Source organism: Mycobacterium sp. NTMscope_Eco_3 (genome assembly GCF_976985685.1).
Map to the genome: position 1 here is coordinate 2,750,022 of NZ_CDRJYZ010000001.1, position 56,071 is coordinate 2,806,092.

The window sequence follows — 56,071 nt, forward strand, 5'->3', positions numbered from 1 at the left end:
TTTGCCGGCGTCTTCCAGCCGATCACCGCGTCCCTGAGTGGCCTCACCCAACGCCGTCAGCCATCCGATACTGTCGGCGGACGGCTCACGCCCCACCGCGGTAAGCACCGCCCGGAACTTGTTCAACGTGGTCTGAAAGAGCACGGTCGGCAAACTTTGGTCCTCGTGGATGACCGCGCCGGCCCGCAACGGTGCCGAGCCCTTACCGCTATCCACCAACTGGATCGAAGACACGGCGAAGACATTGGACGGTACCACCCGCGCCGTCACCGTATTGGGGATCCCCGACACGTATTGGGGCTTGAGGTCGATACGGACAATGTTGGATCGTCTCTCCCCGGCGGAAACGACATCGGATACGAATCCGACGAGGACACCTCGGAACTTCACGTCCGACTTGGCCGGCAATCCATCGCCCACATTGACCAGCTCGGCGCTGACCCGCACGATCGGGTCCAGTCTGCCTTGGTATTTGGCAATCATGAGGGCGGTGACGGCGGCCACGATCAGCAGGAAGGAGACACCCGCCGCAAAGAGCCGTCCGTTGGACGGACCGCGGCCTCCGTAGTCGAATGAGTTCGGCATGGCTATCCGCCGAACCTCGCGCCGGCGTCGACGCCCCACAAGGCCATCGTCAGCAGCGCGTTCAAGATGATGACGACGGTGATGCTCGCGCGCAGTGCGTGCCCAGCTGCTACACCAACACCCTCGGGACCGCCGAACGCGAAATACCCGTAGTAGCACTGAATAGCCGACGCGACGAAGACGAAGATGACGGCTTTGATCGTCGCGTACACAACATCCCTGCCACTGCTGAACAACGCGAAATAATGCAGATACGTCCCAGGGGATGTATCAGCGATCACGCCGACCACAATCTGAGCAGACAAGTACGCGATCGCCAGGCAGGCCAGGAATAGCGGAATAGTTGCGGCGACCGATGCCACGACGCGGGTCGTCACCAGATAGGGAATGGGTTTGATGGCCATGGCGTCCAGCGCGTCGATCTCTTCGGCGATACGCATGGCACCTAATTGCGCGGTGAAGCGACAACCCGCCTGCGTGGTAAACGCAAGGGCGATCATGATCGGCACCAGTTCGCGCGTCGATCCCCACGAGGACAACAACCCGGTCGCTGGCCCCAGGCCCAGCAAGCTCAAGGTGGCATAGCCCTCGATGGCCAGCAGCGCACCCGCGGTGACTCCTAAAACCATTGCGACGCCGACGGTTCCGCCACCGACGACAATCGCCCCGTTGCCCCACGAGATGTCCGACAGATTTCGCAGGAATTCGTTACGGTACCGGCGCAGGGTGATTGGGACCGTTGCCAGTACTCCGCCGAAGAAGTACAGCATGTGACCGGCTTTGGCCACCGTGAGTGCGCCCACACCCGCCGCTCGGACGAAGGGCCGGGTGCCCGCGGGCAGATAGTTCGTACTCACCATGGCTACAGGGTCGCCCTCGGGAACACGAGGATATAGAGCTGACTCATCACCACATTGACGATCATCAGTAGCAATATCGACTCAACCACCGCGGCGTTCACCGAGTTCGCCACCCCGGCGGGACCGCCGCGCGTATCCAAGCCCTTGTGGCAGCCGACGATGGCCACGATCGCCCCGAAAACTATTGCTTTGACCAGGGCCAGGACGAGATCGCTAACGGTCGCGAACGAGGAGAATGTTGACACGAACGTGCCGGGAGTCCCCTGCTGCATGTACACGTTAAAGAGGTAACCCACGAAAAAGCCTGCACAGGTGGCCAATCCGGTCAACGCGACCCCCACCACAATGACCGCAGCGAACCGGGGAACCACCAGCCGCCGGATTACCGAAACACCCATCACTTCCATGGCGTCGATTTCTTCGCGCATCGTCCGCGAGCCCAAGTCGGCGCTGACTGCCGAGCCCACAGCCGCCGCGAGCAGGATCGCCGCCACCAGCGGAGCACCCTGGCGGATCACCACCAGCCCATTCGCCGCGCCGGCCAACGACTGGGCACCGACTTGCCCAGCAAGTACCGAGAACTGGATCGACAAAGTGACGCCCACCGGAACTGTCACCAACAACGTTGGGACAGCTACGGTCCCAGCCATAAACGCCGCTTGCCGGACGAACTCCCCCACCACGAATCGACCGGTGAACAGATCGACGCAAAAGTATTGAATGGTGCGGATACCTAGCATTACCTGGCCGCCCACCGTGTGCAGCGACTGCAACGGATGTGACCGTAGGTAGCGTTGGCCCCACTGCCCGATCTCCCGGACAGCCGAGCGCTCGCCGCTGGGCTCGATCGGGTTCCGCATCTCCGCAGTAGCAGTCACCGAAGTGTCCTTAGCGGCCCCATGGACCCATTGGCCAAGTTGCGCAGCAGGGTTGCCGACAATTTACCCATGTAGTCGCTCGTCACTCGGTGGGCGCTGTGCCAGCGAATAACCGGGGCTGCTGATCAGCTTCGACGACGGTGGACGCTCCGATAGTCGCCAACAGCTGCCACGTCATGATGATCAGCCAGGCACCGAAGACACTTGCTACAACCCAGAACGCGAGTATTCCGTTCCACGCGAGAGGGCCGGTTTTGAATAGAACCACCAGTCCCGCAGCGATATACAGGAATGCCGCCCAGAAGTTGAAGTAGGCGAGCCAACGTGGAAACACCGGACGGGGTCGGTGATCACTGAAGATCGCAGAGCCGATCGCGAGGCACTCGATGGTACCGAAGGGCCAGTTCATGACGTAGAGTAGCCAGCCCAAGTCGTTAAGCGCCTGGGTGATCTGCGGATCTCTTTCCGGGCGGAAGGAGGCCGCCGCAAATACGAAAGTCGGGACTATTACCGACATCACCAAGACGGCGGTTGTGATCAACTGGATGTAGGTCAGTGGGCTGAATCGTCCCTCGATCTGCTTGATGCGCACGGCGATCAGCGCGCCCAGCGGTGCCGCCAGTCCGGACGATGCCAGCATGATAGCCAGGCCACACCGTTTGATGCCGGTATTGGTCGACCAGAACTGGGCAACCTGGTCGGCGGACTTGATCGCCGCAAAAGGCGGCAACAAGCCGGTTATGACGAATCCGGCACCCATCATGACCAAGAACGCCACGCCGCTCCACGCCATTGCTCTTTGCAGCCCAATGGTCATCTTGCATCCCCCTGCTTCGATCTGGGACGAACACAGTCGCCGATGGCGCCTGCGACGTGATAGATGTTTGCCGTGCGCCTACCTCGGCGGTCATCGCAAGATCAGCTTTCCCGTGAGCCCACTAGCGGTCAGGCTCATTCTGTCACTTAATCAATGTAGAGACCGGCAGGATGAAGGGCAATACCTCCCGAGGATCGACCGCAAAATACTGCCGGGCCCGGAGCGTTCAGGTACCGCCTACACGCTGAGACCGCTGTTGTGCAGATGCTGCGCTTGCCGCGCTGCCGGCATATTGCCGTCGGCTATCGCCCGTGCAAGCAGGACCTGGCTTTCGTGGACGCGGCGAGTCAATCTGTTTAGCAAGTCCGGCGGTGTCATTGGTCTGACTTGCCGTTGGATATCCATCACTAAGTCGGTGAGTACTGCGGCGAACAACGCCAACGGGGGGCTTCCACACAGCTCGCCCATCCTGCGGCTCAACTCAACCGATACTTCCAGCGCCCTGTCGACGTCAGCGTCATCGTGTCCGGACCAGGCCTGTTCGACGTATGCGACGACAGCTTTGCGGCCGGCCACGTTCGGGCTGATGGCGGCGAGCGCTGCGAGTTCGGGCCCCAAGAGTTGGGCACAAATGAGCAGGTCGGCGAGTTGCGTGCCTTGACGTTGGAGCAGTGCAGAAGCCGAGCGCGAGACAACCTGCACCGATGGCGTGCTCGCGAAGTAACCACCGCTATTGCCGCGCCGCACTGTCGCCAGACCATCGGCCTCGAGCACCCTCAGCGCCTGACGCACAGTCGCACTGCTCACCCCGAAACGCTTGGCCAGCTCTTCTGCCAGGCCGATGCGATCCCCCTCATGAAGGTGATCAATGATTTCCCGCCGCAACGTGGCACTGATCTGTTCGGCCGCGTTGGCCGCTCGAGGTTCTGTCACCGCTTCAGTCTTACAGGTGGAGCCATGTTGTCCTCGTATCTTCCGCTCGAACACGGAGGTGCTGCAGCCCTCGCCGACCACTGAGCGGGCAGCAGGGTGTTGCGTTCCAAGACCGGTTGGGCGAGACTCATTCTCTAGCTGAATGAGCTCGAATGCAAAGAGTCGCGCGACTTTGTGTTCCAGGACATCGAAGGGGTCTGGCAGTTGCTGACAACGGCAGAGCGCGCGTTTGCGCGGCTCGCGCGGGCTGGAATCAGCGGTCACAATGCCGCTTGAACCGGTCCCGACGTACTACACAGCGCCACCTGCGAATCCAAGAGGGGCACGGCACAGCAGGCGCAGAGGCCCGCATCAAATCAGCCACCAAAGGCAACCCGATCAGCCAAGGGAAAAGGAGCATTGACGATGGATCCGTCGATACGTCAGGAGCGGGTCGACACCACCGCGGGAACGGTGGTCGGCTTCACCGGCGACGGGGTGGTGCAATGGCGATCGATCCCGTATGCGCGTCCACCGGTGGGAGCGTTGCGACTGCGCGCGCCCCAGCCGCCGGCTCCGTGGACTGGTGCCCGTTACTGCGACGAGTTCGGGTTCGCCGCCCCACAGCCGCAGCTAAAGCTTCCGCGGCTGCTGCGGCCGGTTTTTGCGGCCATAGGGGTCGACGATTCTCAATCCACGAGTGAGGATTGTCTGACGCTCAATGTGGTTGCACCGGCCGAGGCGACCGACGAGCCGTTGCCGGTGATGTTCTACATCCCCGGCGGCGCTTACGTTCTCGGCAGCTCTGCGCCCTACAACGGTTCGGCACTGGCGCGGCGAGGCTGCGTGTACGTGTCGGTCAACTACCGGGTCGGCGCGCTGGGCTGCATGACCCTGTCGTCACTGTCGACTCCCGACATCACCATCGACAGCAACTTGTTCCTGCGTGACCTGGTGATGGCGCTGCGCTGGGTGCGCGACAACATTGCCGGCTTCGGCGGCGACCCCGACAACGTGACGATCTTCGGCACAAGTGCGGGCGCGCACGCGGTGGCCACGCTGCTGGCCGTGCCTCCCGCCCGGGGACTGTTCGCTCGGGCGATCGCCCAGAGTACGACCAAGGGACTGGTTCGGACCGCCGCCGAGGCCGAGGAATACGCCGCGCAACTGGCGGCGCTGCTGGGCGCAGCCCCGCGGCAGGGCGCGGAAGCATTGATGCAGGCCGATCCCGCGCGCCTCATCGCCGCGGTCGACCAGATGCTCAAGTCCACCAGCCGCGAAACGGGCAAGGCTCCGTTCGGCCCATCCATCGACGGCGATTACCTGCCGCAGGACCCGGTAGATGCAATGGCCTGCGGCGATGCGCACCCCGTACCGCTGATCATCGGCAGTACCGCCTACGAGGGCAGGATCTTCACCGGGATAATGGGCAACGCACCCGTGACCGAACCGCTGATCGAAGAAATGCTGGCCGAAACCACCCCGGCCGTCCGCGAACGCATCGAAGCCGCCTACCCCGGCTATCCGAAAGCCGAGGCGTGTATCCGCCTCGGTGGCGACCGTCTGTTCGGAGCCGCAGCCTGGCAGATCGCCGAGGCGCACAGCGAACACAACTCCACGTACGTCTATCGATACGATTACGCGCCGCGCACACTGCAATGGTCGGGAATCGGCGCCACCCACGGCACCGACCTGCTCGCCCTATTCGACGTGTACCGCAACAAATTTGGCAGACTGCTCACGCTCGCGGGCGACCGGCGTTCAGCGTTGCGCGTCAGCGACGACCTGCAATCCCGATTCTTGGCTTTCGCCCGCACCGGCACACCGGGCGCCGGATGGCCCGGCTACACCGACCCCACCCGAGCGGTCATGATCTTCGACCGGAAATCACGCGTGCAAGCCGACCCCGCAGCAGCCCAGCGACTGGCCTGGCAAGAATTCGACGTCGCCGTATGACACACCCAGACGACGGTGCACCAAGGTCGGCTCTGACCCGATACGTCACCCGCACGGCACGGTCATTGACGCCGACATCAGACACCAACGACAAAGTAGAGGGGCCGCAGTTCATGGACACGTCGATACGTAAGGAACGGGTCGACACCACCGCGGGAACGGTGGTCGGCTTCACCGGCGACGGGGTGGTGCAATGGCGATCGATCCCGTATGCGCGTCCGCCGGTAGGGGCGTTGCGACTGCGCGCACCCCAGCCGCCGGCGCCCTGGACCGGTGCCCGCTACTGCGACGAGTTCGGGTTCGCCGCCCCACAGCGGCGGATCTATATGGTGCTGAGCGGAAAAATCCAATCCACGAGTGAGGATTGTCTGACGCTCAATGTGGTTGCACCGGCCGAGGCGACCGACGAGCCGTTGCCGGTGATGTTCTACATCCCCGGCGGCGCTTACGTTCTCGGCAGCTCTGCGCCCTACAACGGTTCGGCACTGGCGCGGCGAGGCTGCGTGTACGTGTCGGTCAACTACCGGGTCGGCGCGCTGGGCTGCATGACCCTGTCGTCACTGTCGACTCCCGACATCACCATCGACAGCAACTTGTTCCTGCGTGACCTGGTGATGGCGCTGCGCTGGGTGCGCGACAACATTGCCGGCTTCGGCGGCGACCCCGACAACGTGACGATCTTCGGCGAAAGTGCGGGCGCGCACGCGGTGGCCACGCTGCTGGCCGTGCCTCCCGCCCGGGGACTGTTCGCTCGGGCGATCGCCCAGAGTACGACCAAGGGACTGGTTCGGACCGCCGCCGAGGCCGAGGAATACGCCGCGCAACTGGCGGCGCTGCTGGGCGCAGCCCCGCGGCAGGGCGCGGAAGCATTGATGCAGGCCGATCCCGCGCGCCTCATCGCCGCGGTCGACCAGATGCTCAAGTCCACCAGCCGCGAAACGGGCAACGCTCCGTTCGGCCCATCCATCGATGGTGATTACCTGCCGCAGGACCCGGCCGAAGTGCTGGACCGCGGTGACGCACACCCGGTACCGCTGATCATCGGCAGTACCGCCTACGAAGGCAAGGCCTTCACCCTGATGATGACCCATATGCCGCTGACCGAACCGCGGATCGAAGAGATGCTGGCCCACACCTCCCCGGCCGTCCGGGCGCGCATCAACGCCGCCTACCCCGGCTATCCGAAAGCCGACGCGTGTATCCGCCTCGGTGGCGACCGCTACTTCAGCGCCGAAGCCTGGCAGATCGCCGAGGCACATAGCAAACACAACCCGACCTATGTGTACCGCTACGACTACGCGCCGCGCACACTGCAATGGTCGGGAATCGGCGCCACCCACGGCACCGACCTGCTCGCCCTATTCGACGTGTACCGCAACAAATTTGGCAGACTGCTCACGCTCGCGGGCGACCGGCGTTCAGCGTTGCGCGTCAGCGACGACCTACAATCCCGATGGGTAGAATTCGCCCGCACCGGCACACCGGGCGCCGGATGGCCCGGCTACACCGACCCCACCCGAGCGGTCATGATCTTCGACCGGAAATCACGCGTGCAAGCCGACCCCGCAGCAGCCCAGCGACTGGCCTGGCAAGAATTCGACATCGCGATATGACGACTCTCCTTTGTTCAGTGCCCGCGAAAATTCGGGATGCGACGTTCCCGAAAGGCACGCGCGCCTTCGCGGAAGTCAGCGGTGTCGATCAACGCCAGCTGCCCCTCGGCTTCGATCGCTTGTACCGGCTCGAGTTCGCCCAGGGTCGCTGCGGCCAGCGCGCGCTTGGTCCAGCCGAATGACACTGTGGGCCCGCACGCAACCGACTGCAGCACGTCCTCGAGTACCGACTCGTAGTCATCCACGGACGTGACGTGGGCGATCATTCCCCACTCGAATGCCGTTTCCGCGGAAACCCTTTCGGCTGTCATTGCCATCCGCGCGGCACGTGCCCGGCCGACCAGCCCTGGCAGCAGCGCGGACGCACCACCGTCCGGCATCAGCCCGACCCGGGTGAAGGCCAACTGAAAAAACGCCGATGGTGCGGCTACCACCAGGTCGCAGGCCAGCGCCAACGCGCACCCGAAGCCGACCGCGCCACCGTGTACACCGGCGACGACTGGTTTTGGTAGCGAGGTGATCGCCCGGACCACCCGATTGGCGGCATGAGCCGCTCCCTCGGTCTCATCGCCGGTCAGGTCGCCGCCGGAACAGAACGCTCGCCCGGCGCCGCTGAGCAACACCGCACGGACCGCGTCATCTGCCGCAGCGTCGCCCAGCCGGGCCGACAACTCGGCGAGCATGGGGGTGTCGACGGCGTTGAGCTTCTCCGGCCGATCCAGCCGGATCCGTAGCACCGCACCATCGCGCTCGACCGAAACGCCGTTCACCACAACGGGATCATAGGCCGAGGTCGCGTCCGATGATGTCCTTCATGATCTCGGTGGTGCCACCGAAGATCGTCATGATGCGGTTGTCCATATAGTCGCGCGTAACCCGGTATTCCGTCATATAGCCATAGCCACCGTGCAACTGCACGCAGCCATCGATCACCTTCTTGGCCGTCTCGGTGCACCACCACTTGGCCTTCGACGCCTCGACCGCCGTCAGTTCCCCGTCCACTACCGCCTGAAGGCACCTGTCGATGTATTGCTCGCCGATCTCGAGTTCAGTGTCCATCTCGGCCAACAGGAATCGGTTGTGCTGGAAGCTACCGATCGGCTGGCCAAAAGCCTTGCGGTCCTTGGCATATTGCAACGTCTGCCGCCAGGTCTCGCGCGCGCCGGCGATGGCCGAGATGGCAATCGACAACCGTTCCGAAGGCAGGTTTTGCATCAGGTGATAGAAGCCCCGCCCCTCCTTGCCCAGCAGGTTCGCCGACGGGACCCGCACGTTCTCGAAGGCCAACTCGGCCGTGTCCTGGTAGTGCAAGCCCATTTTGGCGAGCTTTCGCCCACGGCTGAAGCCGTCCATGCCCGCCTCGACGACCAACAACGTGAAGCCCTTGTGACCGGCCTCGGGGTCGGTACGGCACACCACCACGACCAGATCGCAGTTGATACCCGACGAGATGAACGTCTTGGTGCCGTTGATGATCCAGTCGTCGCCATCACGGACGGCCGAGGTACGGATGCCGGCCAGGTCGCTGCCCGCGCCAGGCTCGGTCATCGCGACGGCGACGATCAGTTCGCCGCTGATGATGCCCGGCAGCCAGCGCTGCTTCTGTTCCTCGTTGGCCAACGACGAGAAGTACGGTCCCACCACGTCGTTCTGCAGGCTCAGCGACGGCGCCGGTCCCCCGTAGCGGGCGATCTCCTCGTCGATGACCGCGTTGAACCGGAAGTCATCGACACCACCGCCGCCGTACTGCTCGGGCATGTTGAACCCGATCAAACCGTATTTGCCAGCAGCGACGAACGCCGATCGGTCCACAAGACGGTCGTTCTCCCACTTCTCGGCGTTGGGCATGAGCTCACGCTCGATGAACTGCCGCACCGTCTCGCGGAACGCCACATGCTCCGGCTCTAGAACGAGTCTCTTCATACGCCTTTCTCACTCTCCATACAGTCGTCGCATTTCTTCGCCGACCCTACCGGAAATCCGCGAAACGACTTGCGCCCCACGCCTTCTGAGATCGGTATCCGGGATCGGCAGCGCGACAGCCCCCGTCGTTTTCGACGGCAGCAACACTTTGGCCGTGCCACGCGTGGTGGTTTCGTCCCGCTGGCTGGTGGCGAATACGTCCAGCGACACCGGGTCTTCGGCTCCGTCACCCTTCGCGGTGACCCTGCCGGTACACCGGTGCACGTCTCCGTGGTAGTTGAAGCCGCGCAACTGAAGGTCCATCTCGGCCAGCCAACCGTCGTCACCGATCCAGTTGGTGAGCAGGTGACTCACCCACGCTGCGCGCATCTGGCCGTAGTCATACGGCGCCGGAATACCCAGTGCCTGAGCGCGTTCAGCGTCCCAGTGCAGTCGCTGCACGACATCAGGAACGCCATACTCATCCGGCTGGTAGAAGGCGGGCATCCGCTTGCGCAGCTGGTGGGCGAATTTCAGCGGCCCCACGCCGTAGCCACCCCAGCCCCAGCCCATGTGCATCGAGATGATGTCGACGACGGTCAACGGGCCCTTGATGATTCCCGGAAGTTCATCTCCCACCGAGATGTCCTCCCACCATTGCGGATCGGCTCCTCGCCGTACCTCAGCCTCGTACTCTTCCTCGACCTGAGCGAACTCCTCGGGAGTCCAGTGCTTGCGCTCAATGTCCTTGAGCTTCCCGGACTTCTTCGAACCATGACGCTCGGCGTTGATATAGGACTCGTCACGGGTGGCGATCGGATTGCCGTCGATGTCGACATAGAGGTAGCGATAGGTCTCCTTGACCGAACGGCCACCGGAGAATTCGCTGTCCTTCACCTGGACATCCAGCGTGTAGTTCTCCGCCAACACCGGCCTACCCGCGTAGATCGGGCGGTACCACGTCCACTTCACCCCCGAGTAATACTTGCCGGTACCGCGAAACAGCCCGCGGAACAGCTTCTTTCGCTCCGGATCGGTAAATTTCGGAGTCTGATCCAGGCCCGTCGCGATCGGGAAGGTCGGCGACGCGATCTGTCCGTGCCAGCGCGTCGTCGGTCCATACGTCGGATCGTGGAACAGGGGGTTGTCATCACCGCAGCCGAACGCGAAATGCGTGATGGCGTCGGCCGACGGCAGCTTGTGCCACGCTTCGTCGCGCTGGTGGACAGGAATTCCGATCTGCCCCCTGGCGCGTTCGATGTCCTCGTCGGTGATGCGGCCCTCTTCGGCGGCCGCCTCGGCGCCGGTCTTCTCGGTGGTGGTCATTGATCCCTCCTAGAATTTCAGCATGGCGCCGGCGTCGACCTTCAACTGCAAGCCCGTCACAAACCGGGACTCGTCCGAGGCCAGGAAGCAGACCGCATTCGAGATGTCCGAGGCCTCGACGTACGGAGTAGGCATCGCCTGCATAGCGGGGAACGCCAACAGGGCATCATCTCGGCTCGGCGCCTCCAGGTCCGGCCGGAACTGCCGGTACATCGGCGCACTGTTGAGCATGGACGTATTCACGTTCGTGGGATGAACAACGTTGGCGCGGATCGACTGTGGTGCCAGCTGCGCCGCGAGCCGGAGCGTGTAGGAATCCACCAACTGCTTGGCGTAACAGTAGCCCGCGCCACCCGGGCCCTGGGGGCCACCCGTCCCGGGGGGCTGTGCGGCCGCTATCAGGCCGGCGACCGAACCGGTCGTAATGATCGACGCACCAGACTTCAGGAACGGCAGCGCCGCGTGCACGGTGTTGACGACACCGACGAAGTCGACGTCGAAGGCGTCGACGAAGGCCTGAACAGGCAACTGAGCGCCCAGAGGACAGATGCCCGCATTGGCGACTACCACGTCGAGTCTGCCGAATTCGGCTACCGCATTGGCAAGTTCGCGATTTACCGCCCCTCGGTCTCGCACGTCGACCTCGGCGGTGTAGGCCTTGCGGCCGGTCTTCTCCACCTCCAGACCCGCTTCTTCGAGATCACGCGATGTCGCCAGCGGGTATTCGTTGGTCTCGATGTCGTGACAGATGTCGAAGAGGATGACATCAGCGCCCTCCTCGGCCAGTTTAACGGCGTGGCTGCGGCCTTGACCGCGGGCCCCTCCGGTAACCAGAACGACTTTGTCCTGCACTCGACCCATTTCAGCGTGCCTTCCACATTGGTTGACGCTTTTGCGCGAAGGCCAATGGACCTTCCTTGGCGTCTTCGGATTTCAACAGCTCGGTGAACTCGCGAGACGTGCGCTCCCACTTGGGCTCTTCCGCGGCGATGATCCCCCCGTCAGCGCCGTAGGCGACCCGCTTGCTGGCTTGTACCGACAGTGGCGCGTTGCAAGTGATCCGCTCGGCGAGCGCCAGGGCGGCTTCCACGACGGTGCCGTCCGGCACCACCTCATTGATCAGGCCCCACCGCAGAGCGTCGGCCGCTGTCATCGGCTCACCTGTCAACACCAATTCCAACGCGACCTTGCGCGGCAGTTGTTCGACGATCCGGAACACGCCGCCGGCTCCGGCGATCAGACCGCGCTTGACCTCGGGCAGCCCGAACGAGGCGCTCTCGCAGGCGATCACGAGATCACTGGCGAGTGCGAGCTCGGAGCCGCCGCCCAGTGCCGTGCCGTTCACCGCGGCAATCGTGGGTTTGTCGATGAAGTGATGCACGTAGCCGGCGAAGCCCCACTCGGGGTGCTCGGCGTGGTAGAGGTTCTCGCCCCGCGAGATGGCCTTGAGATCGGCCCCGGCACAGAAGGATTTGTCGCCCGCACCGGTGATGACGACGGCCCACACCTCGGGATCGTGCTGGGCCGCCGCCAACGCGTCGCCGACTGCCGTGCTCACCGCGCCGTTAACGGCATTGCGCGCCTCGGGCCGGTCGATGGTGATGAGCGTGACGTTGCCTCGCCGCTCGACGAGAGCGGCTGGATTGGTCATCTCAGTCACGGCTTGAGCCATGAAGTCTCCTTCTGATTAGTTTGGAATCGGCAGAGGTCGGCCCGCTCCGCCCGGTTGAACAGGCGGTAAGCCAAGGTTTTCGAGGATTGCGATCAGACGGCGCCGGTCGACCTTGAGCGCCGCCCCGCGAGGCAACTCGTCGACGATGAAGACCTGGGCGGGCACCTCATAGGGCGTCAGCGTGCCCCGGCAGTGCTCCCGGAGCGCCTCGCCATCCGTGGCCGCCCCAGGGCGCAATTCGACTGCGGCAACCGGAACCTGGCCCAACCGCTGATCCGGCACGGGCGCGACGGCGGCGTCGGCCACCGCCGGATGGGCACGCAGTGCGCGGACGACGGTCTCCGGGGACACCTTGAAACCGCCGCGCACGATCACGTCGTCGGCGCGTCCGTCGATGTAGAGGAACCCTTCGGCATCGAGATGCGCTAGGTCACTGGTCGTGATCCAGTCTCCGGCGCTGCCGGCCTGAGGTGTGGCAACCTGCAGCCTGCCGGCGACCCCCGGGGCGAGCACAGCGCCGTCATCGTCGACCACCTGCAGCCGCACTCCGGGAAACGCACGTCCGACACTGCCCCGCTTGTCGGTCCATCGGGCGTAGAAGTCCTTGACCGTCCATCCGGCCACCGCGCCGGAGAATTCGGTCGCGCCGTAGACGACCAGGACCGGGATTTCGTACCGCTCGTAAAACGCGTCGACCAATTCCGGATCGACATGACTGGTGCCCGCGTTGATAGCGCGGATGCTCGCCAAATCCTCCCGCGGGATGTCGGAGTCGAGCACCGATCGCATGGCCGCCGGGGGCAGACCTGCCACCGCGGGCCGATACTGCGTCACCAGAGCGCGCCAACCCGGCACCGTGAATCGATCGAGCATCGCGATCGGACGAGCCGCGACCAGAGACTGCAGTAAGGACCACAGCCCGCCGATGTGCACGATGGGCAATGTCACCAGGCCGACCGTTCCGGTCAGCGGCGGCTTGGTTCTCATCTCCGGGCGATCGTTGTGCCGCAACGCAGCAGCCAGTGAGGCCTCAAGCTGCTCTCGGGTGAGCGGGATACGCTTCGGGGCACCCGTCGTGCCCGAGGTCAGCATCTCGATGGCTACCGCTGGATCGCCACTGACCGCTTCCTTCGTGCCCCGCACCCACATGGCGAGTTCGCCTTCGTCAAGCCTCCAGCCGGTTGCCCCGAGGTCGGCGACGGCGCGGTTGAATACCTCGTCGGACCACAACGCTGACGGCGCAAGGACGAAGGAGACGCCGGATGCCGCAAGGTCTTCGCTCAGCCTTTCCGGCGGCTGCAGCGGGCTGATGGTCACCAGCGTGCGTCCGCCGCGGAAGATGGCGATGAGCGCCGCCACGGACTCCATTCGATTGGAGAGCACGACGGCGACTCGGCCACCCGTCTGACACCCGGCGGCGGTCAGTTCCCGGTCGATCCGCTCCGTGAGCGACCGAACGGAACCCCAGGACGCCCAGCGTCCGTCGCACTCCAGCATGCGGTCGTGGTCGTCGGCGTCCCAAAGCCGTCCCAGCGCCTCGTGGATGCTCGTCATCTCGACTTTCCGGATCGACTTCTGTGGTGGATCACCGTTCCCTCGAACCTAGTGGACATGGTTTACTAGGTCAACTTTGTGAAAGGCGTAGTGATGGACTTCGGCTTGACGGACGAACAGGATCAACTCGCCGCGGCGGAGCGGGCCTGGCTCACCAAGAACGACCCCATCGCCAGGGTCCGCGCAACGCTGGACGCGGCGCCTGTCACCGTCGACCCCGCAGCGGTGGCCCATGCCGCCGAATCGGGCCTGCTGGCAATCCTGACACCCGAAATAGGCGGCACCCACGTGGATCTCGCCGTCGTGACCGAAGCGCACGGATACGCCGCGAGCTCGCTCCCGGTCGCCGATCTGAACGTCGCCGCGTGGCTGCTCGATCACGTCAAGTCGCCCGCACAGGACAGCAAGCTCACCGGAATTGCGCTCGGTCCTGACGCCAGTGTCGATCGCGATGTGCTGCGGCTGATCGGTCTGACCCGGCCGGCGCCGATGGCCGCCGACATGGACTCCATCGCGGTGGCAGGCCGTGCGGACGACGGCGAGTACCTGGCGGTCCTGACTGCCCCGACGCCGTCGGGGATGTCGACGCTCGACCTGAGCCGTTCGTGGGCGCGATTGGACCTCAACGCGAGGATCGCCGACTGGACGCAGTTGCCCGCCGGGACATTGGCACTGCTGCGCGACGCGTTGGCGGTGTACCGGGCGTTCGACGCGCTGGGCGCGGCGGCCCGACTGCTCGACATGACGGTGTCTTACGCCGGGCAGCGCGAACAGTTCGGCGCGCCCATCGGCTCGTTCCAGGCGGTGAAGCACCACTGCGCCGACATGGTCGTCGCTGTCGAAGCCAGCAGGGCGTGTCTGTGGGCTGCGGCTCTCGCGCTGGACACCGCACCGGCCGCCGCGCGGTCCCGCGCCGCGTCCGCGGCGGCGGCGTACACCAAGTCGGCTGCCGCCAACGTGGCCGGCACGGCGCTGCAGGTGCACGGCGGCATCGGATTCACTTGGGAGCACGATCTGCATCTGTTCCTGCGCCGGATCAAGGTCGACGAGGCCTTCAATGGAAGCGTCGCCGAACACCGTGCGGCGCTGCTCAGCGCCTGACATTCAGCGCCGATCCCGCGGCAGTGCCAAGCCCCGCTCGGCGATCAGGTTGCGCATGATCTCCGAACTGCCACCGGCAATCGTGTAGGCCCGGGCGTACAGCCATTCGTCCTGCCAACGACCGCCGTCGAGGACGTCCGGGTCCCCCTGCACCAACATGCCCGCCTCGCCGCCGAGTTCTACAGCGAAGCGCGCGATTTCGAGGTTCAGTTCGCTGAACATCAATTTGGCCATCGCGCCGTCGTGCATGCGTTCGGTGCCACGCAGCCAACGGGTGAGGTTGGCATACGTCAGCGCCGAGAGCGCTTCCACCTCGGCGCTGAATTCACCGATCCGATCGCGGATCCGATCGCTGTCGATCGCGAGGCGACCGTCGACGGTGACGCGCGACGCGAGTCCGACCAGTCCGTCAATGGCCAGCCTCAGCTTGACGACCGCGGCGCCCACGCTGGTACGTTCATGACCCAACGTGGCGTTCGCAATCGTCCAGCCCTGTCCTGGCTCTCCGATCATCGCCTCGGCAGGCACCTCGACAGAATCGAAGAAAACCTCGTTGAAGTCCGAAGTGCCGGTCAGTTCGCGCAGCGGACGGACGGTGATGCCGGGGCTGGACATGTCGAGGATGAATGCACTGATGCCCTTGTGCTTGGGCGCGTCGGAATCGGTGCGGGCCAACAGATATCCGTAGTCGGCCCAGTGCCCGTCGGTGGTCCACACCTTCTGCCCGCTGACGGTGTAAGTATCGCCATCGAGCACCGCGCGGGTGCGCAGCGACGCCAGATCGCTTCCGGCGCCGGGTTCGCTGAACAGTTGGCACCACAGCTGTCGACCCGCACGGATCTCGGGCAGATGCCTGCGGCGCTGCTCATCGGTGCCATAGTGGATCAGCGCATGCGATGCCAGCGCGTTGCCGCTCGGAACGCCTGGCACTGCGGCCCTGGCCAGTTCCTCGCTCACCACGATGGCGTGTTCTGCGCAGCGATCGTCCCGGCCGCCGAACTCCGCGGGCCAGTCCGAGCCGACGTAGCCGGCTTCGAACAGCCGCGCCGTCCACTCCTGAAGCGACTTGAGCTCGGCTTCGTTCTCTGCGCTGCGCACGCCCGCCCGCGGAGGTATGGACGGTGCATGCTCGGCGATGAAGGCCCGTACCTCGCCGCGGAAGGCCTCCAATTCGGGACCCATTGCGTATTCCACGTTGCCGTCTTCCTGTTCGATGTGCTGTCTTAGTGGCTCAGCGCCAACAGTTCGCCGGCAGCGCGGTCTCGCAGCGCGTCGGCACGGCCGATCAGCACGGCGTTGGCCTGGGCGCGCCGCAGCAGCAGATGGATCGGGTATTCCCAGGTGAAGCCGATGCCACCGTGGATCTGCAACGCACCCTCCGTGGCTATCACCCCGGCGTCGAGCGCGGCCGCGGCGGCCAGATCCGCCAGATATCCCGACTTTTCGAGGTCGACCTCGGCCGCGGCCAGCACTTGGCTGCGCGCCCCCTCGAGCGCGACCAACATGTCCGCACACCGGTGCGACACCGCTTGAAAGCTGCCGATGGCGCGGCCGAACTGATGGCGTTCGCCTGCCCACTGAACGGCCATTGCCAACGCACGTGCAGCAACCCCGACCGAGTCCGCCGCCACAGCCAACGCCGCTTGCCGGCGCGCTGTGCCCAGCACTCGAGCAACATCGGTCCCGTCGGCCAGCACCTCCCCCGCCGCGCGACTGAAGATCACCGAGCCGATGGTGGCGGTCAAGTCCAGCGGCTGTTGGGCGGTCACGTCAACACCTTCGGCGGACGCGTCGACGGCGACCACTACCTCACCGGCGCCGGTGGCTACTCGCGCCGGGACCACCAGCACCTCGGCGTGCGGTGCTCCCACGACGATCGGCACCACACCGCGAAGGCCCGCCCCGTCCCACTCGGGCAACTCAGGGCCGCCGATTATCCAGCCGCTGTCGTTCACGGGAACGGCGCACGCCGCAGCCGCGCCACTCGTTATCCGCTGGACCAAAGCCTTTGCGCCGCAACGCAGGGCGACGTCGAGCGCAGTCACCGTCGGAACGAGCGGCGCAGGAGTCAGTGCCTTCGCGGCTTCCTCGATGGCGGCGTAAAGCAGACGCGGCCGCGCGCCGGCGCCCCCCAGGGATTCATCGACGGCAAGACCAGGCAGGCCGAATTCGACGAGCGCCGACCACACTTCGGGTTCGACAGCATCGACGGGACGCGTGCGGTCGAGCAACCCCGCCACGTCCACCTTGGCCCGAAGTGTCGCCGCCAGCACCTCGCGCAGCCCGCGTTCGTCCTCCTCGGGCACGGCGAGCGGGGCGCCGGGCGTGACGGCGGCTGCCCGGATGCCCTCGCCCCGGTGCGATGGCAGGCCGAGCACGCTCTCGGCGATGGTATTGCGTTGGATCTCGGCGGTGCCCGCTCCGATGGTCGTCGCACGGCTCATCAGATAACCGAACGTCCAGCGCCCGTCGTCGACGGCGTTGGGTGCGCGGCTACCGAGTGCCGCATAGGGACCGGCCGCGCGTAGGGCGAGCGCGTGCATGTGTTGCTCGAACTCCGATTTCACCAGCCGGTTCACCGATGCCACACCGCCTGGATCCTCGCCGCGCAGCACCGCGGCAAGTGCGCGGGCGCTATTGGCGGCGATGGTGCGAACCCCGGACTCCAACCGGGCGACGTCCTGGCGAACCAGCGGCTCATCGTCGAGCCGTTGGGAGACGACCAGCTCGATCACCCGATCGACCGTGCGACGGTACTTGAACTCGTCGGCCAGAAAAGCGGTGGCCCGCTCGTGGCCCAGCGAGGTACGCATGATCGACCAGCCTGCGCCCTCGTCGCCCACCCGGTTGTCGACTGGCACCTCCACACCGTCGAGGAAGACCTCGGCGAAGTGCGCCGCGCCGCTGATGTCGCGGAGCGGGCGCACGGTGATTCCCGGGCTGTTCATCGGGATCAGCAGATAGGTGATGCCGTCGGATGGCTTCTCCGCCGTCGCCGTCCGTACCAGTGCGAACATCCAGTCGGCACGGTCGGCCATCGTGGTCCACACCTTCTGACCCGTCACCCGGTACACGTCACCGTCGCGGACCGCGCGGGTGGACAGCGACGAAAGGTCGCTGCCCGCACCGGGTTCGGAAAACCCCTGACACCAGAACTCGTCTGCGCGCAGCAACGGCGTCAGAAACCGATCCTTCTGCTCCTGGCTTCCGTGCGCGATGAGCGTCGGGGCGAGGATGAACGACAGTGGGCAGGGGTGCGGCGGCGCACCCGCATCCGTCGTCATCCGGTAGTAGTCCAGCTGATCGGCCAGCGAGAGGTCGAGTCCACCGACCTCTCGCGGCCACCCGGGCGCGGCCAGGTGGCGGTCGACGAGTTCCGCATGCCACGCGCGGGCCACCTCGATGCGGTCGGGTTTGTCGCCGTTGCGCGCTATGTCGTCCTGGCGACGACGGAAGTCGGCGAGTAGCGACTCTAGCCGGGGACGCCAATCAGCTGTCTGCATCACACTCCACAAAGTCAACCTGGTTAACTATGTCTGCAGTGTGCCGGGTACGGCGCCCACTTGGCAAGCAGGCCCGTCAGTCGTCCTCGAGGATCAGGGCGACTTCCGGGCAGGCGGCCACCCCGTCCCGGGTAAGCTGCTCGTCTTCCGGTCGCACCTCACGCTCCTTGAGGATGGAGTAACCGGAGTCGTCAATCGGGAACAATTCCGGGTCGACGGCGTAGCACTGGGCGTGGCCCACGCACTTCGACTGCTCGAGCCGAACCTTCATATGACCTCCTCCGCTCGACCGTCCGGACGCACGGTCTCATCCACTTTGACAGCATAAGACTAAAGCTTTAACTATTTCGACCCGGCTCTGCGCTGCTCCCCGAGGGGTGCTGCGCCAGGGCCTTGAGACGGGCCGGATTCAGGTTGCATCGCGGGCGCTGGGCGTGGCGAGCGCAGCGCTTGAAGACGCGCTGAAATACGCATAGGAGCCTGAGAGCTTCGGCCAGCCGATCTGAAAGCACCAGTCAGTGGGGAACTACCTGGCCGACATGGCAACCAAATTGACTGCCGCACGCCAGGTCACCCGCTATGCCGCAGGGAAGTAGGACAGCGGCGAACGGTGCGATATGGAAGCCGGGATGACCAAGCTGTTCGCGTCGGAGGTAGGCCACGGAAATCGCGCTCATCGCCCACCGAATACTACGTCGAGCACTACTTCCACTGATGATCGTCGGCGAAGGAACGAGGTACAGCGCAATATCATTGCCGCGCAGCTGGTCTCGCGGGGCAGACTCTAGACGACCGACGGCCTTCGGCGTCAGACGCCGGCGAGTTGCCGATCGCCTGCGCTCACCCGCGGGAAATTGAGCATTCGGCGTGCGTTCTCCTCGACGATCAGCGAGCATTCGTCATCGGGCACCGCCGCGAGCACCTCGGCGGCCCGCTTGCGGGTGCATTTAGCATCGCCGTCACGTTGGACCTTGGCTGTCCGTTCGGGCCGGACCTCTCGACTGGCCGGGGGTGAAGGTGATCGGAAGGTGCTTGACCGCGTATACGTCCCCGGCGTCGGGGTACCTCTCGACATTGTCGAAGTCGACGGTGAAATCGGGGACGCGGGCCAGCAGCTCAGTGACCATGATCTTGAACATCACCCGCGCAAGATTCGATCCGAGACAGCGATGCACGCCGAGCGCGAAAGCCATGTGCCGGTTGTCCGAACGGTCCAGATCTAGCGTGTCCGGATCTTCGAACGCTCGGGGATCTCGGTTGCCCGCGGCGTACATCAACAGCACCCGCTCCCCTGCTTTCATCTCTCTGCCGTGGAAAACGGCATCCTTGGCGACCCGTCGGCTCAGCCCAATGGTCGGTGTCCCGTGCCGGAGGAACTCCTCGGTTGCCCGATCCAGGATCGTCGGATCGTCGATGATCCTGCGCCGTACCGCATCGTCGGCGGCGATCTTCAACAACGAGTTGCCGGTGAGGCCTGCTGTCGTGTCCATCCCGCCCAAGATCAGCAGAAACACGATGTTGACCAGATCGGCGTCGGTGAGTTTGCGTCCGTCCTGCTCATCGTTGATTAGATCCGTCATCAATCCCGGACGTTGCGTCTCTCGCGACTCGTTGATCTCGGAGACGATTTGGCCGGCCATAGTGAGGATCTTGTTCATCGCCCCCTCGGGATCGGCGACTCGTTCGTGGACAAAGCCGTGCACCCAGCTGATCCATTCCCGCCAACGGGTGTGGTCGAACCCCAAGATCTTGAGAATCAACTGCGCAGGTAATGCCGTGAACAACTCCTGCGAGACATCGGCGCGACCTCGTTCGATGAACTCGTCGATGAACGCTGTGGTCATTTCCGTGATGTCGGGCTTAAGTTTTTTGGCTGCCCCCGGGGAGAGGTGCTTGAGCAGGAACGAGCGATAGAAGCCGACCTCCGGCGGATCGAAGTCGATCGGCGCAAGCTGCGGAGAGCCCGGCGCCGGCGGGACGCCCTTCCCGTTCTCGTCGGGTGTCGAGCTGAACACTTCCGTGTCGTGCAGGGCATCGAAGATCTCTTGGTACCCGCTGATTATCCAAAAGCCGCCCCACGCGCTGCTTTTAGCGACTGGGCATCGATCACGAATTCCCGCGAGCTTGCCGTAGGGGTCTTGCATGAATTGGGCGGAGTGCTGATCGAGGTCGGTGTCGAACTTGACGGCGTTGGTGGTCACGAGCGCGGCTCCTTTCTCAGTTCTCACGGCGAATGGTGATGACCTGCTCGGGGCACGCGCCGGCGCCCTCCTCCGCAGCGCGCTCGCTGCCGGCAGGTACCTCTGCACTGTCGCTGGCGATGTAGCCGAGATCGTCGAGCTCGAAGTAATCGCCCGAAGCCGTCGCGCACAGGGCGTGACCCTGACATTTGGACTTGTCAATTTCCGCTCGCATGAGATATCTCCTTACCGGCGTGAGCCGCTGGACTGACGATCAACCAGACCTTGATCGTGGAGAATGAAATCCGCTGCGCGCCAGGCCATCGCCATGATGGGTCCGTTGAGATTGCCGGCGATCATCGTCGGCATGACTGAACAGTCCACGACGCGCAGTCCGTCGACGCCCCGCACGCGAAGCCGGCTATCGACGACGTCGTATTCGTCCGGGCCCATGGCGCAGGTTCCCACGGCGTGGTACCCGCAGTAACCGGCATCCAGCGCGGAATCGATCAGAGCCTCGTCCGTCTGAACCTGCGGACCGGGGAAGGTCTCGTGGCTGATTCGGTCGGAGATCGGCGGTTGGGAGAAGATGTTGCGGATCGTGCGCAGCAGGGCCACCCCGGTCTTGCGATCGTAATCACTGGCGAAGAAGTTGGGCGTTATCACCGGGTGGTCGTTGGGATCGGCCGAAGCGATCGCCACGGTGCCCTCCGACGTCGGGCGCAGGACCTCCCCCATGCATGAGATCCCCGGCTGCGTCTCCACTCCGACCGGTTCGCCGGGCTTATAGGTGCCGACTGACAGCGGACCGAGAAGGAGCTGACCGTCGACGCGACTCGCTGCGGGATCTGTCTTGACGAACGCCAGGATGTCGTAGGCAGGAGCAGCCAGCGGGCCCTTACGGGTTGCCAAATACTTGGCGCCGGTAATCGCCTGAGCCAGAGTCGAAGCCAGCTGCCGGTTGTAGCCGAGATTCTCCTTGAGGCGGTACTTCACCGCCACGCAGCGATGCTCTCGCATGCGCCGCCCGACATTGGGCGCATTGACCAGTAGGGGGATGCCTGCTGAAGCGAGCACATCAGCAGGTCCGATTCCGGACAGCTGCAACAGTTTCGGCGAACCAAGACTACCCAGCGATAGGACGACTTCGCTGCGCGCCAGCGCCTCTGCACGGCTGCCCTTCCGCCGGAATACCACCCCGACGGCGCGACCGCGCGCGACGATCACGCGCTCGACAAGGGCTCCGGTCAACACCGTCACGTTGGGTCGGGAGCGCACGGGCGCCAGGAACGCATCGGCGGCGCTGACTCGACGCCCGTTCTTGATCGTCGCCGGCGCCAGACCCACCCGCTCCTCGTCGGACTCGTTGATGTCCACGACTTGTCGGAGGCCGATCCGCGTCGCCGACGTGATCATTTCGGCACAGAGCGGATCGGTATCGCTTTGCACTGAAACGTGCAAGGGTCCGCCCGAACCTCGAGTCGGCGTCGCTCCGAACACGTGATCTTCGATCGACTTGAAGATGGGCAGGATGTCATCCCAACCCCATCCCTCATTTCCCAGGAGCAGAAGCTCGTCGTAGTCATCACGGTTTCCGCGGTTGTAGACCATGCCGTTGATGGAACTCGAGCCCCCGAGGACCTTGCCCCGCGGCCAATACTCGAACTCCGCGTTGGGCCCGAAAGGTGTGGTGGGATAACGCCAGACAAGCTTTTCGTTCTCGAAGAGCTTGCCGAAACCCTTCGGCATGTGGATCAGCGGGGTGGTAGCGCGACCGCCAGCCTCGAGCAGCAGCACCCGGCAGGTCGGGTTTTCCGACAAGCGATTGGCAAGGACGCAGCCCGCAGAGCCGGCGCCAACGACGATGTAATCGTATTCCTGGGTCATCCGTTCTCCTGCGTCAGGTCGATTGGTCCGGTGCTGACGGCGTGACCCAGTAGACCCAGTTCTGTGTCCGCCGCCGCGGCGAAGCTCAGGCAGGCCGCGACATCCTTGCGAAGGAAGGGCGTCACGACTTCGGTGAATTCGTGCAGGCCCCCAGCCGACTGAACGTATGACGAGGCGTTGCTTCCCCCGCTGCACACCGCGAGCGCGGCGAGCATGCTCTGCTCCTCGACTCCGAGCTGACGACCCAATTCGGCGGCTTGGACCACCAGCTGGGCATTGGCGGCGAACAGCAGATTGTTGATCAGCTTGATCGCCAGCGCCGAGCCCAATTCCCCAGTGGACAGGATCGGGTCGGCATACGCCGCCAGCACCGGCCGCACCCGCTCGACGGCAGCCGGTTGCCCACCGATCAGCACGGTGAGTTCACCGCGTTGGATGTGCTCGGCTGTGCCGCTGACAGGTGCGTCCAGGAACACCGGCGCGGTGGCCGACGAGGCCGCTAAATCCGTCAGCGTCGCGAGCGTGCCCGTGGTGTGCGAGACGAATACAGCGTCAGGCTTCGCGTTGGAGATGAAACCGCCAGGGCCCAAAGCGAGTTCACGCAGTTGAGCATCAGAAAACAGGCAGGAGACGATCACGTCGCTGGCCTCTGCGAGACCTTTGACACCGTTGACCAGCTGAGCACCGCGGTTCGCCAGGCGGGCCCGTACCTCTGGCCGACGCACGTAGACCACCACCTCGTGCCCGGCCTGCAACAGCCGAGTGACCATCGGTTCACCAAGCTGACCAGCGCCGATGAAGCCGACGACGTCGCCCACTCGTAATTCTCCACTTCTGACCACAAATGCGTATTATTGTGGTGCAAACCACACATTATGGTTATGTGTGGTGTTCGTCAAGATGTCGCCGAGCGAATTGAGATGATGGCGGGTATGGAGTCTGAGGACCGCGCTCTACGCGCCAGAGCCTGGGGGGCCGACCTGCCGGTCAGCGGCGCCGACGCCCGCGAACGGTTGCTCGTAGCGGCTGAGGCCTGTTACGCCGAGCGCGGCGTGAGCCGGACGACCATGAGCGACATCGCAAGCCGAGCCGGTGTGCACCGTCGCACGGTCTACGACTACTTTCCCACCAAAGACGCCTTGCTGGCAGCGTGCTTTGTCCGGGCCATCTCAGGGGTGCTCGAAGCCGCCGAACCCTGCTGGCATACTGACGAACCGTTCGTGGACCAGGTGGTCAACGCCATGCTCGTCGGACTGGCGGCCGCGCGGAGCTCTCCGACGATGGCTCTGTTGATCGGGGCCGACGAACTCGGGCAAACCTTTCATGCCGCCGAGGCCTCCGAACTCTGGCGAAAAGATCTTGCGGAAACGCTCGGTCAGCGATTGACCGCCGCCGCGGCAGCCGGCGAGGTTCGTGACGATGTCTCGGCGGAAACCATGGCGCACTGGCTCACTCGGATCGCCTTCAGTTTGGTCGCCGAGCCGGGTCGGCCGGAAGACGGCGGGGATGAAGGCCTCATCCGGGCCTTCGTCCCCGCGTCGCTGGGACGGATACCGTCTGCAAGGCCGCGTACTCGGTCTTGAGACTGCAATCGCCCGAACCCTCTATCGGGCGATAAGCGCTTCACCCATCGCGATCGCCGTGGACAGCGCGGCCTGTTTGCCTCGTCGAGAATCGTCCATAGTCGACGAGAACCACAGCGACTCGAGCATCGCCTCCAGTGCCGACCCTTGGGAGACGGGATCGCTCAGCGCGGTCCCGCGGATGCGGGTCGAGGTTACGGCCGATTCGAATTGCCCAGCGACGCTGCGCTTTCCAACGCGACTGCTGAAGGGTGGCGTCGGCGAACGCCGCAGCCGCCACACTGTAGCGAACGGCCCAAACGCGTCGAAATACAAGAAGAACCGTTCGACCCAGCAAGTGAGCACGGAATCGGCAGCACCCTCGGGCACTGCGTCAAGTGACGCGAGAACCTGGGACAGATGCTGGACGGACCTTTCCGCAACGGCAAGGAACGCTTCCTGCTTGGAGGCGAAATACACGTAAAACGTCGGCCGAGACACCCCGGCTCGTTGCGCGATCTGCTCGACGCTCGCTGTGGAGTAGCCGAGTTCTTAAAACGTCAGCCGCGCCCCTTCCAGGATCTGTCCGCGCGTCCGATCCGTCTTGGTGCCGGCCGCCCACGGTGGCGTGCGTTCCCTGGCCCTCGTCGTCACGAGTGAAGCACACTGCCGGTCACCCGGATGCGACACGATCGCTTAACGCCGCCGGCACCAAACCGCCGCCGGTCGAGCATGAGGGCGCTAAGGGCGTTCGACTGGGTGTACTGCTCGCCGATTTCGAGCCCGGTGGCCGAGGAGTTGGCCGGTGGCTGGATGAGCCTGGCCGGCGCGGACGGCGGCCAAGTTGTCACAAAGCCGAACTCGTTGTACGGCAACGAAGAACAGCGAAAGAAATATCTGACCCAGATGACGAGTGGGCAGGTGTGCGCCACGATGGCGCTCACCGAACCCGGCGCATCGGACCGGCCATGGAAATCGCGCTCAACGCCGTCCGAATCCACGGCGGCTACGGCTACTCCACCGAGTACGAGTCGAGCGCTACTTCCGCGACGCCCCTCTCACGATCGTCGGCGAGGGAAACAACGAGGTACAGCGCAATGTCATTGCCGCGCAGCTGGTCTCGCGGGGTAGACTGTAGACGACCGACGGCCTTCGGCGTCAGACGCCGGCGAGTTGCCGATCGCCTGCGCTCACCCGCGGGAAATTGAGCATTCGGCGTGCGTTCTCCTCGACGATCAGCGAGCATTCGTCATCGGGCACCGCCGCGAGCACCTCGGCGGCGCGCTTGCGCGAGTTGGGCCAGTTGGAATCGCTGTGGGGGAAGTCGATCTCGAGCGTGATCCGGTCGATGCCGATGCTGTGCCGGTTCGCCAGGCCGTGCTCGTCGTCGATGAAGCAGCCCCAGAAGTGCTTGCGGAACAAGTCCGACGGACGGGTGTCAAAGTCGATGTTTTGGTAGTAGCGGTGGCGCTCCCACACGTAATCGGACCGCTCCAGGATGTAAGGCACCCAACCGATGCCGCCCTCAGCGAGCGAGATCTGGAGATCCGGGAACTGCTGCAGCTTGCCGGAGAACAGCAGATCGACCGTGGACCACATCAGGTTTGTCGAGAACAGCGCCGTTGCGACCGCAAAAGGTGCGTCGGGCACCGCCATTTGACCCGGAACCGGCTTGATCGTGGAGAACGAGAAGCCCGGCACAAAGGAGCCGGACCCGAAGTGCAGCGACACCGGCATCTTGGCGTCCGAGCAGACCTGCCACAAGCGGTCCCAGTGGTCGGAGTGGAACGAGGGCAATCCCAGCGGCACCGGGCTGTCCGGGAATGAGATCGTGCGTGCACCTTTGGCGGCTACGCGCTCGGCCTCGGCCACGCATGCGTCGATGTCCCAGGTCGGCAGGATCGCCAACGGGATATAGCGCTCCGGCGCTGTGGCACACCACTCGTCGATGTAGAAGTCGTTCCACGCCTTGACGCACAGCAGCGCCAAGTCTTTGTCCTCGGCACGCTGGAACGTGCCGCCGCCGAATCCGGGGAACGACGGGAAGCACAACGCCGACTGCACGCCGTCGAGGTCCATGTCGGCGACACGCGCGACCGGGTCGTAACAGCCCGGAATCATGTCCTCGTAGCGGACGGGATCCATGCCCCACTCCTCCGGCGGCTTGCCGGCGACCGCGTTCAGCCCGATGGTCGGAAAGACCTGCCCGTCGTAGTGCCACAGATGCATACCGTTTTCTTCGACAATGCGCGGGCCCCGTTCGAGGTACTTCTGCGGCAACCGGTCCTGCCACACCCGTGGGTGCTCGACCAAGTGGTCATCGACGGAGACGATCTGGTGGTCATCCTGAAGCGGCATGATGCTCCTTCGCATCTGACGAGCTGTCGTACTTTTCTGACATATCGTCTTGTTTTCTGACGGTTCGTCTCACAGACTATATGAGGTACGCCACATTCGTCTAGACGTTGAGAGGCGCGACATGAAATTCACGGACAGAGCCGCGGACGACGCGGGCCGCGACAAGGTCGATGAAGACGACCACGACCTGCTGACCTTCGGCGAAGCGGGTGAGCGACTTCGCATCGAGATCGCCGAGGCTGCGCGGGAGGTGCAACGTTTGGCGCAATCCGGGCCGGTCAAGACGCTGGAGAAGGCCCAGGCCCGCCTCGAGGCGCTACGGTCGGCTGCTACCCGCAACAGCGCGCAGCCCATCAACGACGCCAACTTCGAGAAGTTCTTCGGCTATCCCGGCAAGGCCAAGCGCAACCTGCCCGGAGCGCCGTCGGCCCAATGAGCGTGTCGGATACTTCTTTTATGGTTCACACCCCCGGCAAGCTGCGGCGCCCCGGCTACGCCCCCGCGGCGAATGCCGGCGTGGGGCGCCGCGGACTGCATACCCGCGAGCGCATACTCGGATGTGCCGCAGAGGTGTTCCTGGCCAACGGATTTCACGCCACCTCGCTCGACACTGTCGCCAAGGCGGCCCGCGCCTCCCGCGCGACTGTTTATCAGTACTTCGCCGGCAAGGAGGAGATCTTTCGTGAACTGAGTGCGATGGCCGGACACGATGTCCTCGTACACGGCGAGCACCTCGGCGGACTCGGCCCGACGGTCGACGGAGTCGGCAACTTGCAACGGTGGCTGGCCGAATGGGCGGACATCTACGACACCCACGCCGCGGTATTCGCCGAGTTTCCGGGCATCGGCACGGCCACCGGGTTGGCCGTCATCGACGCCAGTACGGCCGCCAACCAGTTTCACCAGACGGTCACCGATCGGCTGCGGAAGACGCGCCTGCGCGGTCTGGACGCCGACGACGCGGCCGCAGCACTGGGCCGCATTCCCCACATGGTTCATCTCTACCGGTACCGGGCGATGTTTCCGTTGCCCGACCCCGCAACCGTTACCTGGTCGCTGACCGTCGCCTTGCAGCTCATGCTGTTTCCCGAGACCCCCGCCAACGTGCTGCACGCGGTAACACCGCGGGCAGCAGACCGGCGCGCGCGAACACCACCGCCTGCCCTCGATAGTGGTCCGGCGAAACCGGCCACCGAGGCGCCAAGCTCACCAATTCCGCAAGACGTGGTGTCGGTCAGTTCGGCGTTGTTCGCCGAACGCGGCTACTACGCCGTCAGCATGGAGGACATCGCGGCCGCCGCCGATATCAGCCGCGCGACCTTGTACCGACACTTCAGCACCAAGGACAAGATCCTGGCCGAGCTGACCCGCCGGGCGGTCGTCGAGATCGAGGAGCACGCTGCCGCTCTGCCGGCCATGGCCGGCGATTCGCTGACCGAATGGATGCTTGGCTACGTCCGATTCCATCGCGCCTACCGCGGCGTGATCCGAGCATGGTTTGACGGCACGGTCGCAGAACAACTCTCCGATGCCGATGTCGACCACGGCATCGGCGCGATCTTCCAAGCGGTCGCCGCGCTACTGGCTACCGTCGACCTGCCGGCCGGCATCGACGCCGATGTGGCGGGCGCGGTGTTTGTGGCGGTCCTGGGCCGGATGTCCGAGCCGACGGGGGCAAGTGCGCCGGACAGCGATGAGCGGGCCGCACTGTTGATGGTCAAACTGTTGCGCCGCTCCCTCCTGCGCGAAACGTGAGCTTTGGGAGCTCAGCCGGCGGCAGCCTTCAGGTCGGCGCGCAGCCGTTTCTTGTCCACCTTGCCGCTGGCCAGTACAGGCAATTCGGCGACCAGCACCAGTCGACGAGGCACCTTGTAGCGCGCCAGCCGTTGCCGCACGCCCTCTTGCAGCGTGGCCAGGGTCGGCGATGCACCGCTGCGCGGCACCACGACCGCGCAGACCGCTTCGCCCCACCTGTCGTCGGGCACCCCGACGACAGCGCAGGCGGCGACCCCCTCAACCGCACAGACCGCATCCTCGACCTCGGGCGAATAAATATTCTCTCCGCCGCTGATGATCACGTCCTTCTTGCGGTCCATCAGATAAAGCAGCCCGCGCCCGTCCAATCGGCCCATGTCGCCGGTGCGACACCATCCGTCCTGCAGCGTCGCCTGGGTTGCGGCCGCGTCCTGCCAGTAGCCGCGGAACATCGAGTCGGACCGCACGACGATCTCACCTGCCTGCCCCACGGGCACGGCACCGCCGTCCTCATCGACAAGGCGCACCCGCGTGTCGGGAAATGGGAAGCCAACGGAGCTCAGTCGCTCGGCAACGTCGGGTCCATCGAGGATGTGTAGTTCGCGGGGCAACCCGGAGACGATGACTTCCGTCTGTCCGTAGAGGTTGAGGAAACCCGCGTCCGGCAGCATGACGAGCGCTCGCCGCAGGACGGCCGCAGTCATCGGCGCGGCCGAATAGACCGCGGTGCGAACGGATTCCATCGCCAAGCGGTCACTCACCTCATCAAGAAGTGCCTTGAGCATGACCGGCGCTAGGTGCAACACCGTAATCCGCTCGTCGGCGATAAGCCGCGCCGCATCGGCCGCGTCGAACTGTTGCTGCAGTACCACGGTTCCGCCCCGAGCATGCAGTCCGCCGACGATCGCGAGCGCACCGAAATGGAACATCGGCATGTTGATCAGCCCGCGATCGGCGCTGCCGCAACGTATCTCGTTGTTCATGGTGAACATGACCCGGCGCATTTCCCGCTGCCCCAGGATGCAGCATTTGGACGCGCCGGTCGTGCCGCTGGTGAACAGCAGGTACGCGATGTCGTCGGGCCGGGCAGCGAATTCGGGTTCTTCGCTGCGGCCGACTTGCTCGACGAATCGCTCGTAGCCGATGATTCCCGGCCGGTCCTCTCCGCCGATGACCACCAGGTTGGGCCCCGACGGCATAGCGGTTACGGCGTCGGCGATCGCCGGCATGAACTCCTCGGCACAGAACACGATCGACGGATCGACGCGACGCAGCGCATCGGCCACCTCCGATGGCGTGAGCCGGAAGTTGATGGTGGCCATGATGATTCCGCTGAGTTGCGCGGCCGCATTCAGCTCGCCGAACTCGATGCTGTTGCGGCTCAACACCGCGATGCGGTTCTGGCGCCCCACCCCGGCCGCGGCCATCGCCGACACCAATCGGACTGCCCGGTCCCGTAACTGCCCGTGGGTGACGGTGCGGTGGTCGTGCCGGTAGGCGACGACATCGGGAAAGCGGACCGCGTTGTCGGTCACTATGTCACCGAGTGTCATGTCATCGACCGCGGCCATCGACATGAGTTATCGGCTACTCAACAGCATCGATCCGGCGACCGGTCCACCGCCCACACCGACGGCCACCACCTCGGGAACGCGGGGCACCTGGCGATCGCCGCCCTCGCCCCACAGCTGCACGCACGCCTCGTGCAGGAAGCCCATGCCGTGCAGTCGACCGCCGGAGAGTTGTCCGCCGCTGGTGTTGATCGGCAGCGGACCGTCCAGAGCGATCCGCGAACCGTCGTCGATGAATTCGCCGACCTTGCCGTGCTCGCAGAAGCCCATCGCTTCCAGCCACATCACAGTCAGGAAGGAGAAGCCGTCATAGAGCTGGGCCATGTCGACGTCGGCAGGAGTCAGCGTGGTGTGCTCCCACAGCGTGGCGGCCGAATCGTGGGCGGCCATCGTGGTGATGTCGCGGCGCTGGTCCCAGGTCGCCCGCTCGAACATGCCGGGCCCGACGGACTCCACCGTCAGTGGGTGCCGCGGCAGGCCGTTGGCGGCATCGCGGCACGACACGATCACGGCGGTGGCGCCGTCGCAGGGCACGTCGCAGTCGTAGAGGCACAGCGGCTCGGAGATCATCCGTGCGCCAAGGTAGTCGTCCATCGTCATTGGTTCGCGGTAGATCGCATCGGGGTTGAGTCCGGCGTTGGTGCGGGCATTGATCGCGATGCGGCCGAGATGCTCACGGGTCAGCCCGAAGTCGTGCATATAACGCTGGGCGGGCATGGCCAGCCAGTTCGCCGCCGACAGTGCGCCAAAGGGCGCTGTCCACTCCAGGTGCGGGGGCAGCTCGCCGCCGCCGAAGAGCACCGAGGCCCGACCGCCACCGGCCTGCTGCGCGGCGGTGGATTCCCATACCGACCGGTAGACCACAACGTGGTTCGCCAGCCCAAGACTGACCGCCATACACGCCTCGATCACCGGGCCGATCTGCCCCGCGGTCTCCATCGCCGAGACGTACCAGCGGGAGCGCAGTCCGAGTGCGTTGCGGACCTCCTGGACGGCGGCTCCGGAGAATCCTGGATCCGGCACACCCGGTCCCGGGTAACTCGCGATGCCGTCGACGTCGTCGACACTCAGCCCGGCATCGGCGATGGCTCGCTGCACCGCCTCGAGGGTAAGGTCAAGTCCGGTCCGCCCGAGCCTGCGGCCGACCTGCGACTTACCCGCCCCGGTGAGAACGGCCTTTCCATCGAACGGACCGCCGGTCACCAGACAAACCTAGCGATCAGCTCGGCGACCGCGGCCGGCTTGTCGACACCGTCGATCTCCACGGTGTGACGCACGGTCAGGTTCACGGTCTCGTCGTCGACCTTGGCGGCATCCGCGAGCTCGGATCTGACCCGGATGCGGCTGCCCGCGGTGACCGCGGACAGAAACCGTACCTTGTTCAGGCCATAGTTGATGCCCATCTTGGCATTCTCGACGCGATAGTTGTCCTTGCTCACACCGGGGATGAGCGAGAGCGTGAGGAAGCCGTGCGCGATCGTTGCGCCGTAAGGGCTTTCAGCCCTGGCCTTCCCGACGTCTACGTGGATCCACTGGTGATCCATGGTGACGTCGGCGAAAGCATCGATCCGGCTCTGGTCGATATCCACCCAACGGCTGACGCCGAGTTCCTCCCCGATCGTCGCGAGCGCATCGTCCACGGACCTGATCACCTTCATGGGCTGCTCCCAACATCACCATGGCCTGATATACCGATATCTATATAACGGTATAGACTGGCCACGCTCATCGGGCAACCAGCCCGCCCCTCTGACGATCTTGGGAGACATATGGCCACCACCAGGTCCCGCGCAGCGATCGTGGCCGCTGCCCGCACACCGATCGGAACGTCGCGCAAGGGCACGCTGGCCAACATGCCCGCGATCGAACTCGCCAAGCCCGTCGTCGCGGCGGTCGTGGATCGGTCCGGTCTGGATGCGGCGGAATTCGAGGACCTAGTACTGGCCGAGAGCCTGCAAGGCGGCGGTGACAGTGCCCGCTACATCGCGGTCGACCTCGGGTTGACCAATGTTCCCGGGCTGGCCGTCAACCGCCAGTGCGCCTCCAGCCTCTCGGCGATCGCCGTGGGCGCGGGGCAGATCGCGGCCGGCATGAGCCGCGCCATTCTGGCCGGCGGCATGGAATCGTGCTCCACCACACCACTTCTGCGCAAGCGCAAGCCGTTCACGTCGGGTAAGTCGGCCGAAGACTACGAGGACCCGTGGTTCCCGCTCTCACATCCGCCCACCGCGGATGCACCAGCGCTGGATATGTCGATCACCGTCGCGCACAACTGCGCCGTGCAGTACGGCATCTCCCGCGAGGCGCAGGACCAGTGGGCGCTGCGCAGTCACCAACGCGCGGTCAAGGCGATCGATGCCGGCTCATTCGTTGAAGAGATCGTGCCGGTCCAGGTGCCACAAGCCGACGGCACCACGATCACGTTCGCCGAAGACGAGCATCCCAGACGCGGCAGTTCGATGGAGTCGCTGGCGGGCCTGAAAGTGTTGCATCCCGAGATCGAAGGCTTCACCGTGACGGCCGGCAATTCCTCGGGCATCAACGACGCCGCCGCCATGGTGGCGCTCGCGGCCCCGGACACCGCGAACGACGTGCTGGCGCAGATCCTTTCGTGGAGTGCGGTCGGGGTGGCGCCGAACCGAACAGGCAGCGGGCCCATCACCGCCATTCCCAAGGCGCTCGAGTTGGCCGGCCGCAAGCTCGAGGACGTCGCACTGTTCGAGATCAACGAGGCCTTCGCCGCGCAGGCGGTCGCGTGCGCCCGCGAACTCGGGCTGGACGAGGAGATCGTCAACGTCTACGGCTCGGGCATCAGCCTCGGCCACCCGATCGCCGCGACCGGTGCCCGGATGGCCACCTCGGCGATCTACGAATTGCGTAGGCGTGGTGGAGGTATCGGCGTGCTGTCCATGTGCGCCGGCGGTGGTATGGGTGCCGCGATGGTCATCGAGGTGGCCTGAGATGACCACACTGATCACCGAGGGACTGTTCCGCGTCGACGGCGACCGCGCGGTGCTGTTCGCTTCGCGCAGACGCTCGTCGGGTGCGGTGAAGTTCCCCGCGGAGCGGCCCGAGCTCTTCGACGGTGACCCCGATATCCAGGACGACATCGAGTCGATCGAATTGTCCAGCGAAGGAACGCTTTACACCTACACGACGCAGGAGTTCCCGCCGCCGTTGCCGTACAAGGGCAATCGGGACCCAAAGGTATTCCAGCCCTATGTGGTGGGCTTCGTCGAGCTGGCCGAAGGTGTGCTGGTGGAGACGCTGATCGTCGGCGCGACCCCGGCCGAACTTCGGATCGGCCAGCCCCTGGTGTCGACCACCACCACGCTGGAGACCGCCGACGGCCAGTCGCTATTGACGTTCGCGTTCCGGCCGGCCGAGGAGAGCTAGAGTCTATCCGGTGACGGACCTGGGCTCCCCGCCCTTCGGGCTGCATCCACTGCACGGCGTGCACGAGCCCACGACCGGCAATCCACGGCGACGGCCGCGGTCCGCGCGCCGGACCACGTCGATCGACATGACCCGCGACGAGGGCTCGCTGGACCCGGTGTATCTGGATGGGCGGGCGCGCGATCTGTGGACGGCGGCCGACGGAACGGTGACCGAACTCGGCGCCGCGACGCTCTCGGCCACGATCGAGCTGATCGCCCGCGTTGTCCGTCATGTCGAGGTGACGCCACCGGTCGCCGCGATGAGCCGGCTGGCGGGCGCGCCCGCGATGAGCGGGTTTCGCGCCGCGGCCGACAAGGTCGCTCCCGAGCTACGGCAAGCCCGCGACCTGCGCTACACCCTGCTCGACGACGTTCCCGTCGTCACGCTGATATCGGGCCATGCGCTCTCGGCGTCGAACCTGCTCGGCGACGTCGCGAAGTCGGGATACCTGCCGGTCGCCGACCAGTGTGCGGGCTTCGCGACCGGCGGGCTGCTGCTGACGTCGTTCGAGGCGGGCGATCCCGCGATCGTCACCGGCCCGGAGGCTCCCGACCTCGATCACGGCGAGGACTCTTGGGCCTGGCACCCGATGGCGTGTTTGGCGCCACAAGCCATGCGCCGCAGGCGGCGCATCGACATCTTCGAAGCAACCGCCGGGCGAGTCGGCATCGATGCGATGTTCCGCGACACCTACGTGCGAAGCGACGGGATGGAGACGATCATCCACGAGTACACCTTGGACGCCGTCGTGGACCCCGAGACCGGCGTCATCGTCGAGTCGCGGGCCATACCGCGGGTACTGCCCTGGCAGGAATGCCCGGGGGCAGTCGCCAGCGCCGGGCGAATCGCCGGAATGACGTTGCAGGACTTGCACTTCCGGGTCCGCCACGAACTGTCCGGTACCAGCACGTGCACCCACCTCAATGATCTGCTGCGCAGCGTCGCCGATGCAGCCGCGTTGATACACCAGGTGCGCGGCGCGTAGCCCGACCCCCGAGTCAGGGGGCGTCGGGCGCACGGGTTGAGGCCGCGATGCCGGCGATGAGGAGCCGCAGTCCGGCGCGAAAATGGTCGTCTGAGAGCGCGATCACCTCCGCGACGACACCAAGCCCGGCCGGGGGCTGGGGATCCTGCCGGAGAACCGCCATGCCGCGGGTCCAATTGTAGCAGGCCGAAAAGGCCTCGCGGGCACGGGATTCCGAGAAACCGGCTTGGGTGAGCAGCGCCAAACCGTCTTCGAGCCTTTTGAGGGCAGCCTTTGGAAGCGACGCGGCTCCGATATGCGACGACCCATAGGCCACGACCTCGCGATAAGCGGGAAGCTGCAGAAGCAGGCCATAAAACGCGTCGAAGTAAAGATAAAGCTCGTCGTCCCAGGGACCGGGACCCGTTGGCGGCAGCTGTCGGTGGACGTCGTGGAGCACTCGTCGATTGAGCGCTTCTAACAGCGCGTCCTTGTTGTGAAAGTGCGTGTAGAGACTGCTTACTCCGGCTTCCAGCCGGGCCGCAAGTGTAGGCATCGAAAGTTGACGTAAGCCGTGGGCGATCACGATCTCTTCCGCGGCCTGCAGGATCTCCTGCTCCGAGAGTGACCCACGCGCCCGACGGCGGCGAGGTGTCCCAGTGGTCATTGCGTTCACGTTACCGAATGGCTTACGCTACCTATAGCGAAATCCATTCGCTAGCGCGGCGCTGGCCCATTCGGTGGCGATCAATTCTTAGATGTCGTTCTGACAAGGAGTTCATATGGCGAATCCGAGGTCGTTGAAATTCTGTGCCTGGTGTGGACCGCTCGTGCTGCTCATTTTCGGGACGGCATTTCTGCTGGGCGGGTGGGTGCCGATTCACTCACCCTCCGACAGCGCGGAGCAGGTGGCCGCGTTCTACCAGAACCGAACGGTTTTCAGACAAACCGGGGTCTTGCTGATGACGGTGTCCACCGTCCTGTTTCTGCTCTGGGGTGCTGCCATCGCTTCACAGGTTCGACGTTGCGAACGAGGCGTCCCCGTCTTCACTTACGCAATGGTTGCCTGCGCCGGAGGTGGTTCGGCGATCGGTTTCGTGATCTTCCTGTCGTGGGGCGTCGCCGCATTCCGACCGTGGACCTTCTCCCCGAATACCATCCTTATGCTGGACGATCTCGGTTGGTTCTTCATGCTGTCGTCCATTCCGATGTACATGATGTGGGCCGTGGTCATCGCAGCTGCCATTTGGTTCGACCAGAGCGATCACCCGATCTTTCCGCGGTGGGTGATGTACATGAACATTGCGACGGTCATTCTGTACATACCGACGATGTTCTCGGCCTTCGACAAGACCGGCTTGTTCGCCAATAACGGACTCCTAGGCGGTTATCTCCAATTCGCCGTCTACTTCGGGTGGGAGATCCTCATGAGTTGCGCACTGTTCCGGGCCGCCGATCGTGCCGCTGATTCAACGACTGAGGCACCCACGCGAAGTTCAGTTGCGGCGCAATAGGTCCCCGCCCTGAGTCGCTTCGCGGCGAGCGCTAACGAAAGTCCGATCCGCCGTCGACGTTGAGATCGGCGCCGGTGGTGTAGGTGTTGAGCCGGGATCCGAGCATCGTGATCATCGGCGCGATCTCCTCGGGTAACCCGGCCCGGCCTAACCGGCCCAAGGCATCGCCGAACATGTCCTCCAAGACCACGCCGACGTCGAGTGGATCGTCGGGATCCAGCCCACGACGGGCGATTTCGTCGGCGACGAAATCGCGGATCTGCGCGGTCAGGAAGCTGCCCGGCGACACCGTGTTGACGAGGATGCCCTCCTTCGCCAGGGTTTGCGACAGATTCTTGGTCAGGCTCGTCAACGCGGCCTTGCCCGCGGTGTAGGCGATGAGCCGCGGCGACTGGCGCTGAACCGAGTGCGCCGATACGTTGACGATGCGCGCCCACTCCGCTTGGCGCAGCAACGGCAACGCCGCGCGACAGGTGCGCACCGGACCCATCGTCATCAAGTCGAATGCCATGTCCCACTTTGCATCGTCGAGCTCGTCGAACTCTCCGACGATGTCCACTCCGGGGCCAACGGTGTTCACCAAGACGTTAAGCCTGCCCCACCGGGCCGCGAGTTCGTCGAACGCGGCGGTCACACTGCCGGGGTCGGATAGATCGGTGGAGATTCCCACCGCGTCAGGGCTGCCGGCCTCGAGCAGCGCAGCCGCCGTGGCTTCCACCGCACTGCGCGTGCGCGACAACACCGCCACACGCGCGCCCTCGCGTGCGTAGCAGTCCGCGGTTGCGCGGCCCATTCCCGCCGTACCGCCGGTGACGACGACGCATGCGTCAAGTAACCCGAGATCCATCACCGTTCTCCTCGCGCATACGGCCCCGACCGAGCCGTACAGCTGTTAATGCCTGTATTGCCGCCGACATGGTCGACGCGACAGCCGTTGGACTCGGACCAGATTGGCGGTCCGAACGATGCAAACTCAGTGGGAATACAGTCGAAACCTTCGAATCGCTTGATTCGGCGACCGTTCACGCCACCGCTGGCGGTTCGAGCCGAACTACGCCCTTTCTCGATCTCTCGCCAGCAATGGGCTGACTCGTGTCGAATCCTCACATCGGAGACTCCCTGGGTGACGAATCAGCCAGCGTGATCGGACCGTCGCTGACGAAATATGGCTTACGGCGATCAACCATCCGTGCGCGGCCAAAGTGGGCTGGACATCGCGGCGATCATCTCGGCGACCACCGCGATCATCTCGTCGCGGTCGACAGCCACGGTCTGGCGGTGAACCGTGTGCCAGGCCCGGTCCAGCAACCCCATTACCGCGACGCCGATGACATCCGGTGAGTGCGCGCCGTTTCCGGCGATCGCCTGGCCAAGCTTCCATGACGCCCGAGTCACCATGCGGTTGCGCGACTTTCGGAAGTCGTCGTCGTCGGGCGCCGACTGCGCCGACGCAAGCACGAACGCACCGTGCTGATCCATGTAGTCGAAGTAGTGACCAACCCAGGCCCGGATGTCAGCTGGACCGAACGGTTCGCCGGCCTCGGCCCACTCCGCGATGACGCCGAGGGCCTCGCGGTACGCGTTCTTGCCGAGGACGTTGAAGACCTCGCGCTTGTCCTTGAAGTAGGTATAGAAGCCGGCCCGCGAGATGCCGCATGCCTCGGTGATGGCGTTGATCGGTGTGCCCGCATAGCCGCGTTCCAGAAAGAGACGGCGGCTCGCATTGAGGATCGCCGAGCGGGTGCGCTCACCGCGGGTGGCCTCCAGTTGCCGTTCGGCGGGCGAATCCGAGGTCACCGTCATGCGGCGACTCTATATGACGATATCGTCAACTGCAATAATCGCAGTTCAAAGACCACTAACTACGCGATACGGACCAGACTTGACACAACTGTCAAGTTGCGTCAAGCTCGTACTTGAGCCCAGAGTCGAGTAGCGAGAGGCACCACGATGACGCAGTTCACCGACGCACCGATCTTCGATGCCGATCAGCACATGTACGAGACCCCCGATGCGCTGACGAAGTACCTGCCCAAGGAGTTTCAGCCGAAGGTGCAGTTCGTCCAGATCGGCAAGCACACCCGCATCGCAATCCTGAACAAGATCACTGACTACATGCCGAACCCGACATTCGAACGGGTCGCCGCCCCTGGCGCCCACGAGAAGTTCTACTCCGGCCAAAATCCCGAGGGTTTGTCGATGCGGGAGATGTCCGGCCGTGGCATCGACACACCGCCAGGCGCGCGCAACCCCGAGGACCGGATCGCCGAACTCGACCGCCAGGGCGTCGACGCATGCCTGAACTACCCCACGCTGGCCAATCTGGTCGAGCATTCGGCCGCCGAAGATCCAGACCTGACGGTGGCGATCATCCATGCCCTCAACCAATGGATGCTGGAACATTGGGGCTTCAGCCACGCCAACCGGATCTACTCGACACCGGTACTCACTCTGGGACTCGTCGACGAAGCGCGTCGCGAACTCGAATACATCCTCGACAACGGCGCCAAGGTCGCGCTGATCAAGCCCGCACCGGTGAACGGCTATAAGGGCTGGCGTTCCCCCGCGCTGCCCGAGTTCGACCCGTTCTGGCGTGACGTGGAGGACGCGGGGCTGCCGATTGTGTTGCACGCCAGCCAACCTCCGTTGCAGGAGTACATCGACAAGTGGGAGCCGCCGTCGACCAGTAGTGCGTTCGAGATGTCGGCATTCAAGTGGACGGCCTTGGGCCACCGGGAGATCGCCGACATGTTGACCAGCCTGATCTGCCACGGGACGTTGACCCGGTTCCCGAAGCTGCGCATCGCCAGCGTGGAGAATGGCAGCGCGTGGATCAAGCCGCTGTTTGACGACCTGCAATCGACCTACAACAAGATGCCGCAGAATTTCCCCGAGCATCCGCACGACGTGTTCCGTCGCAACGTCTGGGTGAGCCCGTTCTGGGAGGGTTCGGTCGCCGATGTCGTGCAGACCGTCGGATGGGACAAGGTGATGTTCGGTTCGGACTGGCCGCATCCCGAAGGCTTGGCTGAGCCCAAACGTTATTGGCAGTACGCCGAGGGCATGGACGAACGTCGCACCTATGACTTCATGGGGGACAACGCACGTCGCTTCATGGGGTTGCCGATCGCCAACCCCGACCCGGAAGCCGTCAAGCCGCCCGCACTGGCGAACGCCTGAGGCCTCAAGCCCTTAACGCGCGGTCGCGGTGAGCGGCAGATGTTCGTGTCGTCGGACCAGCAGGCTGTCAACCCAGCGAGGAGCGGCGGCAGGGTCGAGTGCGAAGTCTTTCGTCTGCGCCAGAACGGCTTTGAGCACCGCGCGGGCCTCGATTCTGGCCAGCGCGGCCCCGACGCAGTAGTGGATTCCGTGCCCGAAAGCCAGGTGGTGGCGCGGTGAACTGCGTTCAAGGTCGATCGCGTCAGGATTGTCGTACTGCGCCGGATCCCGGTTGCCCGCGGCGAAGAACAGCAACGCGGTGGACCCGCCCGCGACCTCGATCCCACCCAGTGTGGTGTCACGTGGGACGCTGCGCATCATCTGCCGAAAAGGCGATTCCAGCCGTAGCGCTTCCTCGATGAACACGTCGAGAAGCTCCGGGTGCTCACGCAGCCGCTGCTGCAGCTCCGGGTCCTCGGCAAGCATTCGGACAGCATTGCCGATCAGGCTCGTCGTTGACTCGCCACCTGCGCTCAGCAAGGTATGCAGAATGATGGTGACCTCGCCCATCTTCAGCGTGCCCGCGTCCAGCGCCCGTCGTACGGCCAGCAGAATGCCATCGTCGTCCCCGTCGTCGACACCGACGACCTGCTCAGCGATCCACGCCTGGATGTTCCCGATCCGGGTGACGAGCTCATTGAGCTGATCCAACGGCACGGTTCCGCCGACCATCGTCGTGGAGTCGAACGCGGCCTCGAGAAGTTGCGCCGGATCGATGTCGCGGAATCCGATCAACTGGGCCATCACCGTGATCGGGACGACGTTTCCGATCGTTCCCATGAACTCAAACTTATTGTCCTGCAACGCTTCTTCGACCGTCGCCTCGGCAAGAGCATCGATGTCGCTCTCCAGTGCGCGCATGCGGCGGGCGACCAATTCGGGAAAGACCGCACGCCTCTGGGTGGTGTGCACCGGAGGGTCGGCGGTCGCCAGCGTCGGCAGGGCTGTTCCACCGAAGTCGAGGCGGGCGGGTAGGCCGTTCTCGTCGCGATAGATGAGACACTGCATCGTCGAAGAGAAGTCTTCGGTCCGCGCGACCGCCTCGGAAAGTAGTGCGAAGCTGCTGATCACCACGACGTCGGTGCCCGGCACTGCCCACACGGGCGCGTCCTCCCGAAGCCGCCGGTAAAAGTCGTACGGGTCGCCGAGCACCGACGGCGCCAGCAACATGAAGGCTTCCAGTTCGGTCATCGCCGTCCCTCGAGTTGGTCGAAGAGGCTTGTGAGATCGCCGTAGACCCAGGACTCGGTAACCACTGACCCGCCGATGGCGTACAACTCGTCGGTCTGCACGGCGATGGCGCGATGGGTCGGCGCGATTCCTCCGTAATGACCGGTATGGGTCCCGCGCAATGTCCAGCGGGCGAAGACGTGACCGCTGCCGCCGAACAACAAATCCTCATGAAGGTACAGTCCATCGAACGCCGTAACCATTTGCCGCAGGTTGTCCTCGATATCCGACAGTGGCAGCGGCGTGTCCAAACCAGCCGCCCAACGCACACTGTCTGGCGCGAAGCCGGCAAGATAGCCATCGACGTCACCGGCGTTCAGCGCAGCGACGGATCGGCGGATGAGATCCTCACCTGAGCTCATCTATTCGTCTCCTCTTTCATCAAGACGTCGCAGCTCTATGTCCGTCCAGCAGCCCGGTCAACCCGCTGGGATGATGCGGACCGATCGCGATTTGCTCGACGACACCGATGCCGCGGCGCTCGCCCATCGTTGCGGTTACCAGGTTTTGGAGGTGAATTGAGGCGAAATCAGTGGGATCGAAGTCATCGAGCCTGATCGACTCGCGCCCTGTCTCGAGCGGGCCGTGGATGGTTCCGTGGCCCCAATGGGGGTGCCAATAACCGATTCCGCGCATGCGGAAGGTGAACTTTTTCTCGACCTCGATGAGGACTTCACCTTCGACTGGGTCGTCGAACCACAGTCGCGCGCGTTTGATTTCTCGGCGCCCCGGCTCCCAGTCGAGTTCGTGGCGGATGCCGTGGCATTCGCGGACGCCGGCCGTGCTCCATGGAGACGCGCCGACGGGAATGGGATCGATGACCAGCGCCGTCTCCAGCCATCGCGTGCCGTCTTCATGCTCGTGCACGGCCAGATGAGTGAAGCGGTCGGCGAAATGCAGTGGCGCCCATAGCCAGAACACTTGGAACGGCATGGGCTGCCGGATGACCTGGACCTGCTCGCCAATCGGGCGTATCCCCCACGAGCGATCCCTGGTGCCCGAAACCTCGAGCGGGTCGATCTGCAGTTCGTCGCCGTCAACCGTGATCGTTCCGTGCCAGGTACCCCATTGGGTCAGCCGCGTGTGATCGGTGAGAAGAATTCCCTCAGGCGTGCGTCGCTGCTGGCGGGGTTCCTCGACGGCGACGGTAGTAGCCCGGAAGAGTAGATCGCAGGAGATGCCGTGCTCGTTGGGTTCGACGACATAGCGGATGGACCGCATCGGCTCGACCACCTCGATGCGGATCGGCCCGATAGTGGTCGACCGGTCGGCCGGCATCGCACCAGAAGCAAAGATCGAATGCTCCACCCCGTGGCGCACGATGCTGAATGCGGCATCGATCACGCCGCGCACCGGGTAATGACCCATGGCCGCACCGAAATAGAACGCGGCGTCTTGGTGATGTCCGTTGAACCAGTACCGGTCGTAGTGGTTGATATCGCCGGTGGCTGGGTGGGCGATCGGTTCGGCCGAGGGGTGGATTGGGAAATCGTCAAATGGGCTCAGCAACATTGCTCCCGGGTGGTCAGAGTTTGGAATGCGGTCATATCAGAGACAGCGCATCGAGGTCAGTGATCGCGCTCGCTGATCGCTCGGCCATGACCGTGAACATTCGGTCGCCCCGTGCGGTGGGCTGGGCGACGAACGCGCCCAGGACGGTAATAAGCGGACCTTGGAACAACCCGTAAAGATAGTCTTCCCAACACTGTTCTTCGCCGTAACCCTCGACTCCGAGCGACACGAGGCGACGATGGTAAGCCTCGACAATTTCCTTCTCGCCAACGCGACGGCTCTGGGTCGACAAACCTGTGGCGACCAGGAAGGCCACATCGCGCAGCGGGCATCCGACCGTCACGACCTGCCAATCGACTGCGACGACTGGACGCGGGGTATCGGATCGAGCAAACAGCAGATTGTCCAGGCGGTAGTCGCTGTGCAGCATTGCGAACGGTTCGGGTCGCGCAGTCGCCCAATCGGCGAATCGATCAGCGAAGCCGCGCAGTATCGCCGCGGTGTCGGGAGTGACCTGGTAGCGGTCCAAGAACTGCTCGGTGGCATCCACCAGGAAAGCGGCAGTAGCGTCCGGGTACGCCGCGAGATCCGGTATGAGCCAGTCGAGTTCGCGTATCGATGACTCGTTCCACGTCGGCGCGTGTAAACCAGCGACGTTGACGGCGGCCGCACGGGCCTGGTCGAGCGAGCAGCCGGCGATCTGGTCGCCCGCCTCAGCGGGAGCTAGATCCTCCAGCACCAGTGTGAACCCGTCACCACGATCGTTGAGCGCCGCGAAGTAACACCGGGGGATGTCAAGATGCAGCCGATCGGCGTACTCGCGGTAGAAGGTCGTCTCGCACCGGTAGCCCAGCTGGCCGGCGGCGCGACTTGCCGAATCGGTGGCGGGCAGCTTGGCGATCAGCCGATCCGGACCGTCGCCGGTGTCGTAGGTGATGAACAGCCGATAACACGAACCCATCTGTCCGTTGCCGACTTGCACTGTGCGTACCTCGCGAACGTCGGCAGCGATGCCGTTCTGAGCAAGGACAGCCGCCGTCCACTCCGCGGTGATCGCGTCTATCGACTCCAGGGCGGTGAGCTTCATCAGCCACGTCGGAGCGGTTCGGCCGCCCACTTCATTTCGACCCGTTGCCATCCGTTGAGCAGTGCCGTCGGGTTGCGTTGCAGCGCAGCGTCGGTCAGTTCGAGCCGATCGAGGTAAGGCAATAGCCCGCCGATTGCCGCTCGAACTTCCTGACCAGCCAGGTGCGCGCCCAAACAGAAATGAATACCATGCCCGAATGCCAGATTCTTGCCGGGTGGCCGGTTGATCAGGAAGCGATCGGGGTCATCGAAGCGGCGCGGATCCCGGTTGGCCGCAGCCATGTGCAACGCAAGGATAGCGCCCTTGGGGATCGGCGTATCGGCGATCTCGGTGTCTTCGGTCGCCTCGCGAAAAGCGAACTGAATCGGAGAGGTCAACCGATTTGCTTCGTCAACAGCGTTGGGCAGCAGGGTTGGATCGTCGAGCAACAGTTTGAGCTGGTCTGGGTTGGAGAGCAGTTCGACGACGGTGTTGCCGATCAAATTCGTCGTCGTCTCGTTGCCCGCAACCATGATGGTGACCGCGACCATCAACGTTTCGACGTTGCTCAATGACTCGTTGTCGATCGCGGCGACCATGGCGCTGACCAAGTCACCCTTGGGTTCTGCGCGACGTGCATCGATCAGCGGAACGAAGTAGGTGCTGAACTCTTTGATGGTTGCCAACATCAGTTCGTTGCGCTCGGCGGGGCTGCTGAACACCCCGCCCGCTGCGGCTGCGAACCCGTCGGACCATCGTTTGGCCTGGCTGTAATGGTCACTGTCGATACCGAGAATATGGCAGATCATTTCGACCGGCAGTGGCACCGCCAGACGCTCCACCACGTCGAAGGCGGCCTCACCTTCGATTCCCGCCAGACAGCGACCGACGATCGCCTCGATCGCGGTCGCCATCTCCTTGATCCGCGGCGGTGTGAATCCCCTGCTGACGATCCGGCGCATCCGGGTGTGTTGGGGCGGGTCGGCCGCGGCAATGGTCTTCGCGGACGCCATCTCGGCCATGTCGACCGGTATGCCCGCGGCAAGCGCGAGCAATCGCTCGACCACCTCTGGTTTCATCTCCTCGTCGGGTGCCGCGGATCCCTCGTAAGGATTGGGTCGCGACGAGAATTGTTGCGGGTCGGACTGCACTGCCTTGACATCGTCGAACCGAGACACCACCCAGATGTCAGAGCTGGTGCGGTATACGGGAAATCGCTCCCGTAACTCGTCAAGCAACTGCGGCAGCTGGTCTGGTGGTCCGGGCTTGAACGGGTCGAATGTGAAATCGGATGCAGTCGCAGTCATTGCCTCAGTCCCAGAAGCGATACAGCGTGCGGGCATTGAGCTCGACGATCTTTCGGGCCTCATCGTCGGGCACGGCGACGAGGTGCTCGGCGAGCAACTTGCGGGTGTGCGGCCAGTTGGAGTCCGAGTGCGGATAGTCGCTTTCGAACAGGATGTTGTCGATGCCGATTCGATGCCGTTGCTCGATGCCAGACTGATCAGCGATGAAACAGCCGTAAATGTGCTCGCGAAATAGCTCAGAGGGAAGCTTGTCGGCGTTGATGTTGCACCAATACTTGTGTCGGCCCCAGGAGTAGTCGATGCGCTCCAGTAGATACGGCATCCAGCCGATACCGCCCTCAGACAGCGCGACTTTCAGCTTGGGGAACTTGTAGAACACCTTGGACATCAACAGGTCGACGGTCGCCATCATCGAGTTCAGCCCGAAAAGGGCGATGCTGATGAACATGTCGCCGTCCGGCGCGAGCCCCTGCGGCATGCCGCCGGAGCCGAAGTGCATCGACAGCGGAAGTTCGGCTTCCTCGCAGGTGCGCAGGATTGGATCCCAATGATCGGTGTGGAATGAGGGCAGACCAAGCTTATGCGGCGCCTCGATGAACGAAACGGATCTGGCACCTTTGCCGGCGGTGCGCTCAATCTCGGCCACCGACGCGCCGATGTCCCAAAACGGCACCATCATCAACGGGATCTGGCGGCCGGGCGCGTAGGCGCACCACTCGTCGAGGACGAAGTCGTTGTAGGCACTGATACACAACTTCGCGAAGTTCTTGTCCTCGGCAGCGAAAAACGTACTGCCGGCGAAACCACCGAAGTTCGGGAAGCACAATTGGGCCCAGACGCCCTCGATGTCCATGTCCTTGATGCGGTCTTCGATGTCGTGACAGCCGGGCAACATGTCGTCGTAGCTGCGTGGGTCCATGCCGAAGTCGCGCGGATGTTTGCCCGCCACCGCGTTGAGTGCAAAGTTGCCCGATTGCTCGCCTTCGTAGAGCCAGGTGTCGTTTCCGTCGGGGAGTTTGACGATGCGCGGCGCAACGTCGTTGTACTTGGCCGGCAGCCGATCAAGCCAGACCCGGGGATGTTCGATGACGTGGTCATCGACAGAGATGATCCTTGCATCTTCGGGAAGCATGTGGTCTCTTTCTGAGAGGCATCGCGTCACAATAGTAGAACGCTATATGCGTTATGCGCAACGGTCATACTATGAACGCGCATGCGGATCACCAGCGGAGCAACAGTTAGGCGTTGAGAGAGCTGATGGCGACACTCGACCGTGATGCACTCGACCCGGAGATCCGCGCAGCCGTCCAGGACATCCCCAACTTCGTGTTCTCGCTGGAGACCGTACCGACGATGCGGCAGACCGCGGTGTTCTCGCCCGCCGATGCACCCGACATCCAACGCATCGAGCTGAGCGCAGGCTCGGATGGCGGATCAACGCCGTCGGGCCGGCTGGCGCAGGAAGGTTCGACGATCTCACCGACGCCGACTGGGCCCACACCTTCGAGCAAGGGGTGACGTCGGCTGTCCGCTGCGTGCGAGCCGCCCTGCCACTGCTGCGCGTGGTCGACTGGGCTCGGATCGTCAACGTGACCGCGATGTCGGTACAGCACCAGTCGCCTGGACTCGTGGGCTACACCGCAACGAAAAGCGCGCTGCTGCCTGTCACTAAGAACCTCGCCCGGTCCTTGGCGCCCCACGGGATTCTGGTGAACGCGGTTGCGCCGGGTCCGATACTCACCGACTGGACGCGACCGGTGCTCGCCGCCGCCGAGGTCGACGCCCTGGATCCAATCGCGGCCTACGACGTGCTGGCCAGCGGCCATGGGATGTCGGTGGACCTGAAGCGACTCGGTCGGCCGGAGGAGGTGGCTGCGGTCATCGCATTCTGCGCGTCGCGCACCAACGGCTATATGACCGGCGCGCACCACAATGTCGACGGTGGCAGCGACTTTCTGCAGCTAACGCCGTGGGCGACTGCGGGGTAAGCCCAGCCGGTTCTCGACGATCAAGCTCCGCAGGACTTCGCTGGAGCCGCCGTAGATGGTTGTCGCGACCGCGCTGCGATAGTGCGAATCCAACGCGCCGTCGACGGCAGCCTCGGTGTCGGTCCAGTCCAGCAGCCCCGACAATCCTGCTATGTCGATCGCGGCTGCCGAGGCACGCACGTAGCTCTCCGGACCGAACAGCGCCGACACCGGACCCGGTTTCTGGCCCTCGGTGTCCAGGAATGCCACCCGTAGACCGAGCAGGTCGGCCACCTCGGCTTCCATGGCCATTCGAGCAAGGCGCTCTCTGACGAGCGGGTCGTCGATCAACGGGGTGCCGTCGGGTCCAGGCTGGCTGCGCGCGAACTCGAGCGTGTCCATCGCGATCCGTCTAGTCCGCGAGCCCGGTGCGACGTTCTGCTCTGCTTCGAGCGCCGCGCGCATCACCGAAAAGCCTTGATGTGCCTCACCGATCCGGTTCGCGTCCGCTATCCGCACGTCGTTGTAGAACACAACGTTCGTACGTTCGTGGCCCATGGTGTACACCGGTTGGATCTCGATACCGCGCGAGTCCAGCGGCACCAGCAGCATCGTCAGGCCGCGGGTGCCTACCGACCCCACCTGCGACCGAGTCAGCGAAAAGCAGTAGTCGGCGACGTGGGCGAACGTGGTGAAGATCTTCTGTCCGTTCACGATCCACTCGTCACCGTCTTGCTCAGAGCGTGTCGCGCAAGCGAAGACGTCTGATCCCCCGGCCGGTTCGGTGTAACCGAGGCAGATGAGCGTCTCACCGGCGACGACGCCCGGCAGGATCCTGTCCTTCAATTCCTCGGAGCCGGCGGCTTTGATGGCATTGGCCGGCAGCATCGTGGTACCCGGTCCGATCGTCGGGACGCCGCCCTTGCGCAGGGTGTCCAACAGCACTGCCGCCTCGAACGGATCGAGGCCAGCGCCGCCCTCCTCGACCGGCCAGGTCGGCGCGACCCACCCGCGCTCGCCGAGCTTGCGCGTCAGCGCCCGTTCGACGCCGTCCCCGGTTCGACGTTCGTTCTCGATCACCTTTCGGGTGACGTGCTCAGCGACGAACGCCTCTGCGTCACTCCGGATACGGCCCCAGCTCGCGGGTTCGGTGAAGTCCATCAGTTCAGCGACCTTCCGGGAGAGCGGGACCAAAGCGTCTGTCCGCGAGAACAAGGAGCTCGCGCCGGGGGTCGGCGAATGCCACGGCCCACGCCTTGGCCCGCCGGTAGTAGAGCTGGATGTCGTACTCCTCGGTGAAGCCGTACCCGCCGTGGACGTGCAGGCTGTGCTGGCTCGCCTGGTAGGCCGTTTCGGCGGCGAAGATGAACGCCATCGCGGCGAGCGCCGGACCGTCGTACCGTTCGCTGTTCAGTGCCCAGCACGCCTTGTGCACCAACAGTTCGGCGCCGTCCAGCGCGCTCAACGCGTCCGCGAAGGGATGCGCGACGGCCTGATACATGCCGATCGGTTGGCCGAACGCCTGGCGCACCTTCGCGTATTCGGAGCCGATGTGTACGGCTTCACGAGCCAGCCCGACCAGGGCGGCCGCTCGGAGCACCCGGATGTCGTCAAGGGCCGCCGCGAACTCGGTCCGCGCCTGCTCGCCTTCGGCCAGTAAACGGCCGCTGGTGCGTACGTCCCATCGCGCCAGAGCCAGGCCGCCCAGGTTGCGTCGCGGGATCGTCGGCTGCCCGTCCGGCCTCGACACGTACCGCAGCGACTCGCCGTCGAAGGCGAGCACCGCATCAGCGATCGCGCCGTCGACGAGAAGCTGGTCACCCAGCGGGGCACTACGAGTGGCCAGCGACACGATGGCGGACCCGGTCAATACGGGCGCCAGCAGCTTTTTTTCACCGAGGCGGGCCAGCAGCCGGGCCGCGGCGGCGGTCTCCGCAACCGGAATCGGCGCCAGACGACGGCCCGCTTCTTCGGCCAGCAACGCCAGCTCCAGTAAGTCACCCTCCGAACCGCCGTAATCCGACGGGATGCCGATGCCCAGTGCCTCGACCGCGCTGTAACTCCGCCACAAGGCCTTATCCAGGCCGGTCGATTCAGCCATCCGGACTCGCTGCGGGGTCGACTCTTTACGGAATAGCGCCGCAAACGTCGCGCGAACCGCACGCTGCTCATCGCTGAGGTGCAGATCCACGTTGGCCTCCTCCCATGTCTCGCGTCTGCGCCAGGACATTACCCCTTCGTGAAGTTGCCATATGCAAAAAAGTATCAATGTGTTCTCTTCATGCGCACTCAATGTTAGAGTTCCACGCATCACAGGTGCTCACAGGAGGAGTTGGATGACACCGAGGCTTGGTTTTCCGGTGTTCGATGGCGACAACCACATGTACGAGACCCGGGATGCGCTGACTAAATTCTTACCGCCCGATTACCGCGGCGCGATCCGGTACGTCGAGGTGGACGGCCGCACCAAGATCGCCACTCTGGGTCAGATCAGCGAGTACATCCCCAATCCGACCTTCGACAAAGTCGCAGCGCCGGGCGCCCAGGAGGACTACTTTCACAACGGCAATCCGGAAGGCAAATCGCATCGCGAGATCCTGGGCAAGGCGATCGAGGCAACCCCCGCAATGCGTGAACCGGAACCCCGGCTGACGCTGATGGACGAGCAGGGCATCGACAAGTCGATGATGTACCCGACGCTGGCAAGCCTGGTGGAAGAGCGTTTCCGGGACCACCCGGAAGCGACCCACACGATCATTCACGCCCTGAACGAGTGGCTCTACGAAACTTGGCAATTTGACTACAAGGGCCGCATCTTCACGACACCTATCATCACCTTGCCGATCGTGGAGAAGGCGATCGACGAACTGAATTGGGTGGTCGAGCGGGGCGCGCGGGCCATTCTGATCCGGCCGGCGCCGGTGCCCGGACTGCGCGGATCGCGCTCGTTCGCGCTGCCCGAATTCGACCCGTTTTGGAAGCGGGTCGTCGAGACCGGCTTGCTCGTCATCATGCACGCCTCCGACAGCGGATACTCCCGCTACGCCAACGACTGGGAGGGTGCCGGTGAGTTCCGGCCGTTCCAGCCTTCGCCGTTCCGGTCGTATTACAGCCTGGCCCGCAACCCGGCCGAGGATGCGGTCGCGGCACTGGCGTGTCACGGACTACTGACGCGATTCCCCGAGCTGCGAATCGGCATGGTGGAGAACGGAACCACCTGGCTGCCCCGGCTTCTGGAAAACCTCAGCGACACGCGCAAGAAGATGCCGCAGCTCTACAGCGAAGATCCAGTGGAGGCCATTCATCGTTGCATCTACTTCAACCCGTTCTGGGAGGAGAACGTGGCCGAACTCGCGAAGCTGGTACCGATCGATCACCTGTTCTTCGGCTCGGACTACCCCCATCCCGAAGGCCTGGCCGATCCCCTCAGCTACGCCGAGCGTCACCCCGGGCTGAGCGACGACGAAGTCGCGATGGTGATGGGCGGCACGCTGTCGAGCATGATGCGGGTTGACGCCTGAGATGTCCACCGATCACGGCACGCCGTCGGCCACCAAAGCCCGCGAAGGCGCCCCGGCGGAGTTCAACCCGTACGCTGATGTCTTTTTTGACGATCCGTACGAGACCTACCGCTGGATGCGTGATGAAGCACCCGTCTATTACAGTGAGCGATGGGACTTCTACGCTTTGACCCGGCACGCGGACGTCGTTGCTGCGCATAGGGATTGGGAGACATTCAGCAGCGCCTACGGGGTGACCCTGGATGGGCTGTCGATGCGGCAGCGGTTGAACACCAACATGTTGATCATCATGGACCCGCCAGAGCATGAGCGGCTGCGAAAGCTGGTGCGGCAAGTGTTCACCAAGGCGGCGATCGCCGATCTCGAGCCGCTCGTGGCGCAGGTGATAACCGCCTACGTTGACACGTTGAAGGGCAGGCGGAATTTCGACGTGGTCGCCGACTTCGCTGCCTTGTTTCCGGTGGAGATCATCTCATCGATGCTCGGCGTTCCCGCCGGCGAAAGACAGCAGATCCGGTTGTGGACCGACGGATTCCTACACCGGGAGAAGAACAACCCGTTCGCCACCGAAAGCGGCGTAGCCGATTCGATGGCGATGGCTGAGTACTTCCTGGAACTGGCTCGCGAGAAACGCCGGAACCCTGATGACCTGATCATCAGCCGACTGGTCACCGCGACCTATCAGGACGAGACGGGGGTGACGCACCGGCTCAGCGACGACGACATCGCCACGTTCGCGGTTCTTCTGGCGGCGGCCGGCAGTGAGACGGTCACCAAGCTAATTGGCAACGGTGTGATGGCGTTCCACCGCAATCCCGACCAGTGGGAGTTGGTACTGGCCGATCCCACACTGATTCCCGGTGCGATCGAGGAGATGCTGCGGCTCAATCCGCCGTCGCAGTATCAGGGACGATTCACCACCCGCGCGGTCACGTTCGACGGTGGGACGATTCCCGCAGGCTCACCCACCCTGCTGGTGACGGGCGCAGCCACCCGTGATCCGCGGGCTTACGACAACCCCGACGCGTTCGACATTCGGCGGGGCGGTGCCACCACGCTGGCGTTCGGATACGGGGCGCACAGCTGCCTGGGTTCGTGGCTGGCCAGACTCGAGACCCGAGTTGCTTTTGCGCAGCTACAACAACACTTCCCGCGATTTGAGGTCGACTCCGACGGGCTGCGCCGGGTCACCATGTCCAACGTCGCCGGCTACTCGCACATCCCAGTGCACATCGGCTGATGGCGGTAAACCCTGCGGCGGCCGGAGTTTCGTCGCCGTATGGCATGCCTGCCAGCATCCCCGAACTCCTCGCCATGAGGCGTGCCGAACCCGATGGCGAGTTCCTCATCACCGACAACGAGCGATTGACTTTCCGTGAAGCGGACACCTCTTCGCTGGATTTGGCCGACGCGCTGTTGGCCTCCGGCGTCGGCAAAGGCACCAGGGTCGGCATCCTCTTCCCGAACTGCGCGCAGTGGCTCATCTGCTGGCTGGCAGCCGCGAGAATCGGCGCATTGACCGTTCCGTTATCGACTTTCGCACCCGGTGGAGAACTCGCGCGCCTGCTGCGGCACACCGATGTCCAGGTTCTACTGATGGGTCAAGCGATCGCCGAACGTGATCTGGTCAAACGCATCGCGGATGCCCTGCCAGGGCTCGACGACGGTGGTCCCGCGATCACCGAGCCGGCGGCACCCTACCTGCGGCGCATCCACGTCTGGCCCGACTGTCAGCGCGCTTGGGCCTCGCCATGGCTACGAAGCGCTGATTCAGCTGCAGAATTTGTTAGTTCGGTCGAAGAAGAAGTTCGGCCAGCTGATGACCTCGTCGTCGTCACTACATCCGGGACGACAGCATTGCCAAAATCCGTCGTGCACACGCACGGCAGCCTGGTGCGCCACGCCTACATTTTGGCGCGGCATCGTGGCATCGACTCGACCGACCGCATCTACTCGCCGATGCCATTCTTCTGGGTAGGCGGCTTGACAATGGTTGTCCTGCAGGCGCTTTCCACCGGCGCAGCCATCCTCGCCCAGGATGTGTTCGAGGCGGGTAGCACACTGGCGCTCTTGGAACGGGAACGCGCGACGTTCGTCTCCTGCTGGGCTCAGGCGAGCCAGGCGATGGCCGACCATCCCGACTTCGCCAAACGGGACCTGTCGAGTGTGCGTGGCGGCACCATGATCCAGGCGCTGCCACCCGACCGGCGTCCATCCCAACCCGACTTGGTGCCCAACCTGCTGGGCATGACCGAGACCGGCGGTCCGCACACGATGGTCGAGGTGCCTGACACCCCGCTGCCACCGGAACTGCGCGGAAGCTTCGGAATTCCGCTGCCTGATGTGGTGCAGCACCGAATCATCGACTCCGCCGCCGGCATCGAGGTGCGCCCCGGCGTTGAGGGCAACATTCAGGTTCGCGGTCCGATCGTGATGGACCGGATCTATAAACAGGAACGCCACGAGGTGTTCACCGCCGACGGCTGGTATGACACCGGTGACCGCGGTTTCTTCAACCCCGCAGGACATCTGCACTTCACCGGTCGCGCCAGCACCCTGATCAAAACCGCCGGGTCCAATGTCTCACCGGCCGAGGTGGAATCGATCCTCGATGCCATGCCCGGCGTGCTGCACAGCTTTGTTCTCGCCCTACCCCATCCGGTACGGGGAGAGGTTGTCGCCGCCGCCGTCGTACCCGCGAACGGGGCGCCGTTGTCGGTCGAGACCATCGTTGCCCACGCTCGCCGCAACCTATCGACGTTCAAAGTTCCCAGGGTCATTCGCCTAATCGCCGAGAGTGACCTGCCCATGCTGCCCACCGGTAAAGTCGATCGCCAGGGCTTGGCAAGCTTGCTCGCGGGAAGGTGAAAGCCCGATCGGATCCTAGGATTCAGCGCGGCCGGCCGCCTTCATCCGTTCCAGGTCGGCCATCACGACGGTCTGCCCGCCCGTCGCGGCCAACGCCCGCGTGTGCCCGAGATGGTGCATGTCGAAGCACGATTCGATCGCCGTCGAGAAGCCCATGGTGTCCATCGTGTGGTTGACGGCGCGCTTGGCCAGCCGCAACGCCCAGGGATCGGTCTGGGCAACGCGACGCGCGAGATCCATTGTGAAGGAATGCAAGTCGTCGACCGGCACCACGTGGTTGACCATCCCGCAGCGCATCGCCTCATCGGCGCTGAGCGAACTTTGAGTGAACAGCATCTCCTTGGCCTTTCTGGGGCCCAATTCCCATGTGTGGGCGTGGTATTCGACACCCATGATGCCCAGCATGCCGACCGGGTCTGAGAACTGAGCGTTGTCGGCAGCGACAATCAGGTCACATGGCCAACACAACATCAGCCCCGCGGCAATGCACTTACCCTGCACGGCCGCGATCGTCGGTTTCGGTATGTTACGCCAGCGGTTGGCGTACTCGAGGTAGCCGCGTGTCTCCCAGTCGTAGTAATCCTCCGCGACCAGCATTCCGTCCTCGTTGCAGTTGGGGCGAAGGTTGCGGCCGTTGGCGGATGGGTCGTTGCCGGACATGTCGTGGCCCGCGGAGAAGTGTTTCCCAGTCGTGGTGAACACAATCACCCGCACAGCCGAGTCTTCGTCGGCTCGCCGCCACGCATCGTCGAGATCCTTGAGGATGCCGGGGGTCTGTGCGTTGGCGGCCTTCGGCCGGTCCAGGGTGATCACGGCCACCGGGCCGTCGGCCTCGTACCGGACGAAATGCTCTGTTGCCATGGGTTTCTCCTTCACCTGAAGCTCCTGATCACACTTTCCTGGGCGAACGACGCCACTAACGCTCCGGCCTGGGTGTAGACGGCGCCGGTACCGAAGCCGCGGCCACCGGCCAGCCGCTGGCCGCGGATGTCTACGCGCAGCCATTGGGACACATCGAATGGCTGATGGAACCAGATGGAATGGCTGACGACACCGGTCTGCAGCCGGACGTGCGCATCCTGCTGACTCAGCCCGGGTACCGCCTTGAGCAGCGTGCCGATCAGCGGCCAATCCGAAACGTATGCAAGCACCGGTCGGGCCAGCGAAGCATCTGCGAAATCAGGGCAACGCATCCAGAAGGCGAGTTCGGCGGGCACAGCGCTGACGTCATCGAGCCCGATTTCGCTGATCAGTCTGGCCTCGCCGGGTACCACAGCAAAATCGACCGGCTTGGCGGCCAAGGGGTCTGAGGTAGGCACGGCGTCGAGTTGGTAGTCGTACTCGTCGTCGGAGCGATCGACCAGGACTGTGGCGGTGGCCACGACACGGCGCCCACCAGCCAGCTGATCCTGGTAAGCCACCGCACGCCGCAATCCCAGCGAGCGTCCATCGTGCGTCTTCTCCAGGTCCAGATACAGCGGCTCGCGAGGCCGGCCCGCCCGCGGAAAGGCGGCGTGTATCGATTTGACGGTCCGCGCGGGAGCGACGGCAGCTACCAGCTGAGCGAGGATCTGTCCGCCGAAGATCTGCTCCCCGGCCTGATCGGCGACCGGCAGGACGGTGCGGTCATCGCCGCCGCATTCGATGTCGAGGATGGTACGAAACTTCTCGAGATTCATTGTGTGCCCTTCGCGGCGTTCGCGGTTGCAGCCAATTCGAACTTCTTGACTTTTCCGGACGGGGTCATCGGCAAGGCTTCGACGACATGCCATGCGACAGGCGTCTTCTGGCGCGCGAGGCCCGCGGTATGCAGGAAATCGGCAAGTTCGCCCGCGGAGGCGTCTTCGTGGTCACCGAGCACGATGAACGCGACCGGGACTTCGCCGAATCTCTCGTCGAAACCAGCGACGACAGCGGCTTGGCGGACCGCGGGATGGCCGGCGAGCAGATCTTCGATGTCGCGCGCGGAGAACTTCTCGCCACCACGATTGATGACATCTTTCAGCCGCCCTGTGATGGTCACGAACCCAGCCCCGTCGACCACACCGACATCTCCGGTGCGAAACCACCCTTCCTCGTCCAGCGCGCCCCGGTTGGCCTCGGGGTCGACGTAGCCCAGCATCCGCTCGGGCCCCCGCACCAACAGCTCACCTTCGCAACCTGTTGGGAGCGAACGGGCTTCGTCATCCACTACGCGCACCTCAACCCCGGGTGCCACCGCGCCGTCAGTCTGAGCGCGCTCATCGAAGGGATCTGCCCGGTTCATCAGGGTCACGGTCGGCAGTTCGGTCATACCGTAAACCCGGGCCGCCGGGATACCCTGCTCCTCGCCGCGTTCCATCACCGCGCGCGGCACCGAGGCTCCACCACAAGCAAACATCCTCAGCGGCAGCCGGATCCGAGCATCTCTGGCAGCGTCGGTGAGCTCCTGCAGGAATATCGTCGCGCCGGCCGAATACGTCACCTGGTGTGCGATCATGTCCTGCACGGCTCGGCTGGGTTCCCACCGTTCCGCGAGCACCGCGCGGGCCCCGACCAGCAATGGGATTGTCATCGCATTGAGCACTCCGGTGATGTGTTGCAGCGGGGCGGCCATGTAGGCGACGTCCTCCCAACCCAGTCCCCACGCGTCAACGAGTTGTCGGGTTTCGGCGAGCAATGTTCGCGAAGAGTGCACGGCGGCCTTGGCGCGCGACGTCGTGCCGGAGGTGAACAGCACCAGGCAAGGCTCGTCCGCGCCGACGTTCGCGGACGGTAAGCGTCGAGGGTGCCACACGACGTCGTCGAAAGGCGTCCAGCCGCGGCGTAATCCGCGCAGCGAGATCCGGGGAATCTTGTCGAGGCCGGCCTCGACGAGCAGGTCGTCGAAGGCCTCGGCATGGACGAAACCGCGAAACGACTTGGCCGAAATGACCGCCGCCGGCCGAACCTCCTCGATCACCTGGCGCAGCTCATGCTCCCGGTAAAACGGAGCGATGGGCGCACTCACCGCGCCGACGTGCCAGACAGCCAGACCGAGCAGATGGGCCTCCCACCAGTTCGGGGTCTGCCAACACACGACGTCGCCCGGTCGAATCCCGTTGCCACTCAACCAGGCCGCAGCGCGCTCGACGAGCTCCAGCAGATCGCGGTGCGTCAACTGCAGACCTGCTTGCGCCACTGCCGGGCGCGAGCCCCACAACCGCGCCGCACGCTCGACTGCCGAGCTCATGGCCATGTCACTGACATAGCCGAGCCTGCGGTACTCGTCCTGTCGGTCCTGCGGTATACCGGGGGCAACGATGCGCGCGGCCGTCAACGACGTCGGGCTCATCCGCCCATGCTCATTCCGCCGTCCACGGTGATGACCGCGCCGGTGACATAGGAGGCCCGATCGTCGAGCAGGAAACTGACCGCGTGCGCGAGTTCTTCCGGCCGCCCCCAGCGGCCGACCGGGATCATCGACGTCACGACGTCACGGGCGGTGAGCGCCA

General features: G+C 64.4%; 53 protein-coding genes and 4 pseudogenes (2 of these 57 only partly in view). 19 read left to right on the plus strand and 38 right to left on the minus strand.

Annotation, left to right across the window (positions count from 1 at the left end; genetic code table 11):
* The 5 genes from AC0KTM_RS12595 to AC0KTM_RS12615 all read right to left on the minus strand — a co-directional run.
* Positions 1-585: the start of an MlaD family protein gene (locus AC0KTM_RS12595; RefSeq protein ID WP_472415673.1), read on the minus strand. It extends 912 nt beyond the left edge of the window; 585 of the gene's 1,497 nt are visible here — the first part of the coding sequence; the start codon lies at positions 583-585; the stop codon falls past the left edge of the window.
* A gap of 2 nt (positions 586-587) precedes the next feature.
* Complete coding sequence (locus tag AC0KTM_RS12600) at positions 588-1,445, minus strand: ABC transporter permease (RefSeq protein ID WP_472415674.1); 858 nt, start codon at positions 1,443-1,445, stop codon at positions 588-590.
* A 2-nt stretch (positions 1,446-1,447) separates the two neighbouring features.
* Positions 1,448-2,305 carry an MlaE family ABC transporter permease gene (locus tag AC0KTM_RS12605; RefSeq protein WP_472417459.1) on the minus strand — a complete coding sequence of 286 codons (858 nt, stop codon included), beginning with the start codon at positions 2,303-2,305 and terminating at the stop codon, positions 1,448-1,450.
* Positions 2,306-2,405: 100 nt separating this feature from the next.
* Positions 2,406-3,140, minus strand: coding sequence for a hypothetical protein (locus tag AC0KTM_RS12610; protein ID WP_472415675.1), 735 nt, complete (start codon positions 3,138-3,140; stop codon positions 2,406-2,408).
* Between the two features lie 237 nt (positions 3,141-3,377).
* Positions 3,378-4,337: a FadR/GntR family transcriptional regulator gene (locus AC0KTM_RS12615; RefSeq protein WP_472415676.1), complete on the minus strand. Its 960-nt coding sequence runs from the start codon at positions 4,335-4,337 to the stop codon at positions 3,378-3,380.
* A gap of 141 nt (positions 4,338-4,478) precedes the next feature.
* Here AC0KTM_RS12615 and AC0KTM_RS12620 point away from each other — a divergent pair, with 141 nt between their 5' ends.
* Positions 4,479-6,008, plus strand: coding sequence for a carboxylesterase/lipase family protein (locus tag AC0KTM_RS12620; protein ID WP_472415677.1), 1,530 nt, complete (start codon positions 4,479-4,481; stop codon positions 6,006-6,008).
* Between the two features lie 113 nt (positions 6,009-6,121).
* Positions 6,122-7,621 (plus strand): carboxylesterase/lipase family protein, encoded by a 1,500-nt coding sequence (locus AC0KTM_RS12625; RefSeq protein ID WP_472417461.1) that lies wholly within the window; start codon positions 6,122-6,124, stop codon positions 7,619-7,621.
* Positions 7,622-7,635: 14 nt separating this feature from the next.
* Here the strand turns inward: AC0KTM_RS12625 and AC0KTM_RS12630 are convergent, their stop codons facing one another.
* The 6 genes from AC0KTM_RS12630 to AC0KTM_RS12655 are packed head-to-tail and all read right to left on the minus strand — an operon-like array spanning position 7,636 to position 14,075.
* Complete coding sequence (locus tag AC0KTM_RS12630) at positions 7,636-8,391, minus strand: enoyl-CoA hydratase-related protein (RefSeq protein WP_472417462.1); 756 nt, start codon at positions 8,389-8,391, stop codon at positions 7,636-7,638.
* Positions 8,392-8,401: 10 nt separating this feature from the next.
* Entirely contained in the window at positions 8,402-9,544 is a 1,143-nt protein-coding gene (locus tag AC0KTM_RS12635; RefSeq protein WP_472415678.1) for an acyl-CoA dehydrogenase family protein, read from the minus strand.
* Between the two features lie 9 nt (positions 9,545-9,553).
* Positions 9,554-10,849 (minus strand): FAS1-like dehydratase domain-containing protein, encoded by a 1,296-nt coding sequence (locus AC0KTM_RS12640; RefSeq protein ID WP_472415679.1) that lies wholly within the window; start codon positions 10,847-10,849, stop codon positions 9,554-9,556.
* 9 nt (positions 10,850-10,858) lie between these two features.
* Positions 10,859-11,710 (minus strand): mycofactocin-coupled SDR family oxidoreductase, encoded by an 852-nt coding sequence (locus AC0KTM_RS12645; protein WP_472415680.1) that lies wholly within the window; start codon positions 11,708-11,710, stop codon positions 10,859-10,861.
* A 1-nt stretch (position 11,711) separates the two neighbouring features.
* Positions 11,712-12,521, minus strand: coding sequence for an enoyl-CoA hydratase-related protein (locus AC0KTM_RS12650; RefSeq protein WP_472415681.1), 810 nt, complete (start codon positions 12,519-12,521; stop codon positions 11,712-11,714).
* Between the two features lie 15 nt (positions 12,522-12,536).
* Positions 12,537-14,075 (minus strand): class I adenylate-forming enzyme family protein, encoded by a 1,539-nt coding sequence (locus AC0KTM_RS12655; RefSeq protein WP_472415682.1) that lies wholly within the window; start codon positions 14,073-14,075, stop codon positions 12,537-12,539.
* A gap of 93 nt (positions 14,076-14,168) precedes the next feature.
* On the opposite strand from AC0KTM_RS12655, the gene AC0KTM_RS12660 reads away from it, so the two are divergent.
* Positions 14,169-15,176: an acyl-CoA dehydrogenase family protein gene (locus AC0KTM_RS12660; protein ID WP_472415683.1), complete on the plus strand. Its 1,008-nt coding sequence runs from the start codon at positions 14,169-14,171 to the stop codon at positions 15,174-15,176.
* Between the two features lie 3 nt (positions 15,177-15,179).
* On the opposite strand, the gene AC0KTM_RS12665 is transcribed toward AC0KTM_RS12660, so the two are convergent.
* The 3 genes from AC0KTM_RS12665 to AC0KTM_RS12675 all read right to left on the minus strand — a co-directional run bounded on the left by AC0KTM_RS12665 (position 15,180) and on the right by AC0KTM_RS12675 (position 18,950).
* Positions 15,180-16,370: an acyl-CoA dehydrogenase family protein gene (locus AC0KTM_RS12665; protein WP_472415684.1), complete on the minus strand. Its 1,191-nt coding sequence runs from the start codon at positions 16,368-16,370 to the stop codon at positions 15,180-15,182.
* A gap of 29 nt (positions 16,371-16,399) precedes the next feature.
* Positions 16,400-18,679 carry an acyl-CoA dehydrogenase family protein gene (locus AC0KTM_RS12670; protein ID WP_472415685.1) on the minus strand — a complete coding sequence of 760 codons (2,280 nt, stop codon included), beginning with the start codon at positions 18,677-18,679 and terminating at the stop codon, positions 16,400-16,402.
* A gap of 76 nt (positions 18,680-18,755) precedes the next feature.
* Positions 18,756-18,950, minus strand: coding sequence for a ferredoxin (locus AC0KTM_RS12675; RefSeq protein ID WP_472415686.1), 195 nt, complete (start codon positions 18,948-18,950; stop codon positions 18,756-18,758).
* A gap of 109 nt (positions 18,951-19,059) precedes the next feature.
* Between AC0KTM_RS12675 and AC0KTM_RS12680 the strand changes: the two are divergent.
* Positions 19,060-19,467: pseudogene (locus AC0KTM_RS12680) on the plus strand (acyl-CoA dehydrogenase family protein); the annotation flags it as partial.
* Between the two features lie 171 nt (positions 19,468-19,638).
* Here the strand turns inward: AC0KTM_RS12680 and AC0KTM_RS12685 are convergent.
* Genes AC0KTM_RS12685 through AC0KTM_RS12700 form a run of 4 tightly spaced genes read right to left on the minus strand, consistent with a single transcriptional unit; the run spans position 19,639 to position 23,564 of the window.
* Positions 19,639-20,880: a cytochrome P450 gene (locus tag AC0KTM_RS12685; protein WP_014384984.1), complete on the minus strand. Its 1,242-nt coding sequence runs from the start codon at positions 20,878-20,880 to the stop codon at positions 19,639-19,641.
* A 16-nt stretch (positions 20,881-20,896) separates the two neighbouring features.
* Positions 20,897-21,094 (minus strand): ferredoxin, encoded by a 198-nt coding sequence (locus AC0KTM_RS12690; protein ID WP_014384985.1) that lies wholly within the window; start codon positions 21,092-21,094, stop codon positions 20,897-20,899.
* 11 nt (positions 21,095-21,105) lie between these two features.
* Entirely contained in the window at positions 21,106-22,746 is a 1,641-nt protein-coding gene (locus AC0KTM_RS12695) for a GMC family oxidoreductase (RefSeq protein ID WP_472415687.1), read from the minus strand.
* Complete coding sequence (locus AC0KTM_RS12700; protein WP_472415688.1) at positions 22,743-23,564, minus strand: NAD(P)-dependent oxidoreductase; 822 nt, start codon at positions 23,562-23,564, stop codon at positions 22,743-22,745. The genes AC0KTM_RS12695 and AC0KTM_RS12700 overlap by 4 nt, the downstream gene beginning before the upstream one ends.
* Before the next feature lie 114 nt (positions 23,565-23,678).
* Between AC0KTM_RS12700 and AC0KTM_RS12705 the strand changes: the two genes are divergently transcribed.
* Positions 23,679-24,329, plus strand: a complete 651-nt coding sequence (locus AC0KTM_RS12705; protein ID WP_472415689.1) for a TetR family transcriptional regulator — start codon at positions 23,679-23,681, stop codon at positions 24,327-24,329.
* A gap of 21 nt (positions 24,330-24,350) precedes the next feature.
* Here the strand turns inward: AC0KTM_RS12705 and AC0KTM_RS12710 are convergent.
* Positions 24,351-24,842, minus strand: a pseudogene (locus tag AC0KTM_RS12710) (TetR/AcrR family transcriptional regulator); the annotation flags it as partial.
* A 279-nt stretch (positions 24,843-25,121) separates the two neighbouring features.
* On the opposite strand from AC0KTM_RS12710, the pseudogene AC0KTM_RS12715 reads away from it, so the two are divergent.
* Together AC0KTM_RS12715 and AC0KTM_RS12720 are read left to right on the plus strand one after the other, a co-directional pair.
* A pseudogene (locus tag AC0KTM_RS12715) lies at positions 25,122-25,169 on the plus strand (hypothetical protein); the annotation flags it as partial.
* A gap of 104 nt (positions 25,170-25,273) precedes the next feature.
* Positions 25,274-25,446 (plus strand): annotated as a pseudogene (locus tag AC0KTM_RS12720) (acyl-CoA dehydrogenase family protein); the annotation flags it as partial.
* A gap of 20 nt (positions 25,447-25,466) precedes the next feature.
* Here AC0KTM_RS12720 and AC0KTM_RS12725 read toward each other — a convergent pair.
* Positions 25,467-26,666 carry an amidohydrolase family protein gene (locus AC0KTM_RS12725; RefSeq protein ID WP_064939754.1) on the minus strand — a complete coding sequence of 400 codons (1,200 nt, stop codon included), beginning with the start codon at positions 26,664-26,666 and terminating at the stop codon, positions 25,467-25,469.
* A gap of 121 nt (positions 26,667-26,787) precedes the next feature.
* Between AC0KTM_RS12725 and AC0KTM_RS12730 the strand changes: the two genes are divergently transcribed.
* Positions 26,788-27,102 (plus strand): hypothetical protein, encoded by a 315-nt coding sequence (locus AC0KTM_RS12730; protein WP_064939752.1) that lies wholly within the window; start codon positions 26,788-26,790, stop codon positions 27,100-27,102.
* 20 nt (positions 27,103-27,122) lie between these two features.
* Positions 27,123-28,421, plus strand: coding sequence for a TetR/AcrR family transcriptional regulator (locus tag AC0KTM_RS12735; protein ID WP_238956043.1), 1,299 nt, complete (start codon positions 27,123-27,125; stop codon positions 28,419-28,421).
* 11 nt (positions 28,422-28,432) lie between these two features.
* On the opposite strand, the gene AC0KTM_RS12740 is transcribed toward AC0KTM_RS12735, so the two are convergent.
* Genes AC0KTM_RS12740 through AC0KTM_RS12750 form a run of 3 tightly spaced genes read right to left on the minus strand, consistent with a single transcriptional unit; the run spans position 28,433 to position 31,650 of the window.
* Entirely contained in the window at positions 28,433-29,998 is a 1,566-nt protein-coding gene (locus tag AC0KTM_RS12740; protein ID WP_472415690.1) for a class I adenylate-forming enzyme family protein, read from the minus strand.
* Positions 29,999-30,001: 3 nt separating this feature from the next.
* Positions 30,002-31,195: a thiolase family protein gene (locus AC0KTM_RS12745; RefSeq protein WP_238956045.1), complete on the minus strand. Its 1,194-nt coding sequence runs from the start codon at positions 31,193-31,195 to the stop codon at positions 30,002-30,004.
* A complete protein-coding gene (locus AC0KTM_RS12750) occupies positions 31,192-31,650 on the minus strand; it encodes a MaoC family dehydratase (protein ID WP_064939746.1) in 459 nt (152 codons plus the stop codon). Before AC0KTM_RS12750 ends, AC0KTM_RS12745 begins: the two co-directional genes overlap by 4 nt.
* A gap of 111 nt (positions 31,651-31,761) precedes the next feature.
* On the opposite strand from AC0KTM_RS12750, the gene AC0KTM_RS12755 reads away from it, so the two are divergent.
* The 3 genes from AC0KTM_RS12755 to AC0KTM_RS12765 are packed head-to-tail and all read left to right on the plus strand — an operon-like array spanning position 31,762 to position 34,415.
* Positions 31,762-32,952: a thiolase family protein gene (locus AC0KTM_RS12755; protein WP_238956046.1), complete on the plus strand. Its 1,191-nt coding sequence runs from the start codon at positions 31,762-31,764 to the stop codon at positions 32,950-32,952.
* Between the two features lies 1 nt (position 32,953).
* Positions 32,954-33,388: a Zn-ribbon domain-containing OB-fold protein gene (locus AC0KTM_RS12760; RefSeq protein WP_014384998.1), complete on the plus strand. Its 435-nt coding sequence runs from the start codon at positions 32,954-32,956 to the stop codon at positions 33,386-33,388.
* Between the two features lie 10 nt (positions 33,389-33,398).
* Positions 33,399-34,415: a DUF2889 domain-containing protein gene (locus tag AC0KTM_RS12765; protein WP_472415691.1), complete on the plus strand. Its 1,017-nt coding sequence runs from the start codon at positions 33,399-33,401 to the stop codon at positions 34,413-34,415.
* A 13-nt stretch (positions 34,416-34,428) separates the two neighbouring features.
* Here the strand turns inward: AC0KTM_RS12765 and AC0KTM_RS12770 are convergent, their stop codons facing one another.
* On the minus strand, positions 34,429-35,061 hold the full coding sequence (locus tag AC0KTM_RS12770; RefSeq protein WP_472415692.1) for a TetR/AcrR family transcriptional regulator: 633 nt from the start codon (positions 35,059-35,061) through the stop codon (positions 34,429-34,431).
* A 115-nt stretch (positions 35,062-35,176) separates the two neighbouring features.
* Here AC0KTM_RS12770 and AC0KTM_RS12775 point away from each other — a divergent pair, with 115 nt between their 5' ends.
* Positions 35,177-35,908: a hypothetical protein gene (locus tag AC0KTM_RS12775; RefSeq protein ID WP_472415693.1), complete on the plus strand. Its 732-nt coding sequence runs from the start codon at positions 35,177-35,179 to the stop codon at positions 35,906-35,908.
* A 31-nt stretch (positions 35,909-35,939) separates the two neighbouring features.
* Here AC0KTM_RS12775 and AC0KTM_RS12780 read toward each other — a convergent pair whose 3' ends face one another.
* Positions 35,940-36,755, minus strand: coding sequence for an SDR family NAD(P)-dependent oxidoreductase (locus AC0KTM_RS12780; RefSeq protein WP_472415694.1), 816 nt, complete (start codon positions 36,753-36,755; stop codon positions 35,940-35,942).
* 332 nt (positions 36,756-37,087) lie between these two features.
* Complete coding sequence (locus AC0KTM_RS12785) at positions 37,088-37,711, minus strand: TetR/AcrR family transcriptional regulator (protein WP_472415695.1); 624 nt, start codon at positions 37,709-37,711, stop codon at positions 37,088-37,090.
* Positions 37,712-37,858: 147 nt separating this feature from the next.
* Here AC0KTM_RS12785 and AC0KTM_RS12790 point away from each other — a divergent pair, with 147 nt between their 5' ends.
* Complete coding sequence (locus tag AC0KTM_RS12790; protein ID WP_472415696.1) at positions 37,859-39,088, plus strand: amidohydrolase family protein; 1,230 nt, start codon at positions 37,859-37,861, stop codon at positions 39,086-39,088.
* Between the two features lie 12 nt (positions 39,089-39,100).
* On the opposite strand, the gene AC0KTM_RS12795 is transcribed toward AC0KTM_RS12790, so the two are convergent.
* The 6 genes from AC0KTM_RS12795 to AC0KTM_RS12820 form a co-directional block, all read right to left on the minus strand.
* Positions 39,101-40,318, minus strand: coding sequence for a cytochrome P450 (locus AC0KTM_RS12795; RefSeq protein WP_472415697.1), 1,218 nt, complete (start codon positions 40,316-40,318; stop codon positions 39,101-39,103).
* Positions 40,315-40,719 carry an ester cyclase gene (locus AC0KTM_RS12800; protein WP_472415698.1) on the minus strand — a complete coding sequence of 135 codons (405 nt, stop codon included), beginning with the start codon at positions 40,717-40,719 and terminating at the stop codon, positions 40,315-40,317. The genes AC0KTM_RS12795 and AC0KTM_RS12800 overlap by 4 nt, the downstream gene beginning before the upstream one ends.
* A gap of 19 nt (positions 40,720-40,738) precedes the next feature.
* Positions 40,739-41,869 carry an Rv3169 family protein gene (locus AC0KTM_RS12805; RefSeq protein ID WP_472415699.1) on the minus strand — a complete coding sequence of 377 codons (1,131 nt, stop codon included), beginning with the start codon at positions 41,867-41,869 and terminating at the stop codon, positions 40,739-40,741.
* A 31-nt stretch (positions 41,870-41,900) separates the two neighbouring features.
* On the minus strand, positions 41,901-42,956 hold the full coding sequence (locus AC0KTM_RS12810; protein ID WP_472415700.1) for a phosphotransferase: 1,056 nt from the start codon (positions 42,954-42,956) through the stop codon (positions 41,901-41,903).
* Positions 42,956-43,849 (minus strand): cytochrome P450, encoded by an 894-nt coding sequence (locus AC0KTM_RS12815; RefSeq protein WP_472415701.1) that lies wholly within the window; start codon positions 43,847-43,849, stop codon positions 42,956-42,958. The genes AC0KTM_RS12810 and AC0KTM_RS12815 overlap by 1 nt, the downstream gene beginning before the upstream one ends.
* A 397-nt stretch (positions 43,850-44,246) precedes the next feature.
* The gene (locus AC0KTM_RS12820; protein WP_472415702.1) at positions 44,247-45,374 is read right to left on the minus strand and encodes an amidohydrolase family protein; all 1,128 of its coding nucleotides are present in this window, start codon (positions 45,372-45,374) and stop codon (positions 44,247-44,249) included.
* Between the two features lie 125 nt (positions 45,375-45,499).
* Between AC0KTM_RS12820 and AC0KTM_RS12825 the strand changes: the two genes are divergently transcribed.
* Both AC0KTM_RS12825 and AC0KTM_RS12830 read left to right on the plus strand, forming a co-directional pair.
* Positions 45,500-45,760: a hypothetical protein gene (locus tag AC0KTM_RS12825; RefSeq protein WP_472415703.1), complete on the plus strand. Its 261-nt coding sequence runs from the start codon at positions 45,500-45,502 to the stop codon at positions 45,758-45,760.
* Complete coding sequence (locus AC0KTM_RS12830; protein WP_472417464.1) at positions 45,676-46,230, plus strand: SDR family NAD(P)-dependent oxidoreductase; 555 nt, start codon at positions 45,676-45,678, stop codon at positions 46,228-46,230. The genes AC0KTM_RS12825 and AC0KTM_RS12830 overlap by 85 nt, the downstream gene beginning before the upstream one ends.
* On the opposite strand, the gene AC0KTM_RS12835 is transcribed toward AC0KTM_RS12830, so the two are convergent.
* A complete protein-coding gene (locus tag AC0KTM_RS12835) occupies positions 46,204-47,370 on the minus strand; it encodes an acyl-CoA dehydrogenase family protein (RefSeq protein ID WP_472415704.1) in 1,167 nt (388 codons plus the stop codon). The genes AC0KTM_RS12830 and AC0KTM_RS12835 overlap by 27 nt on opposite strands.
* Positions 47,371-47,374: 4 nt before the next feature.
* Positions 47,375-48,400, minus strand: coding sequence for an acyl-CoA dehydrogenase family protein (locus tag AC0KTM_RS12840; RefSeq protein WP_472415705.1), 1,026 nt, complete (start codon positions 48,398-48,400; stop codon positions 47,375-47,377).
* 145 nt (positions 48,401-48,545) lie between these two features.
* Between AC0KTM_RS12840 and AC0KTM_RS12845 the strand changes: the two genes are divergently transcribed.
* From AC0KTM_RS12845 to AC0KTM_RS12855, 3 genes are read left to right on the plus strand one after another with little or no spacing between them, the layout of a single operon-like run.
* Positions 48,546-49,730, plus strand: a complete 1,185-nt coding sequence (locus tag AC0KTM_RS12845) for an amidohydrolase family protein (protein WP_472417466.1) — start codon at positions 48,546-48,548, stop codon at positions 49,728-49,730.
* A 1-nt stretch (position 49,731) separates the two neighbouring features.
* Positions 49,732-50,970, plus strand: a complete 1,239-nt coding sequence (locus AC0KTM_RS12850; protein ID WP_472415706.1) for a cytochrome P450 — start codon at positions 49,732-49,734, stop codon at positions 50,968-50,970.
* 44 nt (positions 50,971-51,014) lie between these two features.
* The gene (locus AC0KTM_RS12855; protein WP_472417468.1) at positions 51,015-52,598 is read left to right on the plus strand and encodes a class I adenylate-forming enzyme family protein; all 1,584 of its coding nucleotides are present in this window, start codon (positions 51,015-51,017) and stop codon (positions 52,596-52,598) included.
* Between the two features lie 15 nt (positions 52,599-52,613).
* On the opposite strand, the gene AC0KTM_RS12860 is transcribed toward AC0KTM_RS12855, so the two are convergent.
* The 4 genes in view from AC0KTM_RS12860 to AC0KTM_RS12875 are tightly spaced (at most 11 nt apart) and all read right to left on the minus strand, a layout consistent with a single transcriptional unit that may run on beyond the window.
* On the minus strand, positions 52,614-53,459 hold the full coding sequence (locus AC0KTM_RS12860) for an enoyl-CoA hydratase (protein ID WP_472415707.1): 846 nt from the start codon (positions 53,457-53,459) through the stop codon (positions 52,614-52,616).
* An 11-nt stretch (positions 53,460-53,470) separates the two neighbouring features.
* Complete coding sequence (locus AC0KTM_RS12865; protein WP_472415708.1) at positions 53,471-54,277, minus strand: acyl-CoA thioesterase; 807 nt, start codon at positions 54,275-54,277, stop codon at positions 53,471-53,473.
* Entirely contained in the window at positions 54,274-55,911 is a 1,638-nt protein-coding gene (locus tag AC0KTM_RS12870; protein ID WP_472415709.1) for an AMP-binding protein, read from the minus strand. The genes AC0KTM_RS12865 and AC0KTM_RS12870 overlap by 4 nt, the downstream gene beginning before the upstream one ends.
* Positions 55,908-56,071: the end of an SDR family NAD(P)-dependent oxidoreductase gene (locus AC0KTM_RS12875; RefSeq protein WP_472415710.1), read on the minus strand. It continues 586 nt past the right edge of the window; 164 of the gene's 750 nt are visible here — the last part of the coding sequence; its start codon lies beyond the right edge, outside the window; it ends in the stop codon at positions 55,908-55,910. The genes AC0KTM_RS12870 and AC0KTM_RS12875 overlap by 4 nt, the downstream gene beginning before the upstream one ends.

What these genes read in the sequence shown, in the direction of transcription:
- AC0KTM_RS12750 (WP_064939746.1), bottom strand. Translation starts at nt 31,650, where the DNA reads ATGAAGGTGATCAGGTCCGTGGACGATGCGCTCGCGACGATCGGGGAG.
- AC0KTM_RS12640 (WP_472415679.1), bottom strand. Translation starts at nt 10,849, where the DNA reads ATGACCACCACCGAGAAGACCGGCGCCGAGGCGGCCGCCGAAGAGGGC.
- AC0KTM_RS12620 (WP_472415677.1), top strand. Translation starts at nt 4,479, where the DNA reads ATGGATCCGTCGATACGTCAGGAGCGGGTCGACACCACCGCGGGAACG.
- AC0KTM_RS12780 (WP_472415694.1), bottom strand. Translation starts at nt 36,755, where the DNA reads ATGGATCTCGGGTTACTTGACGCATGCGTCGTCGTCACCGGCGGTACG.
- AC0KTM_RS12790 (WP_472415696.1), top strand. Translation starts at nt 37,859, where the DNA reads ATGACGCAGTTCACCGACGCACCGATCTTCGATGCCGATCAGCACATG.
- AC0KTM_RS12775 (WP_472415693.1), top strand. Translation starts at nt 35,177, where the DNA reads ATGGCGAATCCGAGGTCGTTGAAATTCTGTGCCTGGTGTGGACCGCTC.
- AC0KTM_RS12755 (WP_238956046.1), top strand. Translation starts at nt 31,762, where the DNA reads ATGGCCACCACCAGGTCCCGCGCAGCGATCGTGGCCGCTGCCCGCACA.
- AC0KTM_RS12740 (WP_472415690.1), bottom strand. Translation starts at nt 29,998, where the DNA reads ATGTCGATGGCCGCGGTCGATGACATGACACTCGGTGACATAGTGACC.
- AC0KTM_RS12760 (WP_014384998.1), top strand. Translation starts at nt 32,954, where the DNA reads ATGACCACACTGATCACCGAGGGACTGTTCCGCGTCGACGGCGACCGC.
- AC0KTM_RS12795 (WP_472415697.1), bottom strand. Translation starts at nt 40,318, where the DNA reads ATGACCGAACTGGAAGCCTTCATGTTGCTGGCGCCGTCGGTGCTCGGC.
- AC0KTM_RS12690 (WP_014384985.1), bottom strand. Translation starts at nt 21,094, where the DNA reads ATGCGAGCGGAAATTGACAAGTCCAAATGTCAGGGTCACGCCCTGTGC.
- AC0KTM_RS12805 (WP_472415699.1), bottom strand. Translation starts at nt 41,869, where the DNA reads ATGTTGCTGAGCCCATTTGACGATTTCCCAATCCACCCCTCGGCCGAA.
- AC0KTM_RS12785 (WP_472415695.1), bottom strand. Translation starts at nt 37,711, where the DNA reads ATGACGGTGACCTCGGATTCGCCCGCCGAACGGCAACTGGAGGCCACC.
- AC0KTM_RS12650 (WP_472415681.1), bottom strand. Translation starts at nt 12,521, where the DNA reads ATGGCTCAAGCCGTGACTGAGATGACCAATCCAGCCGCTCTCGTCGAG.
- AC0KTM_RS12600 (WP_472415674.1), bottom strand. Translation starts at nt 1,445, where the DNA reads ATGGTGAGTACGAACTATCTGCCCGCGGGCACCCGGCCCTTCGTCCGA.
- AC0KTM_RS12810 (WP_472415700.1), bottom strand. Translation starts at nt 42,956, where the DNA reads ATGAAGCTCACCGCCCTGGAGTCGATAGACGCGATCACCGCGGAGTGG.
- AC0KTM_RS12730 (WP_064939752.1), top strand. Translation starts at nt 26,788, where the DNA reads ATGAAATTCACGGACAGAGCCGCGGACGACGCGGGCCGCGACAAGGTC.
- AC0KTM_RS12635 (WP_472415678.1), bottom strand. Translation starts at nt 9,544, where the DNA reads ATGAAGAGACTCGTTCTAGAGCCGGAGCATGTGGCGTTCCGCGAGACG.
- AC0KTM_RS12870 (WP_472415709.1), bottom strand. Translation starts at nt 55,911, where the DNA reads ATGAGCCCGACGTCGTTGACGGCCGCGCGCATCGTTGCCCCCGGTATA.
- AC0KTM_RS12695 (WP_472415687.1), bottom strand. Translation starts at nt 22,746, where the DNA reads ATGACCCAGGAATACGATTACATCGTCGTTGGCGCCGGCTCTGCGGGC.
- AC0KTM_RS12705 (WP_472415689.1), top strand. Translation starts at nt 23,679, where the DNA reads ATGGAGTCTGAGGACCGCGCTCTACGCGCCAGAGCCTGGGGGGCCGAC.
- AC0KTM_RS12675 (WP_472415686.1), bottom strand. Translation starts at nt 18,950, where the DNA reads ATGAAGGTTCGGCTCGAGCAGTCGAAGTGCGTGGGCCACGCCCAGTGC.
- AC0KTM_RS12605 (WP_472417459.1), bottom strand. Translation starts at nt 2,305, where the DNA reads ATGCGGAACCCGATCGAGCCCAGCGGCGAGCGCTCGGCTGTCCGGGAG.
- AC0KTM_RS12800 (WP_472415698.1), bottom strand. Translation starts at nt 40,719, where the DNA reads ATGAGCTCAGGTGAGGATCTCATCCGCCGATCCGTCGCTGCGCTGAAC.
- AC0KTM_RS12845 (WP_472417466.1), top strand. Translation starts at nt 48,546, where the DNA reads ATGACACCGAGGCTTGGTTTTCCGGTGTTCGATGGCGACAACCACATG.
- AC0KTM_RS12655 (WP_472415682.1), bottom strand. Translation starts at nt 14,075, where the DNA reads ATGACGAGCATCCACGAGGCGCTGGGACGGCTTTGGGACGCCGACGAC.
- AC0KTM_RS12835 (WP_472415704.1), bottom strand. Translation starts at nt 47,370, where the DNA reads ATGGACTTCACCGAACCCGCGAGCTGGGGCCGTATCCGGAGTGACGCA.
- AC0KTM_RS12860 (WP_472415707.1), bottom strand. Translation starts at nt 53,459, where the DNA reads ATGGCAACAGAGCATTTCGTCCGGTACGAGGCCGACGGCCCGGTGGCC.
- AC0KTM_RS12725 (WP_064939754.1), bottom strand. Translation starts at nt 26,666, where the DNA reads ATGCCGCTTCAGGATGACCACCAGATCGTCTCCGTCGATGACCACTTG.
- AC0KTM_RS12770 (WP_472415692.1), bottom strand. Translation starts at nt 35,061, where the DNA reads ATGACCACTGGGACACCTCGCCGCCGTCGGGCGCGTGGGTCACTCTCG.
- AC0KTM_RS12815 (WP_472415701.1), bottom strand. Translation starts at nt 43,849, where the DNA reads ATGGCGACCGCGATCGAGGCGATCGTCGGTCGCTGTCTGGCGGGAATC.
- AC0KTM_RS12645 (WP_472415680.1), bottom strand. Translation starts at nt 11,710, where the DNA reads ATGGGTCGAGTGCAGGACAAAGTCGTTCTGGTTACCGGAGGGGCCCGC.
- AC0KTM_RS12820 (WP_472415702.1), bottom strand. Translation starts at nt 45,374, where the DNA reads ATGCTTCCCGAAGATGCAAGGATCATCTCTGTCGATGACCACGTCATC.
- AC0KTM_RS12850 (WP_472415706.1), top strand. Translation starts at nt 49,732, where the DNA reads ATGTCCACCGATCACGGCACGCCGTCGGCCACCAAAGCCCGCGAAGGC.
- AC0KTM_RS12825 (WP_472415703.1), top strand. Translation starts at nt 45,500, where the DNA reads ATGGCGACACTCGACCGTGATGCACTCGACCCGGAGATCCGCGCAGCC.
- AC0KTM_RS12855 (WP_472417468.1), top strand. Translation starts at nt 51,015, where the DNA reads ATGCCTGCCAGCATCCCCGAACTCCTCGCCATGAGGCGTGCCGAACCC.
- AC0KTM_RS12670 (WP_472415685.1), bottom strand. Translation starts at nt 18,679, where the DNA reads ATGCAGACAGCTGATTGGCGTCCCCGGCTAGAGTCGCTACTCGCCGAC.
- AC0KTM_RS12625 (WP_472417461.1), top strand. Translation starts at nt 6,122, where the DNA reads ATGGACACGTCGATACGTAAGGAACGGGTCGACACCACCGCGGGAACG.
- AC0KTM_RS12610 (WP_472415675.1), bottom strand. Translation starts at nt 3,140, where the DNA reads ATGACCATTGGGCTGCAAAGAGCAATGGCGTGGAGCGGCGTGGCGTTC.
- AC0KTM_RS12865 (WP_472415708.1), bottom strand. Translation starts at nt 54,277, where the DNA reads ATGAATCTCGAGAAGTTTCGTACCATCCTCGACATCGAATGCGGCGGC.
- AC0KTM_RS12735 (WP_238956043.1), top strand. Translation starts at nt 27,123, where the DNA reads ATGGTTCACACCCCCGGCAAGCTGCGGCGCCCCGGCTACGCCCCCGCG.
- AC0KTM_RS12660 (WP_472415683.1), top strand. Translation starts at nt 14,169, where the DNA reads ATGGACTTCGGCTTGACGGACGAACAGGATCAACTCGCCGCGGCGGAG.